Consider the following 56,229-nt stretch of genomic DNA (forward strand, 5'->3'; position numbering starts at 1 on the left):
GCCGGTGCCGAAATCGTCCATCGAGATGCGCACGCCGAGCGCGCGGATCTGATGCAGCATGTCGATGACGGCGCGGTCGTCCTGCAACAGGACGGACTCGGTGATTTCCAATTCGAGCCGCTCGGCCGGCAGATTGACCGCACCGAGCGCCGAGACGATGGTCAGCGGCAGTGACGGATTGCGGAACTGCACCGCCGACAGGTTGACCGCTACGGTGATGTCGTCCGGCCAGGCGGTCGCGTCGCGGCAAGCTTGTTTCAGCACCCACTCGCCGAGCGTGCCGATCAGCCCGATCTCCTCGGCCACGGGAATGAAGACCCCGGGTGAGATCATGCCGCGCTGCGGGTGATTCCAGCGCACCAGCGCCTCGAAGCCGCGCACTTCGCCGCGCGCGACGTCGACGATGGGCTGGTAGTGCACCACGAATTCGCCGCCGGCAACCGCCTTGCGCAGATCGAGCTCCAGCGCATGGCGCTCCTGCATCTTCGCGTCCATCTCGGCCTGGAAAAAGTGGTAGCTGCCGCGGCCTCCGCTCTTGGCGCGGTAGAGCGCCATGTCGGCATTGCGCAGCAGATGGTCCGGCTCGCGGCCGTCGGTCGGCGCGACGGCGATGCCGACGCTGGCGCCGACCACGACCTGGTGGCCGAGCACGTCGAAGGGCTGCGCCATCAGCTCGATGATGCGCGCCGCGAGTTCGGACGCGTCGCTCGGCCGCGCGCCGTGCTGCACGATGGCGAATTCGTCGCCGCCGAGGCGGGCGACCGTGTCGCTGCCGCGCACGGCGGCGAGCAGACGCTGCGTGACCGCGCAAAGGAGCGCGTCGCCGACCGGATGGCCGAGCGTGTCGTTGACTGCCTTGAAGCGATCGAGATCGACGAACAGCACGGCGAGCTTGTCGCCATGGCCGAGCGCCTGCTCCATCTTCTCGCGGAACAGCACGCGGTTCGGCAGGTCGGTCAGCGCGTCGTGGCGCGCCATGTGCATGATCTGCGCCTCGGCCAACCGCCGCTCGGTGACGTCTTCGAAGGTCGCCACCCAGCCGCCGTTGCTGGTCGGGCTGTACACGCTGGCGATGATGCGGCCGTCGCCGAGCTCGTAATAGTGCGTGCCCGACTTCTGGCGGCTGATCATCTCCGCCTGCTCGCTCAGCACCTGCGTCGCGGCGGCGCCGTCATGATTGCCGCGCGCCGCGCTCAGTTCGAGGATCTGGCGGAAATTGACGCCGGGCGCGATCTGGTCGCGCGACAATTCGAAGATCTCGAAGAAACGGCGGTTCACCACCTCGAGCCGGTTCTGCGAATCGAACAGACAGAGACCCTGCGACATGTTGTCGAGCGCCGCGTCGAGACGCAGGTTGCTCTGCCGCAGCGTCGCTTCCTGCCGCTTGGCATGTGTGATGTCGCTGCCCACGACGATGAAGCCGCCGTCGCGAGTCGCGCTGCTGCTGATGCGCAGCCAGCGCCCGTCGGCCAGTTGCCAGTCTGGAGCCGGCGTGTCGCCGCTGCGGCACATCAGCATCCAGTCGGCGAGCATCGGATCGTGCAAGGCCGCCTTGAGCTCGGCGATCGGCGTCCCCGGCTTCAGATGCTCGAGCGCCAGCGACAGGAAGTCGGCGGCGCGTGCATTGGCGAGCGCGATGCGGTCTTCGGCGTCGACGACGACCACGGCCTCTTCCGAGCTTTCCAGCGCGTCGGCGAGCCGCGTCTGCGCCGAACGGCGCAGCGCCACCTCGCGGTCCATCATCTCCTTGATGTTGTCGCGCATCGCACTCATCGACGACAGCAGATCGCCAAGCTCGTCGGGACCGCCGTGCGGAATCACCACGTCGAGCCGGCCCGTCGCGATGCGTTCCGCCACGTGCGAGGCGGCGGCGACCGGACGCACGATGCGGCGGGTCAATTGCCAGGCGACGAGGCCCGACAGCAGAAGCGCCAGAACGGCGCCGCCGATATTGAGCTTGATGTCGCGCTCCACGGTGGCGCGGGCCGACTGGCGATACAGGAAGCCGTCGCCGGCGGTGTAGTTGATCAGCAGGTCGATCTCGTCGTTGACCTTCTTGGCGTAGCTGTCGAGCGTCTCCCAGCTGGCGTCGAGCTTGGTTTCGTCGGTCAGCCGGCGGCTGGTGCGCTGCCAATCCTCGACCGCCCGCTCGACCCGCGCCGCCGCCAGCCGCGCGCGCTGCGACTGCGAGCGTTGAACCGCAACGCCGAGATCTTCCTTCAGTGTCTCCGCGAGCTTGACGATATGCACGTTGAGCTGCGCGCGCATCTGCGGATCGTCCGCGATCCAGCGCCGCGCGAAAGCCGCGCGCATGGCGGCGAAATCGGCCGCCGCCGCGCGCGTGTAATTGATGGACATCAGAGATTCGTCGTAGGTCTTGCGCACCAGGACGCCGGCTTCCCGGATCGAGGTGACGGCGAAGCCGGCGAGCCCGGCGGTGATCAGCGTCATCACCGTGAAGGCGACGAGGATGCGGCCGCGGATAGTGCGCAGCGACGCCGCCGCGCGCGCGATCCTGCGCGGCGCGGGCGAGGTGCTCTTCGCCAGCATTGTTTCGATCGGGCCTGGAATCATCCCGTCCGCCTGCCCTTTTTTCGGCTCTGCAGCCTAAGGCGGGGCGGTTAAGGCAAGTTCAGTTCCAGACGCTATCCGTGCGGCTTCGTTAACGCGGCCTTAACCGCGTAAATCCACGCTGCAAATGAGAGCCCACGCGGCGAAAAGGCGGAAGTCCATGCGCATTGGCAGGCTGACGGACCGGATCAAAGTGGGGTTGAGCCTGGTGCTGATCGCCGGCTCGCTCACGGCGCTCGGCGTCATGGGCACGCTCGCCGCGCCTCAGTACACGGTGTCGCAGAAAGGGCGCGAGTTTCACCCGGGCCAACTGACCATCCACCCCGGCGAGGCCATCCTCATCGTCAATGACGACGGCGACCTGCGTCACCACGCCTATATCGATTCCGACAAGTTCAGCTTCGATTCCGGTGACCAGGAGCCCGGCAGCAAGACTCTGTTGACCATCCCGGTCGCCGGCGACTTCACCGTGCTCTGCGCCATCCATCCGAAGATGAGGCTGGTGGTGCACGTGAAATGACCACGCCGATCTATGTGATCGGCGTGCCGTACAGCACCGTGTGCGAGAGATAGTAGCAGGCCATGAACAGGGCCAGCGCCGCCGCATAGCCGACCGGCAGCAGGTACGGATAGCGGACCAGGTCGCGGCGCCCCCTGTCGTCGCCGATGATGGCGAACAGCACGACCACGATCAGCGTATGGCCGATGAGGTCGACCTTGCCGAAGGTGAAGACCGCGCCGAGAAACATCGGCGTCAGCATGATCGCACCGACGCGGCGGACGAGCGGCGTCCACACCAGCGAGAAGGCCAGCGCGAACTCCACGGCGCCGGCTGCACGCATGTAGAATTCGGAGTCGAAGCCCAGCGTCATGCCCGGGTGCTGGGCCAGCAGCGGATAGGTCCACTCCGGATAGGCCCATTTCTCGATCGACGCCCACATCAAAGTGATGCCGGCGCTCCAGCGCACGATGTCGATTGCCTTCACGCCAAAGAAGTCGCGCTGCAACCCCGCGAGCGCCAAATACACAGCGATGCCGAGAAAGATCGGATAGTCGGCCATGTGGAAGATGCCATACTCCCAGGTGCCGATGGCGTAGATGACGGCGATGCCGAGCGCCGACAGCGGCATTGTCCGGCGCGACAGCATGCCGGCGGCGATGCCGAGTTGCATGGCCCCGATGAGCGGCGAGTTCGTCTTCAGTTCGGGGGTGAGCAGGACGCCGCCGTAAGCCCAGATCGAGATGAAGAAGAAGGCCGTGCCGGCGCGGAACAGGAGTTCGGTCCGGTCACGCAGCGGATCGGTGACCCGGTCCATGGCCCGCTGCAGGGCAGCCCCGATATTGGTGCCCTCAAACAGGCAGCCGGCCAGGAGCGCCAGCAGCGACAGGCCGAACAGATACTCGAAATTCGGGGTCAGAACGTCCTCGAGCCCGCGCGGCTGAGCGTTGATGTTGTAGTTCACGAACCATTTGACATGGGCGCTCGCACTTTCCACGAGCAGCGCGTAGATCGGGAGAGCCAGCGCGGCAGCCATCAGAGGTTGTAATGATTTCAACGACTTACGCATGTACAAAGGCCTCCCCCGGCCCGACACATTCCAACTCGACTTCACGACCCGCTTGCGCTCGCCCCAGCAGCGAACTGAAGTTACTGTCTTTTTACCACAATCCAACGGTGTCCGGATGGGGGGTGGTAAAGTAATTTTTAACGATTGGTTAACTCTCGTCTCCGACGGCGGGCGCGGAGCGGCCGGCTGCAACCTTCCGGTAGGCAGTTCATTCTAAGGATAGGCCGCAACCGGCGCGTTTAATTGCCGGCAGACCCGGAGGCGGGGAATGATCGCAATCGTCAGCCTGATCAGTGTCGTTCTTGGCGGTGTGGCCGCCGTCCAGGCCGAGCGCTACCCGGCCTATGTCCAACTGATCGAAACGGTCGCCGGGGTGCTCCTGATCGGCGGCCTCGGCCTCATCGGCGCGGCTCTGCCGATCGCCGCCTAGGCGCCGGAGCTTCCTTCAAAGATCGATAGTGGCGCTCTGTCAGCGCGGCAGGGCGGTCAGCGCGACCGTCACCGGCGTCCCAGTGAGGGTGTGGAGGAACGCGATCAGATCGGCCTTGTTCTGCGCCGTGAGGCCGAGCGGCCGGACGTCCTCGGCCCGGCTCGGGCGGTCGATGCCGCCGCGATTATAGAGATCGATGACCTTCTCGAGCGTCGCCACCGAACCGTCATGCATGTAGGGCGCGCGGCGGTCGACGTCGCGCAAGGTCGGCGTCTTGAAGGCGTAGCGCAGCGATTCGGAGGTCGGGAAGAGGCGGCCGCGGCCGATGTCCTTGCCGGTGGCGACGCCGACGTCATGAAACGACGAGTCGGTGAACGACCAGCCGGAATGGCAGGCGGAGCAGTGCGCCTTGCCGTTGAACAGGTCGAAGCCGCGCTTGGCCGCAGCGCTGATCGCGGTCTTGTCGCCGTTGATCCAGCGGTCGAACGGCGCTTCGCCGGCCACGATCGATCGCTCGAAGGTCGCGAGCGCCAGCTCGATATTGTGCTTGCTGACGCCGGTATCGCCGAAGGCCGTGTGGAACGCCTTGACGTAGCCGGGAATCGCCGAGAGCCGCGCAATCAGCTCCTTCTCCGGCATGTTCATGATGCCGGGATTGGTGATCGGCCCGAAGGCGACGCTTTCGAGATCGCGGAAGTGGCCGTCCCAGCCGAGCTTCGGCGTCCAGGCGACATTGAGCAAAGTCGGCGTGCGCACCGCCATCGGCTCCATGTTCGCGCCGACGCCGCGCGGCAGGCCGTCCTGCCACGACAGCGCCGGGTTATGGCAACTGGCGCACGCCTGCGTTTTCGTGCCGGACAGCACCGGATCGAAGAACAGCATGCGGCCGAGATGCGCCTTGGCTTCGGAATAGGGATCGCTCGCCGGAAACGGGATCTCGGACGGCCGCCGGTACTCGGCCATTACCTTGGCGCGAGCGGGCGTGGCGCCATCGTCTGACCGCGACACGACCGTGCCGGCGACAAGGACGACCATGCCGGCGGCAAGGCTCGCCAGGCCGGTGATCGTCGTTATCGTACTCGTCCGCATCCACGCCTCGTTAACCATCCGCGCGGCTACGTGCAGAAACCTGCACGGCTTGCGCGTTCGGCCAGACGATAATCGCGGCTGATTAGCGGGTTCTAAATGCCGCGGCGCAAACCGTGCGGCAATCCGGCGCGGGGCGGCTCAGTCCCAGCCGCCGGCGACGCGGCCCACCGGGTTCGCGACACGGCCATCGGCGCGCTTGAGCGCCGAAATGCGCCGCATCTCGTCGTCGCCGAGTTCGAAATCGAACACATTATAATTGTCGGCGATACGCTGTGGATTCGACGAGAACGGGATCGACGCCACGTTCTGCTGCAGCAGCCAGCGCAGTGCGATCTGGGCGACGCTGCGGCCGTGGCGCTGCGCGATCTCGGCCAGCACGGCGTCGCCGAACAGCCGGCCGCGGCCGAGCGGACAGTAGGCCACATAGACGAGGCCGCGCTCGCGCACGGCGGCGAGCAGCTTCGACTGGTCGAGGTACGGGTGGTACTCGGCCTGCAACACCGCCAGCGGCTCGGGGCACAGCGCGATCGCCTGATCGAGCAGCGCGATATTGAAATTGGCGACGCCGATGTGCCGCGCCAGTCCCTCGCGTTTGGCCCTGGCGAGCGCCGGCATCGTCTCGGTGAGCGGGATCTGCGGATTGGGCCAATGGACTAACAGGAGATCGACGTAATCGACGCCCAGTGCGGCGAGGCTCTGATCGACCGAGCGTGCGAAATCGTCCGGCCGCAGGTTCTCGTGCGAGACTTTCGTGGTGAGAAAGATGTCGCCGCGCGGCAGGCCCGACGCGCGCATCGCTTCGCCCACCGCCGGCTCGGTGCCGTATTTGCGCGCGGTGTCGATGTGGCGATAGCCGGCCGCGAGCGCAGCCACCACGGTTTCGGGCGACATGCCGCCGGTCATTGGCGAGGTGCCGAAACCCACGGCCGGAACGGCGGCGCCATGGGCGGAAAAGGCGGGTGCTGCAGGCATGCGCGGCTCCGGGACGACAATGGCCGCGATGCGCGGCCATGTCCGTACGTAACGGAGACCGCCGGGCGAACTCAAGCCCCGTGCGTCAGAGCGCTAGAGCAGGGCGGGCAGCGCGCCGATGATGAGCGCAAAACCGATGACCGTGACAACCAGGATGGCCAGCACGTAAGTCTGACCGACCACCCAGCTCGACAGGATGGCGGGCGACTTGCCGTAGCGCGGGCGCGCTACCACGACCATGCCAATGCCCGCAGCCAGACAGATCAGGCCGTAGACACCTCCCATAACGCCGCCCATTGCCGCCCCCCGCGTTCTCGTGTCCGGCGATGCGTATGCCAAATGGCGCGGCAAATCGGCATAATTTCCGTGTTAATTCTCAACGGCCGGGCGCCGCGGAATTCAGGTCAAGCAGCGCTGCCCTGCGGCTTTGCAAATTTGCCGCTGGTATCCCGCTCCGGTTCGGACATATCTATAGGCGAGCTTGGCCAGCAGGATGGCGCACCGGACGGCAAGCAGCCGGGCGCGACGGGGGGAGACATGCTCGCGCCACTCATCGGCACGATCGGCGCCGCCGCTGCGATCGGCGGCGGGATCGTCGCCAATCAATCGCGATACAACGCAGCCAAGGCCGCGCTCTCTGAATTGATCGGCGGGCTGCTGCTGGTCGGAGGATTGGCCACGCTGGGCGCCGCGCTGAGCTTCGCCAACGGCTGAGCGCCGCCGCCTCAGCGCAGGGCAGAAATCGCGGAATTGTTGACGTGCTCGATTGCCGCCGCGCGCGCCCGCGCGGTGTCGCGGCGCTGGATCGCCTTCATCAAGGCCTCGATCTCCTTGATGCTCTGCGCATGCCGCTCCTTGCGCACCAGCGAGCGCTTGCGCAGGCTCGAGGTGCGCAGCACCAGGCGGTTGATCATGTCGAAGGCGATCTGGTTTTTCGCGCCGGCGCAGATGCGGTCGTAGAAGTCGCGCTTGGCGGCGACGATGTCCGCGAGGACGCCGCCGCGGTAGGCCTTCTTAAGCCTTTCGCTTTCCTCGACGAGCTCTTCGATTTGCGCGTCGCTCGCCTGCTCGATGAACTGCTCCACCGCCAGGGCCTCGAGCACCGAGCGGAGACGGTAGATGTTCTTGGCATCCTCGACCGAGATCGAGCTGACCGACAGGCCGCGGCTCGAATTGTATTCGAGGATGCCTTCGGCCTGCACTTCACGCAGCGCCTCGCGCAGCGAGGTGCGACTGACGCCAAGCTGCTCGCACAGATCCTTTTCGATCAGGCGCTGGCCGGGGACGAGCACGCCGGTCTCGATGGCGCTGCGCAGCGCGGCGATGATCTTGTTGCGCAGCGGCGCCGACGCCTGCTGCACCGGCTGCAGGCGGACGCCGAGAACGGGCGCCACCCGCTCGCTGCGAGCGGGGTCCGCCGCCAAAGCCGAGGCAAGCACCGGCCGGCCGGCCCGACGCTTCACCATCCTGCTCGCCCCGTTGGCCATTGGCTCCCGAAGTCCCCGTCCTAGCCTTTGGTCTTTTCGACCGAGCGCACCGGCGTCTCCGGCTTCAAATTCCCATGCCGCCGGGCATAAGTCGATTCGCCGTTTTTGCGCCAGTCGCCGGCGACCGCGGCGTCGGCGAAGTCCGCCCATTGCTGCGTCCAGTCGCCGAGCTGATAGCCGTGCCACGGCGCCTGCGGCGTGATGCGCGGCAGACCGATCTCTTCCCAGATCGCCTTGGCGCGGCTCATGTACTGCTCCGCCGGCAAAGCCAGCGGCGGCATGTCGTGCTTGAGCGTCGCGTCGATCAAGAGCGTGCCCTCCGTCGGGGCGCGGCCCGATTTCGGTCCGTGGCCGCTCGTGCGGTAGGGCGTGACGTGCAGGTCCTCGAGGAAGTTGGAGCGATAGGCCAGCGACCAGAAGATCGCGTCGGCGTTCTCCGGCTGGATGTCCTCCGACACGGCGATCACCAGCTTGCCGCACTGCGCCTGCAGATTTGCCGCGCCCTGCATGCCGCGCCAGACCTCCGTCCGCGGCGTGCCGCGCGCGAATTGCAGGAAGATCACCTTGCGCAGATTGGTCAGCGGCTCGTGCATGACCACGCGCGTGATGCCGCGGATGCCGAGCGCGTGCTGCAGGTGCTCGAGATACATCGGCTCGTAGGCGACTTTCTTGAGCACCGAGGACTCGCTCGGCGTCACCTGGCTGACGATCGAGATGAAGACCGGCTTGCGCTTGCGCGTGATCGCGGTCACGCGCATCGACATGTTGTAGTCCTCGAGCGCGACGTGACCGTGGCTCTCGCCGAACGGCCCTTCCGGCTCGAGGAGGTCGGTGTCGATCAGGCCCTCGATGACGATCTCCGAATCCGCCGGCACGACGAGATCGACCGTCTTGCAGTGCACGGTGCGGACCGGACGACCCATCAGGCCGCCGGCGACCGCCATCTCGTCGACGTCGATGCCGAGCTTCTGCGGGCCGGTGAACAGCACCGCCGGCGCGCAGCCGATGACGATGGCGCAGGGCATCGGCTGGCCGAGCTTCTTGTATTTCTCCCAGTGCAGATAACCGCCGGCGCCGCTCAGGCGCGAGGCCATGCGCACGCCGAGCCGGTCGTTCGCCTTCAGCGCGGCGCGATAGGTGCCCATGTTCTGGATGTTGTTGTCGGGATCTTTGGTCACGCACAACGTCGCCGTCAGATACGGCGCCGAGTCGAAGCCCGGCGTCGACACCGGCACCGGCAGCGCGGCGAGCCCTTCCTTCTTCAGGTCGTCGCCGGTGATCACGACGTCCTGGCACGGCGCATCGTTGACCGGGATCGGCGGGATCGGCGCCGCCATCGCCTTCACCCAGACGCGGCCAATCTCGGACACCGGCACGCCGAGCCCGGCGGCATAAATCTCGGGCGAGGCGGCCAAGCCGCCGACCAGCACCGGGATGTCGTATTTTTCGCCGTGCGCGCCGACGACGTTGGTGAACAGGAACGCGCGCCGCTCCTCGTCGCGCAATCCGCCCTGGAATTGCCAGCGCGCCAAAGGATGCAGTTCCGAGTCCTTGTCGATCGGCTTGTCGATGCGGGTGACGAGGCCGCGCGCGGTGAGGCGGGCGAGATGTTCCTGCAGATCGGCGGGAGCGTCGGTGGCGGCGGGTGAACTCATGAGAGGTCTCCGGTGTGGCACGCCTGTGCCGTCAGCGTCGCGGCGCATCGGCCGCGACTACTTGTAGGACTGCGCGCTTCCGAGGTGAGTCATGGCGCGGCGCGCCATCACGTGAACGAGGTGGGCGCGATATTCCTTGGTCGCGATCAGATCCTCGAGCAGCGTCGACGGATCGACGGTGAGGCCCTCGAGCGCCTCGGCGCGGAAGTCCTTGGCCAGTGCCTGCTCGAAGTTCGTCGCCCTGAACACGCCCCGCGCCCCGGCGCCGGTGACGGCGACGCGCACGTCCTTGCCCTTGCGCGAGATGAAGACGCCGGCGATGGAATAGCGCGACGCCGGATGACGGAATTTCGCGTAACCCGCGGCATCCGGAATCGGAAACACGATACGGGTGATGATTTCGTCCGGCTCGAGCGCGGTCTCGAACAGACTGACGAAATAGTCGTCGGCAGCAAGCTCGCGCCGGTCGGTGACGATGGTCGCGCCGAGACCCAGCGCCGCGGCCGGATAGTCCGCCGCCGGATCGTTGTTGGCGAGCGAACCGCCGATGGTGCCGCGGTTGCGCACGTGCCGGTCGCCGATCGAGCCGGCAAGTCCCGCCAGCGCGGGGATCTTCGTTTGCACGGCCTCCGACGCCGCGACCTCGGCGTGCAACGTGGTGGCGCCGATGGTGATGGCGTCGGCCGACGCCGCGATGCCGCGCAGGCCGTCGATCCGCGTGAGATCGATGACGACCGGCGGCCGCGCCAGCCCCTGCTTCATGGTCGGCAGCAGCGTGTGGCCGCCCGACAGGAACGACGCCTCGTCGTTCTTTTCGCGCAACGTGCGCGCCTCGGCCAGCGACGTCGGACGCAACAGGCGGAACGGCTGCATGACCATGGTTCAGCCCTCCACCCTGTCGCGCGGGGTCACTTCACCGCGCGCGACGGCGAGGATCGCCTCGACGATGTTGTGGTAGCCGGTGCAACGGCAGAGATTGCCCTCCATCTCCTCGCGCACGATGGCTTCGGTCAGTTCGCCTTTGTAGGTCTCGACCAGGTTGGTGGCCGCCATCACCATTCCAGGCGTGCAGTAACCGCATTGCAGTCCGTGCAGGTCGCGGAAGGCTTGCTGCATCGGACTGAGCAGGCCGTCTTTGGCCAGACCTTCGATGGTCGTCACGTTCGCGCCTTCGGCATGCGCCGCGAGGACAGTGCAGGACTTGACCGACTTGCCATCGAGTTGGACGACGCAGCAGCCGCATTGCGTCGTGTCGCAGCCGATATGCGTGCCGGTGAGCCCGAGATGCTCGCGCAGGAAGAACGCGAGCAGCGTCTCGTCAGGCACGTCCTTAGACACGGGCGCGCCGTTGACCGTCATCGAGACAACCGTCATGCGCGCGCCTCCTTCTGCCTCTGGAGGCCCTGCTGAATGATCGTCCAGACCTTGAGCGAGGTAATCGGCAATTCAAGTTCGAATGGCCGGAACTCTTTGAGGCCATCCTCGACCGCGCTCATGATCACGGCGGGCGCGGGCGTCGTGCCGCCCTCGCCGCCGGCCTTCACGCCGAACGGATTGGTCGGCGACAGCACTTCGACGATCTGCGTCTTGAAGCTCGGCAGGTTGTCGAAGCGTGGCATCCCGTAGTCCATGAGCGAGCCGGAGGTCGGAATGCCCGATCCCGGATCGATATGGCACTCCTCCCACATCGCCTGGCCGACGCCCTGGGCGATGCCGCCATGCGTCTGACCGTGCACAATCAGGGGATTGATGCAGCGGCCGACGTCGTCGACCGTCGCATAGCGCACGATGTCGAGCGCGCCGGTCTCGATGTCGATTTCGATCTCGCAACTGCAGGCGCCGTTCGGAAACACCGGCGTGTGCATCTCGTTGTCGCGCCGCACCTTGAGATCGCCGCGCAGCTCGACGGGAATGTCGGGACCGTTCGACCGCCCGGCAAGGTCGAACCAGCTCAGCGAGACGTTGCGGTCGGCAAGGCGGAAAATGCCGTCCTCGAAATTCACGTCCTCGACGGGCACGCCGAAGATATGCGCGGCGAGCTTTTCGCCCTTGCTGATGAGGTCGCCGCTGGCTAGCGCAATCACCGTGCTGGCGTGGCGCATCGAGCGGCCGGAATGCGTGCCGCCGCCGGCGGACACGATGTCGGTGTCGCCGAGGGTCACGTTGACGCTCTCGAACGGCAGGCCAAGCAGGTCCGCGGTCACCTGGGCAAAGCTCGTCTCGTGCCCCTGCCCCGCCGGCTGCGTGCCGATCACGAGCTCGACGCTCTTGGCATGAATGATCAGGTCGGCGCGCTCCTTGGGCGATCCGATCGAGGACTCGACGTAGTTCGCGAATCCCACGCCCAGGATCTTGCCGCGGCTGCGCGCCTCCTTGCGCCGCTCCTCGACGCCGGCCCAGTCCGCCAGCGCGAGAAGGCGATCCATGTTCGCTTCGTACTCGCCGCTGTCGTAGGTCATGCCAGTCGCGTTGGGGTACGGCATCTGCGCCGGCGTCACGAGATTGCGCCGACGCAAGTCGAGCCGGTCGAAGCCCAATTCGCGCGCCGCCTTGTCGATCAGGCGCTCGATGGCGAAGGTCACTTCGGGGCGTCCCGAGCTGCGATAGGCCTGCGTCGGCATCGTATTGGTGTAGACCGCCTGCGCATGCAGCGTGGCGTACGGTATGTTGTACGAGCCGGTGATGAGACCCGACCCCTTGCTCAGCGGTGACAGCGACACGCAGCGCGAGCCGACATTGCTCAGGTTCGCCGTCTTGACGGCGAGAAACTTGCCGTCCTTGTCGAGGGCGAGGGAGATGTCGACGAACAGATCGCGGCCCTGATAGTCGGTCAGGAAGGACTCGGATCGTTCGGCGCGGAATTTCACCGGCTTGCCGAGCTTCTTCGAGGCGTAGCAGACGAGCGGGAACTCGACGAAGGTTCGGTTGCGCGTGCCGAAGTTGCCGCCGATGTCGAGGGCGATGATGCGCACGGTCTCCGGCTCGACATCGAGCACCCCGGCGATCTCGTGTTTCTGCCTCACAGCGCCGCCCGAGCCGGCATACAGCGTGTAGCGACCGTCGGCGGGGTCGTAGAACCCCAGCGACGCGCGCGGCTCCAGCGGCACGCCGGTGACGCGGCCGATATGCGTCTGCAGCGACACGACGTGCGCGGCGCGCGCGAAAGCCTTCTCGGTATTCTCCGCATCGCCGAATTTGGCGTCGACGAGCACGTTGTCCTGCATTTCGTCGTAAAGCTTCGGCGCGTCGGCACTGAGCGATTCGCGCGAATCCGCCACCGACGGCAGCGGCTCGTAGTCGACCTCCACTGCTTCCGCCGCCGCATAAGCCTGCGCCCGCGTTTCGGCCACGACCATGGCGACGGCCTCGCCGACATGCCGCGCCTTGTCGGGCGGCAGCACGTCATGCGCCCCGATGAAGACCGGCGTGCCGCCACGCCCGGTCAGCTTCACGTCGTACTTCGTCGACGGAACCGGGCTGTGCGGAATGGGCTTCAGCCCGTCGGCGATGCAATCGGCACCGGTGTAGACTGCGAGCACGCCGGGCATCGCCAGCGCCGCGGTCTTGTCGATGCCGTTGATCCTGGCGTGCGGATGCGGCGAGCGCACCATCGCCGCCCACACCTGCCCCGGCAGGTTGAAGTCGTCGGTGAAGTGGCCCTTGCCGGTCAGAAGACGCAGGTCCTCCTTGCGGCGCAACGGCTTGCCGACGGCTTTGAAGGCCCGCTCGTTCAGCATCGCGATTTCTCCCGGCCCATGGTTTGTATTATTGTCATACAAACTCGTTCCCGGCAAGCGCCGCCTCCGGTCAGGAGGCGGTCGCCGCCTTGTAGAACGCCAGATCGAGATACTTGTCGATGTCGCTGAGCTGCTTGCCGCCGCCGTAGCGCGAGCGCAGGTCGAGCACGGTCTTCATGCCGTCGCGCAGGATCTCCGCGCGCGGCGTCAGGCCGGAGCGCGGCGACAGCAGGCTCGTCATCACGGCGTCGACCACGCCGGGCTTGATCTCCGGCATCTTCGCCTGCAGCAGCGCCGCGGCCGCCGCGCGGTTCTCCGGCGCGAGCGTCCAGTCGAGGCCCTTGAGATAGCCGCGGATAAAGGCGGTCACGGCGCCGGCGTTCTTGCTGGCCCAGCTCTCGCGCGCGGCGACGATGCCGCCTTGATAGGCCGGGAAGGTCTGCGTGCTGGTGCGCAGCACGCGGAAGCCGGCGGCAGTGGCGATGCTGGTGAACGGCTCGATGGTCATCGTGGCGACATGCTGGCCGCTCTTGACCGACGCCCAGCGCTCCGGCGTGGCGCCGACGGCGACGCGCTCGTAGTCCTTGATCGACAACCCGAGTTCCTCGAGCATCGCATAGAGCACGAAGGCGAAGCCGGTGCCGACCGCGTCGAGCGCCAAGGTCTTGCCGCGCAGGTCGCCCGCGGTCTTGATCTGCGGCGCGACGATGGCGCTGAGCTCGACCTGGGTCGCGCCCATGATCACGCGGAAGTCCGGCACGCTGTCGAATTTCACCGCGCCCATGCCCTCGCGATAGGCCACGATGTTGTCGAAGGCGGTGAAGGCGATGTCGAACTCGCCGGCGTGCAAGCGCTCGATCTGCGACACCGAGCTCGGCGTCGTCGACAGCACGACGTTGAGCCCCTGCGCGGAGAAATGGCCATGCTCCAGCGCGGCAAAGACCGGCAGGTTCGGCGCGCCGGGAAAGGCAATGACCTTGATCTCCTGAGTGCTCATCGATCGATCCTTACTGGCGTGAGAAAATCCGCGGCGGCGTGGCGTTACCGCCCGAATACCCGATGGGCGCGAGCGGCCCGGGTAGACGGCGGCGGGTTTGTATGACAATCATACATGCAAGGAAAGGGCTCTCCCGCGCACGCGGGTTCGCTGCCCGACAGAGCCGGCGAACCATGCCCGGCCCCAGGAGGAACACCGCAATACGGCGCACACGCGCCGCGACCCCCCATCCGATAAGCTGTCCGGATTTCCAACGATCCGTTCGTCGCGGAGATTGACAATGCCTCTCTTGAAACATCTGGCGCTCGCCGCCACAGCCGCCCTGCTTCTCGCCCCGATGCAGAGCTGGGCGCAAAGCAACTACCCCACCCGCCCGGTGCACCTCGTCGTCGGCTTCGCCGCCGGCTCTAGCGGCGACGTCGCCGCCCGTATCGTCGGGCAGAAGCTCGCCCAGATCCTCGGCCAGAATGTCATCGTCGAGAACCGGCCGGGCGCCAGCGGCGTCGTCGCCGCCGAGAACGTCGCGCGCGCCGAGAAGGATGGGTACACGCTGCTGCTCGCGACCATCGCCAACACCATCAACACCACGATGCTGCCGGGCAAGGGGCCGAATTTCGAGACGGCCTTCGCACCGATCACTTTGATCGGCTCGCTGCCGGAAGTGCTGGTGGTGAAAAAGGATCTGCCGGTCAGCGACGTCAAAGGGCTGATCGCGCTGGGCAAGTCGCGCAAGGAGCCGCTGCTGTACGGCGCTTCCGGCGTCGGCAGCGGCCCGCGCATGGCGAGCGAGCTGTTCGCGCAAATGGCCGGCATCGACATGACGCCGGTGCTCTATCCCGGCAGCGGCCAGACGGTGACCGATCTCATGGCCGGGCGCATCGACGTCGAGTTCGCGCCCGCCTCGAGCGTGCTCGGCATCATCAAGCAGGGAAGCGTCAAGGCGCTCGCCACGACCGGCACCAAGCGCGCCAGCGTGCTGCCGGACCTGCCGACGGTCGCCGAATCCGGCCTGCCGGGCTACGACACCAGCCTCTGGTTCGGCATCCTGGCGCCGGTCGGGACGCCGAAGCCGCTCCTCGATAAGCTGTCGGCCTCGATCAACCAGACGCTCAAGGATCCGGCGGTGCTCAAGGAACTGCACAACGAAGGTCTCGACGCCGCCGGCGGCACTCCGGAAGAGTTTGCCAGCTATATCAAGAGCGAAACGGCGCGCTGGGCGAAGGTCATTCACGGCATGAAACAGATCAAGCCGAAGTGAGGACGTGCATGCCGGTCAGGTCGGTACCCTGCCAGGACGCCGACATGGCCGGCATGCTGCAATCTCGTTTGATGATGACGCCAAGACTCCGATAGCTTTCCGCACATAGAACGCGAAGACGGGACGGCGCACCGCCGAAAACCGTCTGCAACAGAGGGAGACGCTGATGCCCGACAAATCACCACGTCTGGCGGTGAGCCGACGCAAGTTTCTCGGTACCGTCGCAGTCGCTGGCGCCGCATCGGCGGTAGGCGACCTCGACAACAAGGCGCTCGCGGCAGCACCGGCAAAAGCCGAACCGGTCAAGCCGTCCGCGCTGCCGCCGTCGGCGAAAGTAGCGGCGGCCGAGACGAGCGCGCCCGACGCACAGGCGCCAGTGATGGGGACGCCGAATTCGGATTTCATGGTCGACGTCATCAAGACGCTCGACATCGACTACGTCGCAGCCAATCCGGCCAACAGCTTTCGTGGGCTGCACGAGTCGCTGCTGACCCATGGCGGCAACAAGAAGCCGGAATTCCTCACCTGTATGCACGAGGAATCCTCGGTGGCCATGGCGCACGGCTACTTCAAGGTCGCCGGCAAGCCGATGCTGGTGCTCTGCCACGGCACTGTCGGCCTGCAGCATGCCTCGATGGCGGTCTACAACGCCTGGTGCGATCAGGTCCCGATCGTCATCATCGGCGGCAACGATCTCGATGCCAGCAAGCGCCCGCCGTTCGTGCCGACCTATCACTCGGCGCAAGACATCGGCGCGCTGCTGCGTGACTTCGTCAAGTGGGACGACATGCCGGTATCCGCGCAGCACTTCGCGGAATCTTTCGTGCGCGCCTACAAGCTGTCGATGACGCCGCCCTACGAACCGGTGCTGCTCTCGCTCGACTCCGACCTGCAGGAAGAGCCGATCGAGAACCGCGACAAGCTGACGATCCCGCGCTACGTGCCGACCTCGCCGCCGCAAGGCGACAGCAACGCCGTGCGTGAAGCAGCCAGGCTGCTCGTCCAGGCCGAGAATCCGGTCATCGTGGCCGACAGGCTGGCGCGCACGCCGGCGGGCATGGGCCTGCTCGTCGAGCTCGCCGAGCTGTTGAACGCGCCGGTGGTCGATCGGCGCAGCCGCCTGAACATGCCGACCACGCATTACCTGCACCAGACCGGCCGCGGCAAGGTGCTCGTCCACAATGCCGACGTCATCCTCGGGCTGGAGCTGTCCGATTTCTACGGGACGGTGAACACCTACATCGATAACGGCGAGAACACCCGCCACCCGAAGACGAAGCCGGGCGTGAAGCTGATCAGCATCAGTTCGCGCGATTACTACCTGAAATCCAACTACCAGGACTTCCAGCGCTTCCAGCCGGTCGACGTCTCGATCGCCGGCGACGCGGAAGCCACCATGCCGGCGCTGATCGAGGCGGTGAAGAAGGCATTGCCCGCTGATCGCAAGGCGGCGCTGGAGAAACGCGGCGAGGCCATGCGTAAGGCGTGGTCCGCAACGCGGGCCCGCACGCTGCAGGCCGCCACCTACGCCTGGGACGCGAGCCCGGTGAGCACCGCGCGATTGGCGTCGGAGGTCTGGGCGCAGATCAAGGACGAGGACTGGTCGCTGGTCAGCTCGGACCGCATGATCAGCAGCTGGGCGAGCCGCCTCTGGCCGATGGAGAAACACTACCAGTTCATCGGCGGCCCCGGCGGCTTCGGCATCGGCTACGGCTCGCCGGCCGCAGTCGGCGCGGCGCTCGCCAACCGGCCGCACGGACGCTTCTCGGTCAACATCCAGACCGACGGCGACATGATGTACGCGCCGGGCGTGCTGTGGACGGCCGCGCATCACCGCATCCCGCTGCTGAACGTGATGCACAACAATCACGGCTATCATCAGGAGGTGATGCACGTTCAGCGCATGGCCGACCGCCGCAACCGTCCGCTGCCCGACGGACCGATCGGCACACAGATCAACGGACCGAACATCGACTACGCCAAGCTCGCGCAATCGATGGGTTGGTGGGCGAGCGGACCGATTACGGATCCGAAAGACCTCGCGCCGACGCTCAAGCGCGCGGTCGAGGTGGTGAAGGCCGGCGAACCGGCTCTGGTCGACGTTTACACGCAACCGCGCTGAGGGGCTGGCACCATGCAAAGCATCAAACTCGCAAGCGTCCTTGCCGCCGCCGCTCTCGTGGCCGCGCTGACGTCCACAACTGCCAGCGCCGCCTCCGCCGAACACGGCAAGGCGGTGTTCATTCAGAAAGGCTGCTGGCAGTGCCACGGCACGCAGGGCCAGGGCGCGGTGACGGGCCCAAGGCTTGCGCCCGATCCCATTCCGCTCGAGGCGATCGCCAATTTCATCCGCAACAGCACGGGGCCGATGCCGCCCTACCGCAAGGCGATCCTCTCCGACGCCGACCTCGCGGACATCTATGCCTATCTGCAGTCGGTTCCGAAGCCGCCGGCCGTGAAAGACGTGCCGCTGCTCAATCAGTGGGCCAGCCAGCCGAAGTGATCGACGGGTGAGCGCGGCCGCGCTCACCGCATCGGTAACCGCGGATCGTCGCCGACAGCGACGGTCCGCTTTCTTTTTTCGAAGGCTTCCCTGTCCTAGTGCCGGACGAATTGCGCCGAATTGCGGAAAGCGAGGACGAGGTCGAGCAATTGCTGGTGCGGGTCCTTCGCCTCGGCCGGAGCGGCGAGCGGCTCCATCCCTGCTCCCGCCAGCAGCGCGTGCGCGCTCTGCAACGTCGCGCGATGATCGCAGTCGATGAAGAACGAATGGCGCGCCAGCTGTAATAACAAGCGGGACAGCAGGTCGCGGTCCGGCCGCACGATCGTGTTTCCGACAAGCTCGTCGAGCCGGAACGAGGTCACGAAGGGAAACAGCGAGCCGAGGCGCAGCCGGCCGTCGATCGCGGCGCCGCGCAGCGCCAGATCGATGGGCAACGCGGCCCCCTGCGACAGGCTGCGCGACAGAACATCCACCACTTTCGCAATCGACCGGCGGTTGACGACGAAGGACATCGTGCTGGCGAAGTAATCGACGAATGCCGGCTGCACGCGGACGATCCCACCGCCCGCATCGCGCGCGATGCAGCGATCGTACAGCGCCTTGGTCCGGGCGAAGTCGCGGCTCGACGGCTGCACGACGGTGTCGGTGAAGACGACGTCGAAGTGCTCCAGCGCGCCGGAGCCGATCAGCGCGCCGATGGCCGGCACGGTGAATCGCGAGAGCACGACATCGTCCTCGACGATGTGCAAATGGCAATCGCTGTCGAGCTTCTTCTGCAGCAGAAACAGATGCGAGAGAAAGCAGCCGACCTCGCCGCGGCGCAGGCGCTCGCTCGGCAGGTTGAAGGTGGCGCCGTCCACGGCGGCGACGCGCTGATAGGGCTGCGCCGGCGCGTGGCGGGCGATCTCGCCTTCGACCCGCGCCCGCCGGTCCGTGCTGCGATCGAGATTGACGTAGAAGCCGGCATAGCGCGGCGGCGTCTCGTGGTGATCCGCGAGCGCCGGCAAGGCCACGCCGCGACGGTTCACCGCCTGCAGCGCAAGCCCGCGATTGAAGCGGGCTTCGTAATGATCGGCGCGGAGCGCAAGCGCTTGGTCATAGCCGGCGATCGCCTCCTCGAGGCGATCCAGTTCGCAGAGCGCGTCGGCCCGCTTGACCAACGCCTCGACGAAATCCGGCCGGCCCGCCAGCACGCGATCGTAGCCCTGCACAGCCTCGTCGAAACGGCCGAGATCGTCGAGGCAGATCGCCCGCAGATACAGCGCCTCGATCAAATCGGCGCGCAGCGCGAGGATACGCTCGTAGTCCGCCAGCGCGGTCTGCGGCCCTTTCAGCTCATGCAGCGCGATGGCGCGATGGAGCAAGGCCTCGAGAAAATCAGGCCGCAGCGTCAGCGCGCGGTCGAAACAGGCCAGAGCTTCGTGACGATTGCCGGCATCGACGAGCCTGCGGCCTTCGCCGAACCAGGCGTCGGCGGTCTGGGCGTGCCGTGGAAGTGCGGGAGTTACAGGGCTCTCCGCTGCCTCGTGCGCCGCAAGGGTAATGTTCGCCATCGCGCAGGAACCGAGGCCAGCCGGACCGGAACTCAGCCCCGTTCTAGGTCCGCCATGGTTAGCGAACGATTAACGGGCGATCCGGCGGTCGCGGGCTCGCATCTGCAGCCTGGGGCCGCGACCGGGCATGTCGACCCCGTAAACACGAAGCATTGGCGCCCGCCGGCCCGAAGCGAATGCCGAACGCCACGATGGCCGCCGCGGCGCCCCGACAGCGAAGCATGCGCAGGCATCGGCAGCGACTTGACAACCGTCACATCTCGGCGCGCGAATTGATAAAACGCAAGTCGAAAATCACAAATTCCCCGCGACGTCGTTGATTTTACGGAAGCCGTTGATCCAGATCAGCGAGCAAGCGTCAATTTGTAATTATCGATATAGGACCAGCCAGCCTCCCCGATCCCGCACTGGTGGGGAACTCCCAAGGGTTGACGCCCTCTGCGGATCGCTTTTCCGCTCGTGGAGGCAATACAGTGAGGTTCGTCATGAAAAAGATCGCACTTTCAGCCGCCGTTCTCGCCCTGCTCTCCATGCCCGCCTTCGCGCAGGTCACCGGCCCGAGCAACGCGCCGGCGCAACGCGACTCCGGCACGGCCGCGACCTCGGGAAGTGGCGTGCAGGTTTCTCCGCCCGCGTCGAAGACCCCCGGCTTCACCAAGGGCAACGACGTGTACGACTGCACCGGCAAATACCTAGGCACCGATCCGGATCCGCAAATCCGGCTGCAGTTGTATCGCGAGGGCGACAAGAGCTGCCAGGGTAACTGACATCCGTCGCGTGACTATGTCGAGAGGCCGCCGGTTTGGCGGCCTCTTTCGCTGCAGTTCCACGCTATTGTTCCCATCGACGATCTTTGGCTTGCAGCGCAACAAAACGACGCGCCATGCGTTTTCATCGGAAGCGGCGGCCACAGACCATGGCAGCAACGTTTCTGCGCCCAAGGAACAACGAGAAGAACGCACTGGTCTCGACTGCCCTTGTCAAGCTGACATGGATTTCGGCGAATGGCGGCATCCGCTGCCAAGCCGACGTCTGTCAGTTCAAAGAAGGAGACGGCTATGTTGAAAACACTCATGATCGGTGCGGCACTTGCCGCGATGATCGGCGCGCCGGCGATGGCGCAGTCGTATGACCCGTCCGTCGGCAGCGGCAACATCGTTCGCGGCCACGGCCATATGTATAGCCGCTCGACAGTGCCGAGCGACAGCTATGGCAGCGACCGCTATGGCTATGACACCTCCGAGGGCGGCTACGGCGGCGCTTACGCGTTCGCGCCCGCGCACGATTACGACGCCTACGGGCATCATCGCGCCTATCGCCAGGACCAAGACTAACGAGCTTGCGTAATGACGAAAGCCCCGGCCAAGCGGCCGGGGCTTTTGTTTTGCGCGCGCGGGAGCACGCCGGGCGGTATCGCGATCTGCGGCCTGATCGCATCGCCGAGGGGCCTGCCAGGCGGATCGGCCCTGCGCCCCCGCGTATTCCCAAAAGCTCCGCAGTCCTCTAAACCGCCGCGAGAACCGACACCAATCGCAGGGGAGCAGGGACGTGGCATCGACGCATGCGGAGATCAAGGAACGGATGGTTTGGGCGGGGAAGGTCCTCGTCGGGGAAGGACAGGACGATTTCACCCGCGGGCACATCTCCTGCCGGCTGCCGGACGATCCCTCGCTCTTCTTCATGAAGCCGCACAGCATCGGCCTCGACGAGATCACGGTCGACAACATCCTCACCATCGACCTCGACGGCAAGGTCGTCGCCGGCACCGCCCGGCGCCACAGCGAAGTCTATATCCATTCCGAGATCTTCAAGGTGCGGCCCGACGTGAATTGCGTCCTGCACACGCATCCGCCGTACAGCATCGCCCTGTCCGCCTGCAACCGCCCCCTTCTGGCCTATAGCCAGCCCGGCGCGCTGTTCCATAAATCGGTCGGCCTTTACGAGGACACGATCAACCTCATCCGCAGCGAGGCGATGGGCGCGGGCGTCGCGCGCGCGCTCGGGCCGCATCGCGCCGTGCTGCTGAAGAACCACGGCGCCGTCACGGTCGGCAGCACCATCGGCGAGACGGTGGTCGGCATGATCATGCTGGAGAATGCCGCGCAGATTCAGATGATCGCGGAAGCCGCCGGCGAGACGCGGCCGCTATTCCCGGACGCCGACATCCAGAAGCTCCAGCACGACATCAGCCGGGTCGACCAGTTCGACATCAACTTCGACTATCTGGTGCGCCGCGCCCGCCGCAAGTGGGCGTGATCGTATCTCCGCTGCGCGGCCGCATGGCCGCGCGGTGGGGCTGCTCGGGTTGCGAGGGTACCGTGGTCTGGCCGTTGAACTGGCGCGCCGGAAGGGATTCGAACCCCTGACCCCCAGATTCGAAGTCTGGTGCTCTATCCAGCTGAGCTACCGGCGCCGCGCTAGGGTCAACGCACCCTAGCGCAGGCGGCGCAAGCCGGGGAACGGCTTTTTCCAGAACAATTTCCGAGTCATGCACGTGGCAATGGCAGCGGCGGTATGGACCTTGAACAGTCCCTCGCCGTTGTCCACTATCCGCGGGGGCAGAGTCCAGACGGTGACCGGGTAATCGCGAGCGGTGCGGCGCGCGTCCAGCGCCGATGGAGCAGCGTGTTTGGCCGTGCGACTGAACGCTTCATCGAACCGTCACGGGCGCAGCCCGCCGCGCTTATCCGCCATTGGCGCGGTTGCGGCTGATCGCAGGCAGACGTCGTGGCCCAACGCATGACGCACACGGATGGCGGCGAGCACCTGCCGGTCAGCGGGCCCCGCAATCTCGCGCTCGGCATCGAGCGCATCGGCCTCCTGCCGATCCGCTTTCCGCTCATCGCCGCGCTGGTCTTCCTCGTCCTGCTCGGCGCCGGCGCAGTCGGCTTCGAGCGGCTGAAGGTCGACGACTCGCTCAGCCAGCTGTTCCGCTCCGACACGCCCGAATACAAGACCTACCAGGAGGTCACGCACCGCTTCCCGGCGAGCGAATACGACGTGCTGGTCGTCATCGAGGGCGACAAGCTGATGGCGCGCTCGTCGCTCGAGAAGCTGCGCGACATGGCGATCGACCTGCAGCTCATCGACGGCACGCGCGGGCTGATCTCATTGTTCTCCGCGCGCGAGCCACCGCCGCCGGGCGGCGGGGTGCCGCCGCCTCTGTTCCCGCAGACGCTGCCGACCGGCGCCGACTACGATGCGCTGGTCCACCGCGTGCTCACCAATGAGATCATCCGCGGCAAGCTGGTCTCCGACGACGGCAAGCTGGCGCTGTTCGTGCTCGCGCTCGATCCGGGGGCGGTCGACAACGGCAAGCTCGCCAAGATCGTCGGCGACGTGCGTTCGACGGTGCACGACGACCTCGCCGGCGCCGGGTTGAAGAGCGATTTGTCCGGCGTGCCGGTGATGCAGCTCGAGATCCGCAACGCCATCGAGCGCGACCGGCTGATCTACAATTCGCTCGGCTTCATCGCCGGCTGCCTGATTGCGGTGATGTTCTTCCGCCGCATCTCCTTCATGATCATCGCCGCCGGCCCGCCGCTCGCGGCCATCCTGCTGGCGCTCGGCACGCTCGGCTGGCTCGATTTTCGGCTCAACATGTTTTTGAACGTGATGACGCCGCTGATCATGGTCATCAGCTTCTCCGACTCGATGCAGCTGACGTTCGCGGCGCGCGACCGGTTGATCGCCGGCGACAGCAAGGTGGCGGCGTTCCGCAACGCGCTCTACATCGTCGGCCCCGCCTGCGTGCTCACGCACGCCACCGCCGGCGTATCATTCATCGCGCTGATGTTCTCGCAATCCGACTTGATCCGCGCCTTCGGCGAGGCCGGCCTCGTCGCCGTCGCGGTGGCGATGGTGGCGGTGCTGATGCTGGTGCCGCTGCTCGGCATGCTGCTGATACGCAACGAGACGCGCTTCGCCGAGGAGACGCGCGGCGCCGACACCGGGCTCGATTTCCTGCGCCGCTTCTGCTCGTGGATCGCGACGCAGATGGTGACGCGGCCGGGGCTCTATTCGCTGATCTCGGTCGTCGTGGTCGGCGCCCTCTGCGTCGTCTATCTGCAGCTCCAGCCGCGCTACCGGCTTGCCGACCAGTTGCCCGACCGCGAGCAGGCGGTGCAGGCGGCGCACCGGCTCGATGCCAAGCTGACCGGCGCCAACCCGGTCGACGTCCTGATCCGGATCCCGAAAGGCAAGTCGCTTTACGACCCGGAGACGCTGAACGTCATCGCCGACGTGCATGCGATGGTCGAGAAGCAGGCCGGCGTCGGCAACGTCTGGTCGCTGCAGACCTTGCGCAACTGGCTCGCCGAGAAGCTGCATGTCAGCGACGTCGCGACGCTGAAGAGCTACGTCGACATCCTGCCGAAATACCTGACGCGGCGCTTCATCTCGGCCGACGAGGACGCAGTCATCGTCAACGGCCGCGTGCCCGACATCGACGCCAGCCAGCTGCTGCCGGTCATTCGCGCGCTCGACCGCCAGCTCAACCGCGTGCGCGTGCAATATCCCGGCTACACGATCGCCGTCACCGGCCTCTCGGCCATCGCCGCGCGCAACTCGGCGATCATGATCGACCGCTTGAGCCGCGGCCTCACCATCGAGATCGCCTTCGTCGCCGCCTTCATCGGCATCGCCTTCCGCTCGCCGATCGTGATGCTGGTGAGCATTCTGCCCGGCATCTTCCCGATCGTCGCCGCCGGCGCGCTGCTGCTCGCGCTCGGCATGGGGCTGCAGTTCGCCAGCGTCATCGCGCTCACGGTGTCGTTCGGCCTCGGCCTCTCCGCCACCATCCACTTCCTCAACCGCCTGCAGATCGAGGACACGGTCGAGGACGATCCCGGCGTCGGCGTCGAACGCGCCACCGTGCTGGTCGGGCCGCCGCTGATCCTGACCTCGGCGGTGCTTGCCTGCGGCCTGGCGATGACGGTGTTCTCCAGCCTACCGTCGCTGCGGCTGTTCGGCTGGCTGTCGGCGTTCGCGATGATCGCGGCGCTGGTCGCCGACCTGTTCATCCTGCGGCCGGTGGCGATGTCGCTGAGCAAGCTCATGCGTCGCGCCGGCGGCCGGCACCTGTCCGGACCGCGCCGCAAGCGGGTGACGAAGGGCTAGTTGCGCGCCAGTGAGATGGTCGCGCCGCGGATGCTCGAGTCCGGCGTCTCGGACTTGATCGACACCGACTGGCGCTTGCCGTGCGTGACGAGCCCGAACACCGCGGTGAAGGCCGGGCTCTTGGCGAGCACCTTGATGTTCGATCCTTCCGCCGTGCCGTTCAGGCTGCCCGACACGTTGAGCGTCGCCTCGCTCCAGCTGCCGCTCACCTTGCCACCCGCCTCCCTCACCTTGCCGAGGAGGTCGATACGGTAGCTGTCGCTGGCGCAGCGGATGCTGAGCTCGAGATTGGCGCCGCCCAGCACGTCGTAGGCGGCACGGCAGTGCAGCGTCTCTTTCGATTTGTTGGAGAATTCGATGGTGCCGTTGCCGCGCCACTGGCCTTCCAGCCGCGTGAAGGCGTCGCCGGCGAAAGCGCTCGCCGAGCCGCCGATGATCACGCAAAGCACGGCCGCGAAGATTGTCCGATGCATCGGTTTGCCCCCGTCCGCGTCGACGCCGGAAGTGGCGCAGCCAGTCGCCGGCCCGAATTCCCCCGGAATCACGCCCGAGAGCCCAGTATCGCCCATGATGTTCCATTTGGAAACGCCGCCCGCGACGGGCGAGCCGAGGGCATAGACAGCGCGCCGTTCAGCCCCGCCGGCGCAGGATCATCGGCATGCCGCCGTCCGGGCGCAGGGTCATCTTCTGGATGGGGCGCACCGTGTGGCCGGGCGCCAGCGCCCAGTCGAAGCTGCGCGCCAGCGAGGCCAACGTGACGCAGGCTTCCTGCAAAGCGAAGGCCGAGCCGATGCAGACGCGCGGGCCCGCCCCGAACGGCAGATAGGCGAAGCGGTCGATGCTCTCGCGCGCGCCGGGCAGGAAGCGGCTCGGATCGAAGCGGTTCGGACGAGACCACAACGTGCGATGCCGGTGCAGCACGTAAGGCGCGACCACGACCATCGTGCCGCGGCGGACCGCGTGACCGCCGAGGTCGTCCTCGGCGCGCGCGACGCGGCTGATGGCGCTGATCGGCGGATAGAGGCGGTTCGACTCGTCGATGACGGCGCGCGTTTCGACCAGACGGTCGGCGAGTGTGGTGATGTCGTCCTTGTCGAGCTCGCGCTCGGCCTCCGTGCGCAGGCGCGCGCGCCATTCCGGCGACTGCGACAAGAGATAGAGCGACCAGGTCAGGCAGTTCGCGGTGGTCTCGTGGCCGGCGGCGATGAAGGTAAGCACGTTGGCGCGCACCTCTGGCTCGCTCAGTCTGGCGCCGGTTTGCGGATCGGTGGCGTTCAGGAGCAGCGTCAGCAGATCCTGCGGCACGCGCTCGGGCTCTTCGGCGAGCCGGCGGCGGCGCGTCGCGATCAGCGTGTCGATGGTCTTCTCGAAGAAGCGCAAGGTCGACCACACGGTGAGCCGGCGCGGACGCGGGATCGCCGCCGGCAGGCCGAGGATGTCGAACGGGTCGATGCGGCTCGCCACCTCGAAATAGCGCTGCATCGCCAGACGGACGTCCTCGCGGTCGGCACCGATGCCGTCGGAGAAGATCGTGCGCTCGAGCACGTCGAGCGTCAGCCGCGTCACCTCGGCGCCCATATCGACGACGTCACCCTCACGCCGGGTCAGGCGCGCGATGAGCGCATCGGCCGATGCCGTGACGGCGCCGGTGAAGCTCATGACGCTGCGGCGGGAGAACAATGGCGCCAGCGCCCGGCGCTGCACGCGCCATTGATGGCCCTCGGCGCTGAGCAGCCCATCGGCGAGACCGGCCGAGAGGATGCGCCGCTGCATCCAGTCCTTTTCGTAATTGCGCGGGTTATCGAGCAGCACGCGGCGGATCGCGGCCGGCTCGCTCACCACCACCGCCCGGCCGAACGGCAGGCCGCCGGGGACGACCGGCTCTTCGAAGTGCTTCCGCGTCCAGGCTTCCAGCGGGTTGGTGGCCAGGACCTTTAGGAGCGACAGAACGCCAAGCGGTTGCGCACGTGGGATCGGCGCAGGCGGCCTCGGCAGGGTCACTGTCTGCAGCATGCGGCGAACTCGCGGTAGAACGACATGACAAACGACAAGAGCCTCATAAACGGCAGAGTTCCATCGCGGTTCCATTGTCCGCAAGTGTTTTTATCCCTCCCCGCGCCCGGCCGATTGAACCATTCGGCTCGTTCGACATTTGGTTCAGTGCAATCTTCTCGTGGCCGATCAGGGGTTTGCCCAATGTCTATGCGATTCCGAACGACCGCCGGCCTGGCCGTGGCCGCGTTTTTGCTGGTCGGCGGCGCTGCCATAGCCGCGCCCGGACAGGCCGGTCCTGCCGGCACCTGGCGCACGGAAAAGGGCGACGCGCTGATCCGCATCGTCGACTGCGGCGGCCAGTACTGGGGCGTCGTCGCATGGGAGAAGACGCCGGGCACCGACCGCAAGAATCCGAACCCGGCTCTGAAGTCGCGGCCGACGCTCGGCATGCCGGTGCTGCTCAGCATGCGGCAGGACCAAAGCGATCGCTGGAGCGGGCACATCTACAATGCCGAGGACGGGCAGACCTACGACAGTCACATCAAGCTGAAAGGCGCAGACACGCTGCGCGTTGAAGGCTGCGTACTCGGCATCATGTGCGGCGGCGAGACCTGGACCCGCGCCGGAGCCGCAACGCCGGTCGCCGATAGCCATCACCCGTCGCGGCCCTACACCAACGGCGCCGGCCGTGCCCGCGCATCAATCGCGGAAGAGCCGCCGGCGCGCGTCTGCTCAGGGATCGGCCGGCGCTGAGGCCGCGGGGTCGATCTCGCGCGGCTTGCCCATCAGCGCCGGCTGGAACAGCACGGCGGCGCAGAGCGTGCAGCCGAGCGACAGCGCCAGCAGCTTGCCCATGCTCGCCGTGCCTGGATGGCTCGACAGGCAGAGGCTGCCGAAGGCGGTCGCCGTCGTCAGCGCGCTCCAGATCACCGCGCGCGTCAGGCTCGACTGCAGCAGATTGGTCTGCCCCGAGCGCCACGCCAGGATGTAATAGATCTTGAACGCCACGCCGACGCCGAGCAGCAGCGGCAGCGCGATGATGTTGGCGAAGTTCAGCGGCATGCCGACGATGACGCAGACCTCCAATGTCACCACGCCGGCAAGCAGCAGCGGCACCAGCGTCAACAGCACGTCGCCGATACGGCGCAGCACGATCAGCAGGATGATGGCGATCGACAGCAGCGCGTAGATGCCGGCGTGCACGAAGGCCGAGACGATCGTCTTGCTCGATTCGAGAATCGAGATCGGCCCGCCGGTCGCCATCGGATAGGCGGCACTCACCGCCTGTGCGAAGTTGCGCAGCACTTCGGTCTTGTCCGGATCGCCTTTCGGGAAGGCCTGCACCCGCGCCTTGCCGTCGGCCGCGAGCCACTGGCTTTTCAGCGGCGCGGGTATGCCGGCCGCGCTCACCGGCGCCGCCTGCAACTGGTTCGACAGCATCGCGAGATCGACCTTGAGTGGCACAAGGAACACGGCGGCCGCCTTGTCGCGCAAGGCTTGGGCGCCCTGCGCGAGCTTTGTCATATCGTCGGCGAGGCGACGCGCGGCGACGGCGCCCGGCCCCTGCGCCGCACCGGCCATCTGCTTGAGCCGCGCCGCAGTCTTGGTCAGCGCCTCGACATTGTCGGCGTCGGTCGCGCGATCCTCATCCGCCGGCGGCTTCAGCGCCGAACCGACTTTCTGCGCGAGATCGTGGATCATTGCTAGCTTTTGCGGCTGGTCGTCGGGGATGAAGCTCTGCAGCGTCATCACCCGCTCGACCTCCGGCAGCGCGCGCAGACGCGCGGCGACGGTCTGCGCTTCGGCGAGCGAGCCCGCCGCCACATCCACCGCGTTGACGCCGACGCCGGGATCGCGCTGCACGTCGAGCAATGTCGAGATCGACTCCGCCTGGATGCTGCGCAGGTGGATCGGATTGAAGTCGAACGAGAGATAATAAAGAAGCGGCAGCCCGGCGAGCGCCACCGCGACGGTGCCCGCCACCACGCCGACGCGATGCCGCTGCAGGAAGTCATCGACGGGCGCCAGCGCCTTGTAGCCGATCGGCTCGGGCTCGCCCTGCGGATTCATCACCGTGATCAGCGCCGGCAGCAAGGTGATGCTGGTGGCATAGGCGATCAGCATGCCGGCGCCGGCGATCTGGCCGAGCTCGGAGAGGCCGCGATAGTCGGTCGGCAGGAAGGAGAGGAAGCCGGCGGCCACCGCGGCGGCGGCGAGCGTCAGCGGCACGCCGATGTCGGCGGCGGTACGCTCGAGCGATTCCTTCAGGTCGGGGCAGACATGGCGCTCGGCGCGATAGCGCACCGAGAACTGGATGGCGAAGTCGACGCCGAGGCCGACAAACAGCACGGCGAAGGCCACCGAAATCATGTTGAGCGCGCCGACCATCAGCAGGCCGAGCGCCGCGGTCATGGCGAGACCGGCGAACAGATTGATGAAGACCGCGCCGATGATGCGCTTCGATTTCAGCGCCAGCCACAGGATCACCAACACGATGACCACGGTGCCGATGATGTTGGTCCAGGCGCCCTGCTGCACCGTGGAGAATTCCTCGTCGCCCATCGGCACCGTGCCGGTCAGGCGCACGCGCGCACCGAACCGTTCCGCCAGGTGCAGGTCGGCTGCCGCCTTGCGGATGGCGGTGTCGGCTTTCAGGCCGGGCTCGAGCGCCGAGTAGTCGAGCACCGGCTCGACTTCGACAAAGCGCCGCAGCTGCGTCGTCGGCGCCTTGGCGCCGCTCATCAGTTCCTGCCAGGAAAACACGGCCGGCTGACCGGCGATCACATTGTCGAGCGCGCCCGCCGCCATCGTCATCGGCCGCGCCATCTGGTCGAGCGTGAGCTTGTTCTGCACCACGCCGGCAAGACCGAGATTGAGCGCGGCGGTCAGCCCGCGCAGGCTCTGATCGTTGTTGAGCGCATCGATGAGCGGCTCTGCCGCGCCGAGCCCGCGTGTGAACTGCGCCACCTCGCCGGTCGGTTGAAACAGCAGCCCGTTGCGCGCGAAGAACGGACTACCGCTGGTGTCCTCGACCGCGCGGAAAAGCTCCGGATGCCCCTGCAACTGCTGCACCAGCGCCTCGGTCGCCGCCGAGACCAGTTCGGGCGTCGGTGCGTCGATGACGACGAGCGTCGACGCGAAGTGGCCGGGAAACTCCTTCTCGAATGCCGCCTCGCGGTGGCGCCACGGCAGATCTGACGAAATTAGCTTGTTGATGTCGGTGTTTATGGCGAAATGCGTGGCGGTATAGGCCGCCGAGCCCGCGGTCACGGCGAGCGCCACGACGATCACGAGCCAGGGAAACCGCGTGCAAATGCGGACGATGCGGGAAACGACGGCGGCCAGCATGAGGCGATAAACCTATTTCCTCGCCCCATTTCCGGTTCCGGGGCGCGGTATTCACCGCCGGGGTCCGGGGAACCATTCAGAGCGACCTCTATTATCCCCCATCGAGCGCCTTTTCGAGGCGTTTAGATGACCTGATCGCTGGGGGGCGTTCGAAGGTGCGCCGCACCGGGACACCCCTACGGCGCTTCCTTGCACAGTAAAGGGTGATACCGGATGTCAGCACCCAGTCCGTTCTCCGACCATACGCGCCCGCTGTCCCGCCTCGAGCGGCTGCGGACACCGGCAGATCTGCGCCAACTCGACGCCGGCGATCTGCAAGAGATTGCTGACGAACTCCGCAGCGAAACCATCAACGCCGTGGCCGTGACCGGCGGTCATCTCGGCGCCAGCCTCGGCGTGATCGAGCTGACGGTGGCTCTGCATTACGTCTTCGACACCCCGCACGACAAGCTCATTTGGGACGTCGGGCATCAGGCCTATCCGCACAAGATTTTGACCGGGCGCCGTGACCGCATCCGCACCTTGCGTCAGAGCGGCGGCCTGTCCGGCTTCACCAAGCGCGCCGAGAGCGAGTACGACCCGTTCGGCGCGGCGCATTCCTCGACCTCGATCTCGGCCGGGCTCGGCATGGCCACCGCGCGCGATCTCGCCGGCGACGACTTCAACGTCATCGCCGTCATCGGCGATGGCGCCATCTCCGCCGGCATGGCCTATGAGGCCATGAACAATGCCGGCGCGCACGGCCGCCGCCTCATCGTCATCCTCAACGACAACGAGATGTCGATCGCGCCGCCGGTCGGCGCCATGTCCAATTATCTGGCGCGGCTGATGTCGAGCCCGACCTTCATGTCGCTGCGCGACATCGGCAAGCAGGTAGCCGAGCATCTGCCGGACTTTATCAAGGAGCGTGCGGCCAAGGCGGAAGAACTGGCGCGCGGCTTCGTCACCGGCGGGACTCTGTTCGAGGAGCTCGGCTTCTATTATGTCGGCATCGTCGACGGCCACGATCTCGATCAGCTCGTGCCGGTGCTGGAGAACGTGCGCGACGCCGATGCAGGTCCGATCCTCGTGCATATCCGCACCCAGAAGGGCAAAGGCTACGGGCCGGCGGAAAGCTCCGCCGACAAGTATCACGGCGTCGTCAAATTCGACGTCGCAACCGGCAAGCAGACGAAGGCGGCGCCCGGTGCGCCGTCCTACACCAAGGTGTTCGGCGAATATCTGGTCAAGGAAGCGCAGCACGACGAGCGCATCGTCGCCGTCACCGCCGCGATGCCGTCCGGCACCGGCGTCGACATCTTCGAGAAGCATTTCCCGCACCGCACCTTCGACGTCGGCATCGCCGAGCAGCACGGGGTGACCTTCGCAGCGGGACTTGCGACGCAGGGGTTCAAGCCGTTCTGCGCCATCTATTCGACCTTCCTGCAGCGCGCCTACGACCAGGTGGTGCACGACGTCGCCATCCAGCGGCTGCCCGTGCGCTTCGCCCTCGACCGCGCCGGCCTCGTCGGCGCGGACGGGCCGACCCATGCCGGCTCCTTCGACCTCGCTTATCTCGGCTGCCTGCCCGGCTTCGTCATCATGGCGGCGGCGGACGAGGTCGAACTCGCCAACATGGTGGCGACGGCGGCGGCGATCGACGATCGCCCCTCCGCCTTCCGCTATCCGCGCGGCGAAGGCATCGGACTGCCGCTCCCGGACCGCGGCACCCCGTTCGAGATCGGCCGCGGCCGCATCGTTCGCGAGGGCAGCACGGTCGCCCTGCTCTCCCTCGGCGGCCGTCTGCAGGAGTGCCTGCGGGCAGCGGATATGCTCGCCGCGCAGGGCATTTCCACAACCGTCGCCGATGCCCGTTTCGCCAAACCGCTTGATTCCGCGCTGATTTCCAGCCTCACGCGCAATCATGAGCTGCTGATAACCATCGAGGAGGGGGCTATCGGCGGCTTCGGTTCCCATGTGCTACAGTTCCTCGCCGGAACCGGAGCGCTGGAACAGCGAGGATTCAAGGTCCGTTCGATGATTTTGCCCGACGTGTTCATTGACCAGGATAGTCCCGCCGCCATGTACGCCAAGGCGGGGCTCGATGCCGACGGCATCGTCGCCAAGGTGTTCGAGGTGTTCAGCACCCGGGCTCCGTCGTTGCAGCCGGCGCTGGCGGCCCACATCGTGGGCGTCAACGGAGGCGCGCGATGAAGGTTATTCTGGCGCAGCCGCGCGGCTTTTGTGCCGGCGTGGTGCGCGCCATCGAGATCGTCGAGCGTGCGCTCGAGAAATACGGCCCGCCCGTCTATGTGCGGCACGAGATCGTGCACAACAAATGGGTCGTGGACGCGCTGAAGGCCCGCGGCGCCAAGTTCGTCGAGGACCTCTCGGAGGTGCCGCCGGACGGCATCACCGTGTTCAGCGCCCATGGCGTCGCCAAGAAGGTCGAGCTGGACGCGCAGGAGCGCGGCCTGCACGTGCTCAACGCCACCTGCCCGCTGGTCTCGAAGGTGCACACCCAGGGGCGGCATTACCTGCGTAAGGGCCGCACGGTCGTCCTCATCGGCCATGCCGGCCATCCGGAGGTCGAGGGCACCCTCGGGCAGATCCCGGGCGAGGTGCTGCTGGTCCAGTCCGAGAAGGACGTCGACCAACTCACATTGGCGCCGGAGACGCCGATCGCCTATGTGACTCAGACGACCCTGTCGGTCGACGACACCAAGGGCATCATCGCCGCACTGTACCGCAAGTTTTCCGACGTGGTGGGCCCCGGAACCGAGGACATCTGCTACGCGACACAAAATCGCCAAATGGCGCTGCGTGAACTCAGCAAGGCGGTGGACGTTATCTTCGTGGTCGGTGCCGCCAACAGCTCGAATTCGAACCGTTTGCGCGAAATCGGGCTGGAAGCCGGCATTCCCACCCACCTGATCGCCAACGGCAGTGAAATCAAGCCGGAATGGGTCGACGGGGTCGAGGTGGTGGGCATTACGGCGGGCGCCTCGGCGCCCGAAGTCATGGTGATGGATGCGATCGAGGCCCTGCGAAAGTTCGGTCCGGTCGAAGTCTCCTTGCTCCCTGGGCGCGAGGAGAATATGGAGTTCCGCGTTCCTGTCGAATTGCTTCAGGTCAAGAACGCCAGCAAAATAGGTAAGGACGGAAGTCTTGGGCATTCCTCTCTTGCAAAAGTTGATTGTGGGTAGCTACGTCGTCCGGCAGCGCATTGCCGGGCGAGAACGCTATCCCCTTGTGTTGATGCTGGAACCGCTGTTCCGGTGCAACCTCGCATGCGCCGGGTGCGGCAAGATCGATTACCCGGACGAGATCCTCAACCAGCGTATTTCAGTCGCCGACGCCCTCGAGGCCGTCGACGAATGCGGCGCGCCGGTCGTGTCGATCGCCGGCGGCGAGCCGCTCCTGCACAAGGAGCTGCCGCAGATCGTCAAGGGCATCATCGCCCGCAAGAAATTCGTCTACCTGTGCACGAACGCGCTTCTCATGGAGAAGCGCATGAAGGACTACGAACCGTCGCCCTACTTCGTCTGGTCGGTGCATCTCGACGGCGACAAGGGCGATCACGACAAGTCGGTGTGCCAGGAAGGCACCTACGACCGCGCCGTGGCCGCGATCAAGGCGGCCAAAGCCAGAGGCTTCCGCTGCAACATCAACTGCACGCTGTTCAACAACGCCGATCCGGAGCGCATGGCGAACTTCTTCGACAGCGTCATGGCGATGGGTGTCGACGGCATCACGGTGTCGCCCGGCTACGCCTACGAGCGCGCGCCGGACCAGCAGCACTTCCTCAACCGCACGACGACCAAGCAGCTCTTCCGCGACATCTTCAAGCGCGGCAACGGCGGCAAGAACTGGTCGTTCAGCCAGTCCGGCCTGTTCCTCGACTTCCTCGCCGGCAACCAGACCTACAAGTGCACGCCGTGGGGCAACCCGACGCGCACCGTGTTCGGCTGGCAGCGGCCCTGCTACCTGCTCGGCGAAGGCTACGCCAAGACCTTCAAGGAGCTGATGGAAGATACCAATTGGGACAGCTACGGCGTCGGCAATTACGAGAAGTGCGCGGACTGCATGGTGCACTCCGGCTTCGAGGCGACCGCCGTCAACGACTCGATCGCACACCCGCTGAAGCTCTTGAAGCTGTCGCGCAAGGGCGTGAACACCGACGGGCCGATGGCGCCGGAGATCGATCTCTCGAAACAGCGGCCGCCGGAGTTCGTGTTCTCCCGCCACGTGCAGCAGAAGCTGACCGAGATCCGCGAGGAGAAGGGCCGCGCCAAGGAAGCGCCAGCCCCGATGGAAGCGGCGGAGTAAGTCCGCCCCCGCATCATCGTCCGCGAAAGCGAACGATCCAGATCTTCAAATGCCCGGCCTCGCGCCGGGCATTTTGTTTTGAGGCCCCGTGACTGTCATGGCCGGGCTTGTCCCGGCCATCTCGATCAGGCGGGCACCGTGCCTCACTAAGCGCGGCCACCGGGACAAGCCCGGTGGCGACAGCTCTTCTCACATCCCGAACGCGAAGCGCTCGTTGCTCGACCGCAGGCGGCGGTAGCGCGCCAGCGCCCACAGCGGGAAGTATTTCCGGTAGCCGTGGTAGCGCAGGTAGAACACGCGCGGGAAGCCGGTGCCGGTGAAGCGCTCTTCTTCCCAGAAGCCGTCGCCGCCTTGCGTCTGCATCAGGTAGGCGACGCCGCGCGCCACCGCCGGATGCGACACTTCGCCGGCCGCCATCAATCCCATCAGCGCCCACGCCGTCTGCGAGGCCGTGCTCGGCGCCTTCTCGTGACCCGTGTAGGCGAGTTTGTAGCTGTCGCCGTCCTCGCCCCAGCCGCCGTCCTCGTTCTGGATCGATACCAGCCAGGCCGCCGCCTTGGCGACCGCCGGATGATCGTGCGGCAGGCCTGCGGCGTTGAGCGCGCACAAGACCGACCAGGTGCCGTAGATGTAATTGAGGCCCCAGCGGCCGTACCAGCTGCCCTCGTCCAGTTGCTCGGCGAGCAAGTAGTCGATGCCGCGCTTCAGCACCGGATCGTCGGGCCTGGCGCCGAGCTGCGCCAGCGCCGAAACGCAGCGCGCGCCGACGTCCTCGGTCGGCGGATCGACCAGCGCGCCGTGATCGGCGAACGGGATGTTGTTGAGATACTCGTAGGTGTTGTCGATGTCGAAGGCCGCCCAGCCGCCGTTCTTGCTCTGCATGCCGCGCACCCATTCCTCGGCGCGCGCGATCTCCGCCTCGTAGTGTTTGTCGCCGCCGATCTTCTGGGCGCGGTCCATGGCCATGATGACGACCGCGGTGTCGTCGAGGTCGGGATAATGCGGATTGGCGTATTGGAAGGCCCAGCCGCCGGGACGCAGGCCCGGCGCGCGCACGATCCAGTCGCCCTCGACGTCGAGCACCTGAAGCGGTTTGAGCCAGTCGAGCGCCTTGCGCGCAGACGCGACGGCATCGGGCGAGCCGACGTCGAGCAGCGCCTGCGCGGCGAGCACCGAGTCCCACACCGGCGAGGCGCAAGGCTGGCAATAGGCTTCGTCGTACTTGATCACCAGCAGCCGCTCGACCGAGTCGCGGGCGATCGCCGCCTTCTCCTTGTCGCCGAGCACGTCGAACATCATGCAGGCGTTGGCCATCGCCGGGAAGATCGCGCCCAAGCCGTCCTTGCCGTTCAGCCGCTCGCTGACAAAGTCGACGACCTTGGCGATGGCGCGCGCACGCAATTTCGCCGGCGGATCGGTGAAGGTCTTGCGCAGCAGGATGTCGACGCCGCGGAAGAAGGCGAAGATCGCCGCGTTCTGGTGCGGCGCCTTCGCGGCCGGACCGATGGTCAGCGGCGGCTGCAGAAACAACTCGTCGAGCTTGATGCCGCGCGCATTGACCGCCCGCGGCTTGAGCGCGAACAGCACCAGCAGCGGCGCCAGCACCGTGCGGCCCCAATACGAGATCTTGGTCAGGTGGAAGGGAAACCACTGCGGCAGGAGCGCGATCTCGACCGGCATCATCGGCACGGCCTTCCAGTCCATGATGCCGAACAGTGCGAGCAGGATGCGGGTAAACACGTTGACGTGCACGGCGCCGCCGCGCTTGAGGATCGCCTCGCGCGCACGTTTCATGTGCGGCGCCTCGATGTCGTCGCCGATGGTCTTGAGCGCGAAATAGGCCTTCACCGTCGCGCTCATGTCGAACGCGCCGTCCTGAAACAGCGGCCAGCCGTCGTGCACAGGGTTTTGGATGCGGCGCAGATAAACGCCGATCTTGCGCTCCAGCTCGGCGTTAACCGGCTCGCCGCGATAGTGGCGCAGCAGGACGTATTCGGCCGGAATCGTTGCGTCGGCCTCCAGCTCGTAGACCCAGTGGCCGTCGGCCTGCTGCGTGCGGTAGAGCGCGTCGCAGGCGCCGTCGATGGCGCGGTCGAGCGCCTGCGGGTCGGGGCTGGTGCGGGTCAGATCGAGCATCATGCGGCCTGTTTAGAACGTCCTTCGCCGGCAATGAGTTCGGCGGCGCGATGACCGGAACGCACGGCGCCTTCGATGGTTGCGGGCAGGCCCGTGTCGGTCCAGTCGCCGGCGAGCACCAGATTGCGCCATTGCGTGACGGCGCCGGGCCGCTTGGCATTCTCTTCCGGCGTGGCGGCGAAGGTGGCGCGGCGCTCGCGCACGATCTGCCACGGCGGCAGCGTGTCGGAGAGACCGAGCACCTTGGCCACCTCGTTCCAGATCGTCTGCGCCACCTCGGCGCGCGGCGCGTCGACAAGCTCGCCGGCATCGCTGACGGTCACGGCGACGCGGCCGGGCAGCGCGAAAATCCACTCGGTGGTGCCGTTGACGACGCCGATCATGCGCGGCGATCCGGCCGGCGGATCGACGCGGAAATGCGCGTTGACGATGCTGCGGAACGCGGTCGGCGCCGACAGGCCGGGGACCATCGCCGTGGCGATGAAGGCCGGCACGGCGAGGATGACGCTGTCGCCGTCACCGAGCGCGATCGTCTCCTCGCCGAAATCGAGCGCGCGCACGCGGCCGTTTTCCAATTCGAGCGCGTGCAACGGATGCTGCAACGTCACTTCGACTCCCTGCTCGCGCAAGGTGCGCAGCGCCGGCGCGATGAAGGCGTCGCCGATGCCGCCCGGCGCGATCAGCGGCCGGCAGGCCTGGCCGCCGAGCGCAAGCGTCTCGCGGATGATCTGGCCGGCGAGCTTGCCGGAGCCGTGCAGCGGCTCGATGTTGAGCGCGGCGAGGAACAGGGGCTCGAGCAGGCGGTCGTAGAGCGGCCCCTCGCAGCGCATCAGCTCGCTCAGCGGCCGGTCGCCGGAGGTAAACATCAGCCGCATCAGGCCGAGATAATCGCGCACTTTGGTGTCGGGCACGCGGCGGCTCTTGTCGAAGATCCACCACGGGATCTGGCCGTCGTTGAAGCGCACGGTCCAGCGCTTGGTCGTGGCGAGATCGATGAACTCGAACTCGGCCGAGGGCGGGCCTTCGAGCAAATGCTCGGCGCCGATGGCCTTGAGATAGGCCCGCGCAGCGTGATTGCCGGACAGGAGCAGATGCGAGCCGTTGTCGATCACCATGCCGGTGACGTGGTCGTAATAGGAGCGGCAGCGGCCGCCCGGCTGGCCGGTCGCCTCGTGCACCACGACGCGGCGTCCCTGCGCCGTCAGGCGCACGGCAGCCGCGAGGCCCGCAAGCCCCGCGCCGATGATGTGGACTGTGCCGCTGTCAGATGAAGGCATAGCGTAGTGCGATTCCGATGAGATGCGATTTGGAAATGCGGACGCGCTGGCGCGGCGGCGCAAAGCCGTGCGCGTCCATGGTATCGAGGATTTTCCGGTAGGCCTTGCCCATGATGCGCGGCGCTTTGACGGCGCGGCGCGGCGAGCGCGCCATGATCTTGTCCGCCTCGATGAAGTGGTTGCGCGCACGGGCGGCGACCATGCGACAGGCCGGGTCGATGTCGCGATGCGCGGCGACCGTCGCGGGGTCGTTCGAGGCGATGCCGGCGGCATCGAGCGCCTCGCGCGGCAGATAGAGGCGGCCGAGGCCGGCGTCTTCGTCGATGTCGCGCAGGATGTTGGTCAGTTGCAGCGCGCGGCCGAGATGATGCGCCAGTGCGATGCCGTCTTCCTCGCCCATGCCGAACACACGCACCGACAGCCGTCCCACGGCCGAAGCGACACGGTCGCAGTAGAGATCGAGTTTGTCGAAGCTCGGCGCGCGGATTTCCTCGACCGCGTCCATCTCCATGCCGTCGATGACGGCGAGGAAGTCGTCCTTGCGCATGCCGAACGCTTTCACCGCGCGGGCGAGCGAAGCGAGCGGCGGCGGCGGCGCGCCGGCATAGAGCGCGTCGATGTCGCGCCGCCACTGCGCCAGCGCCGCCGAGCGTTCGGCGCGCGGCGCATCGCCGTCGGCGATGTCGTCGACCGCGCGGCAGAAGGAATAGATCTCGAACATCGCCTCGCGCTGCGCCGCCGGCAGGATGCGCATGGCGAAATAGAACGACGAACCGCTGGCGCGCGTCGCGGCCGTGCTCTCAACCGGTGCGGCGGTCATGGCGCTCATCGGGCGAAGGCCGAAGAAGGGGCGCGCGAGAACAGGCGCCGCGACATCGCGCCGAGCGCACCGGACAGTCCGGTGAGCAGCATCTGCGGCTTCGACAGGTGCACGCGCTCGCTCAGCGGATCGTGCGTTTGCAGCACGCCGACCAGCCGCTCGGCGAGGCTCTGGATGGCGGCGACTTCCATTGCCAGCCGCCGGTCTCTGATCTGCAGCGCAAACGGCCGGCTTTGCTCGAGCAGCGTGCCGGTGCGCGTTGCGAGATCGCGGATGCAGCGCATCAGCGCCAGCGTCGCGCGCGGCGCGGCGAGCGCCTCGACCGTCAGGGCGTTGGCGGCGAGCGCATCGAGCGGCACGTAGACGCGGTCGAGATCGCGGAAATCCTTGGCGCAGTCCTGCAGGTGATTGATGATTTGCAGCGCCGCGCACAAAGCGTCGTTGGCGACCCATGTCGACTGCGACTCGCCGTGCACGTCGAGCACGTAGCGGCCGACCGGCATCGCCGAATAGCGGCAGTACTCGATGAGGTCGTCCCAGTTATCGTAGCGCAGCTTGGTGACGTCCTGGCGGAAGGCGCGCAGGAGATGCTGCGCATGGATCGGCGACAGGCTGCGCGCGCGCAGCACGTCGCGCAGGCGCACGCCTTCGGGCTCCGCGTCCGACGTGCCGAGCAGGCTCGCTTCCATGCGGTCAAGGCGCGCGAGCTTCTCCGCCGGCGGAAGCTGCGCGTGATCGGCGATGTCGTCGGCGACACGCACGAACTCGTAGAAGGCGAGCACCGCCGCCCGGTGCTTCGGCGCGACCAGCACCGAGGCGACGGGGAAATTCTCGTCGCCCGAGCCCTTGCCGGAACGGAGTTCGGCGCTCGTCGTCATTGCAGGCTCGGCGCGTTGACGTGCACGCGTCCCTTCCACTGGCCGCCGCGGCGGCGCCAGTGCTTGAAGGCGGAATCGAAAGTGTAGAGCGCGTACAACATGGCGATACCGGGCAGAGCGATACCCCATAACGGCGACAGGCGATAGAAGCGCAGCGTCGGCACGAAGGACAGCGCCATGGCCGCCCACACCGCGATGCCGAGCCATTGTGGCCAGCCGTGGCCGAACAGCGCCAGCAGCGGCGCGGCCAGATAAGTGACGAACATGCCGAACAGCGTACCGAGCAGCAGCAGCGGCGAGTAATTGAGTTGCGCATAGGCCGAGCGCGAGATCATCTGCCGCACGTCTGCGAAGCTCTCGTAGGGGCGGATGCTGTGCACGCGCTCGGTCAACCCGAGCCAGATCGGCCCCACTGCCTTGAGCCGCCGCGCCAGCGAGCAGTCGTCGATCAGCGCGTTGCGGATCGACTCGATGCCGCCGGCGACACGCAGCGCCTCGGTCTTCAGCAGCACGCAACCGCCGGCCGCCGCCGCGGTCCGCGCCTTTGGCTGCCGCACCCAGGCGAAGGGATAGAGCATCTCGAAGAAATAGATGAAGGCCGGCACGTGGCTGCGCTCGGCGAGACTCTTGCAGCGCAACTTGGCCATGAACGAGGTGAGCACGGTGCCGTCGCGCGCCGCCTTGGCCACCAGCCAGGACAGTGAATCCGGCCGGTGCGCGATGTCGGCGTCAGTGAGCAGCAGGAAGTCGGGCGCGCCCTGCTCGGCAGCAGCGATGCCCTGCTTCAGCGCCCACAATTTGCCGGTCCAGCCCGGCGGCAGCACGGCGCCCGTAAGCACCGTCACGCCGTGCGGCGCGCCCTGCCCGGCCGCCGCGGCGACCGCGCCGGTGCCGTCATCGGAATCGTCGTCGACCACGATGACCGCCAGCGCCCCCGGATAGTCCTGCTGCAGCAGCGAACCGACGGCCTCGCCGATCACCGCCGCCTCGTTGCGCGCCGGGATGACGGCCACCACCGAAGGCCAGCGCTCGGGAGCCGGGACGCGCTCATCGTCGCGCACCCTGCCCAGCCAATAAAAGCCGCGCCCGAACAGCAGGGCGAGCCAGATGAGGGCCGTCAGGGCGGCGAGCGCGGCAGCAAACATAAAGGGATGGGGTCCGATCAGGTCGCGGGTTCCTTACCCTAAGAATGTCCGGCGGGCGAATTGGTTCGAGGCCGCCGGAACCGGGGTCAGGGCCGGATTCAGAAGCAATTTCCGCGACATAATCAAGGCAAAAGGCTTTGCCGCAAGGCCGGTTTGCGCGCCCGGCCTATTCGATTGCAGCCCTGCCGGATTGGCGCAATATGGCCGCCAGATCCCTGAGGAGACCGGGAATGCCGGATGTCGACGGCCTCTGGGCCGATTTCGCCCGCCCGATTGCGACCGCCGAGGACTACATCGCCTCGCTGCGCGGCCGACGGATGAACGTGTTCTTCATGGGCGAGCGGGTGCCCGAGCCGGTCGACCACCCGGTCATCTTCCCCTCGATCAACGCCATGGCCGAGACCTATCGGCTGGCGTCCGAGCGGCCGACGCTCGGCGGCGTCCACACGCCGATCGCCGGCCTGCAGACCAACCGCTTCCTGCACGTGCCGACGGAGCCTGCGGACCTCGTCGCCAAGCACGAGATGCAGCGCGAGCTCGGCCGCCGCACCGGCACCTGCTTCCAGCGCTGCGTCGGGCTCGACGCCATCGGCGCCTGTCATTCCGTGACCTTCGACATCGATGCCGCCAACGGCACCGACTACCACAAGCGCTTCCTCGCCTTCCTCAAGCGCGCGCAAACCGCCAACATCGTCATCGGCGGCGCCATGACCGACCCCAAGGGCGACCGCTCGAAAGCGCCGCACCAGCAGACCGATCCCGATCTCTTCCTGCGCATCGTCAAGCGCGACGCGAACGGAATTACTATTTCCGGCGCCAAGATGCATCAGACCGGCGCGGTCAATTCGCACTGGCTGATCGTGATGCCGACCATGCGCATGACCGAGGCCGACAAGGACTGGTCCTTCGTCGGCGCGCTGCGCGTCGATGCGCCGGGGCTGACTTACGTCGTCGGCCGGCAGACCAACGACACGCGCGCGGTCGACGGCGGCCCGCTCGACGCCGGCAACGCGCAGTTCGCCGGCCAGGAAGCCATGATCGTGTTCGACAACGTGTTCATCCCGCACGAGCACGTTTTCATGGACGGCGAGTGGCAATACGCGGCGACCCTGGTCGAGCGCTTCACCACCTATCACCGCTCCTCCTACGTCTGCAAAACCGGCCTCGGTGACGTGCTCATCGGCGCCGCCGCGGAAGCCGCCTCGCATAACGGCGTCGAGAGCGTGTCGCACATCAAGGACAAGCTCGTCGAGATGACGCACTTGAACGAGACCATCTATTCGAGCTGCATGGCGGCCGCTTACCGGTCGAAACCGCTAGCATCGGGCGCGTACCTCAACGACGAAATGCTGTCGAATGTCGCCAAGCACAACGTCACACGCTTTCCCTTCGAGATCGCGCGGCTGGCGCAGGACATCGCCGGCGGCCTCGTCGTCACCATGCCGTCGGAGAAGGACCTGCAGAACAACGAGATCGGTCCCCTGATCCGCAAGTTCCTGCAGGGCAGACAAGGCGTCGACACCGTCGACCGCATGCGCGTGCTGCGGCTGATCGAGAACATGACCATCGGCCGCAACGCCGTCGGCTATCTCACCGAGAGCCTGCACGGCGCCGGCTCGCCGCAGGCGCAGCGCATCCAGATCGCGCGCGGCATGGCCATCGACGACAAGAAGGCGCGCGCGCGCAAGCTCGCCGGCGTCGAGGAGCGGCGGCGATAGGGCGGCTGCCGCCCCGCCGGATGGCGTATTGACCGCGGGTTGCCGCCCCCTATTCTTCAGAAAAACAGGATCGCTCAGGGAGGAGCCGCATGCCCGGGACCGGCGCCGCGCCATTCATCGAGGCGCGCGACTTTCTGCTGCGGCACCGCGAAGACTACGACACCGCCTGTCGCGACTTCCGCTGGCCCGCGCTCGACCGCTTTAACTGGGCGCTCGATTATTTCGACGTCATGGCGCGCGGCAACGACCGGCCGGCGCTGTGGATTGCCAATGACGGCGGCCAGGAAACGAAGCTCAGCTTCGCCGCCATGTCCGAACGCTCCAATCGCGTGGCGAACCACCTGCGCACGCTCGGCATCAAGCGCGGCGACCGCATCCTGTTGATGCTCGGCAATGTCGTGCCGCTGTGGGAGTGCATGCTGGCGGCGATGAAGCTCGGCGCCGTCGTCATCCCCGCGACCACGCTTCTCACGCGCGACGACCTCGCCGACCGCTTCGCCCGCGGCCGCGTGCGCCACGTCATCGCCGGCGCCGACGCGGCGGCGAAATTCGCCGACCTACCCGGTGACTACACCCGCATCGCCGTCGCCGGCGATGCCGCAGGCTGGCGGCGCTACGAAGACGCCTACGACGCCGCTGCGGACTTCACGCCGGACGGCGAGACCCGCGCGACCGATCCGCTGCTGCTCTATTTCACCTCGGGCACCACGGCGAAGCCGAAGCTCGTGCTGCACAGTCACCAGAGCTATCCGGTCGGCCATCTCTCGACCATGTACTGGATCGGGCTCAAACCCGGCGACGTGCATCTCAACATCTCCTCGCCCGGCTGGGCGAAGCACGCCTGGAGCTGCTTCTTCGCGCCGTGGAACGCCGGCGCCTGCGTGTTCATGCTGAACCAACCGCGCTTCAATGCGCAGGGCCTGCTCGACGCCATCGTGCGCGCCGGCGTCACCACCTTCTGCGCGCCGCCGACCGTCTGGCGCATGCTGGTGCAGCAGGACCTCGCCACGTGGAAGACGAAGATCCGCGAGCTGGTCGGCGCCGGCGAGCCGCTCAATCCGGAGATCATCGCGCGGGTGAAGACCGCCTGGGGGCTGACCATCCGCGACGGCTACGGGCAGACGGAGACGTCGGCGCAGGTCGGCAACTCGCCCGGCCAGCCGCTGAAGCCCGGCGCCATGGGGCGGCCGCTGCCGGGCTATCGCGTGGCGCTGCTCGACAGCGCCGGCGCCGAACAGACGGAAGCCGAGATCTGTCTGCGGCTGCATCCGGCCCCGGTCGGGCTGATGCAGGGCTATCAGGGCGACGACGGCGCGCTGTTGCCGCTCGCCGGCGACGTCTACCGCACCGGCGACGTCGCACTGCGCGACGACGACGGCTACCTGACCTATGTCGGTCGCGCCGACGACGTCTTCAAAGCGTCCGACTATCGCATCAGCCCGTTCGAGCTCGAGAGCGCGCTGATCGAATGTGCCCTGGTCGCCGAGGCGGCCGTGGTCCCCTCTCCCGATCCGATCCGCGCCGCCGTGCCGAAGGCGTTCATCGCGCTGACGCCCGGCAACGTGCCCGGGCGCGACATGGCGCTCGCCATCTTCCGCCATGTGCGCGGCACGCTGTCGCCGTTCAAGCGCGTGCGCCGCATCGAATTCGCCGAATTGCCGAAGACGATCTCCGGCAAGATCCGGCGCTCCGAGCTGCGCCGCATGGAGGCCGCCGCGCGCGACGGCAGCGGCCGCGGCCGCGGCGACGGCGAATTCTGGGAAGAGGATTTCCCCGAGCTCGGCGGGAGCTAAGGGCGCCTCACGTCGTCCCGCGCGCGTGCAGGCCGATGCCGATCAGCGAGGCGCCGCCGAAGATCATGTTGATGCCGACGAGGGTGCCGAGCGCCCACAGCGCCGTGCCCGGGAAGCCGGCGATGATGATCGCGGCGAGCACGAGGTCGACGATGCCGCTGAACAGCATCCAGCCCCAGCGTCCGGACAGCTGCCGACGGTGATCGAGCGCGTACATGATCGAGGCGACGCCTTCGACGATGAAGAAGGCGGTCAGCACCAAAGTCAGCGACAGCGCGCCGCTCACCGGCCATGCCAGCAGCACCAGGCCGGCGGCGACGCCGAGCAGGCCGGAGACGAGCGACCACCAGAAACCGGGCGCATGGCGCGCGGCGAAGGTCATGACCAGGCCGACGACGCCGCTGATGAGCAGCAGCCAACCGATGAAGATGGTGATGCCGAGCGTGGCGATCGGCGGCACGACGATCGCCAGCGCTCCGAGGACGAGCAGGACGAGACCCTCGATGACGAACAGGAGCCAGTAGCTGCGCATCGGCCGGACCGGCTGGCCGCCGAACGCGCTGGTCGGAATGCTCATGGTGCACCTCGCTTGGGTTGCCGTCGCGGACCGCTTACCCTGGCGGAGTGTAGCGCATCCTGATGACAAAAGATGCCGGTGCGAAACATTCATTGTAAGACAACCACTTAAGAGCAAGACAAGGGCGCGCAATGAGCGCGACATCCCGTCAGTGCCGAGCTTGGCGCGAGTCGGATTGGCCTTCGAAGAATATGAAGTCTGCGACTCGGAACTGGCCGCATCTACACATGCTGGTCACCGCGAGCCGCGGATGATCCGTGGCCGACATTCCAATGCCATGCCTTGTTCACAAGCACCTTACGCATCATCTCAAGCTTCTGGTCACGGCCCCCGCCGGATTCCAACACCTTGATCCCGGCGAATCCGGATAGCACCTACGTCAGCATACCTGCGCTCTTGATTGATAATCAAATTCACGCACAATGTGACCTAGAAATAATAATTTTATTGAGGGAGAGACACCGTGACTACTGCATCGCTGAACGCCGGGAACGGAATCCGGGTGGGTCATGTCCTGAGCCGGGCGAAGGAGCTTTTCGGTGCCAATCCCGGTTTCTTCTTCACCATAACCTTGATCGCAGCGCTACCGGGGCTCCTGTTTCACCGCGCCTATGCGGAGGCTCCCCATCAAATTGGATGGCGCCTCGGGATCGCGTTCATCCTTGTGACCATCCTGAATACGATCGCGCAGGCCATGATCCTGTTCACCGCGCTCGAGCATTTGCGCGGACTGCCGGTCCAGCCGGGCGAAGCCGTCCGCAAATCGCTCCAAAGGCTTTTCCCGCTGCTTGTGCTTGGAATCGTCGCCTCTGCCGCGATCGGGGTCGGGCTGATCGTTCTGATTGTGCCCGGGCTGGTTCTGCTGGTGGTTTGGGCGGTGGTCGTTCCTGCTTGCGTTGCCGAGAACCTCGGCCCGATCGCCAGCATGTCGCGCAGCGCGAGCCTGACGAAAGGGCATCGCTGGTCCGTCTTCTGGATCATCCTTCCGGTCGTCGTCAGCAGCTTTGTCGTAAGCTGGCTGCTCGATCTCGTTCTGAGCCCGCTGGGTTCGCTCGTCGCCGGTATCGCGGCTCTGGTATGGACGGCCGCTTGGTTCGCCTATTGGAACTGCGTTCTCGTGGTCATTTATCATGATCTGCGTGTGACGAAGGAGGCGACCGATATTCACCAGATCGCCGCGCAAGCCGGCAACTGAGCACCGTCCACCGGGCGCGCCTTCGGGCCGCTCCTCGGCTTCGTTTCGATTTACGCCTCAAACCACTTCGGAGGAAATACGCATGCGAAAGCTTCTATTGTCGATTCTGTTGGCGTTCGGAGTTGGCCTCGCCGGAATAGGTAGCGCATCTGCCATGATGGGTCCCGGCATCATCAACAAAGCTGCGTCCGACTTTTCACCGCGCGTGCGGCAAGTCACACATCAGTGCAGGGCAAAGACGGTTTGCGACAATAATGGCAAAAACTGCCATACAGTGGACGTCTGTCGCTGATCGATCGACCCGCGAAGCATTTAAAAGATGTGACGCAAATTGTTACATCACTCCTTGCCAGCGCAAACGACCCCAATGTGGTGGTGCCGTTAGTCCCTGGAGAAATGCGGCGCCGCCTCGGATTTCGAGCCGCGATGGGCGGTGACGGGCCGGCGCCTCATCGTCCGCGAGCCGCTCAGAGGCCCTTCAGCAGCCGCTCGATGTAGTCGAGCTCGAGCTGCGGCCGGTTGCTCTCGCCGTAGCGCTTGCGCAGCTCCTCGAGGATGCGGCGCGCCCGCTGCGCGTCGATCTCGCCCGGCACCTTGACGCTCGGGTCATTGTCGTAGCCGTGCCCGCGCAGCGGCCGGCCGAGCGGATCGGTGTCGGAATTGGCGCGCTGGCGGCCGTTCGGCCCGGGCTGGCCGCGGCCCTGCCCCATGCCCATGCCCTGCTGCTGCATCTGCTGCGCCAGCCCCTGCGCACCCTTGCGCATCGCCTCCAGCGCGCGGCCCTGGCTGTCGACGGCATTATCGGCATCGCCATCGCCGAGCTCGCCTTCCGCCTGGCCCATCTCCTTGCCGGCATCGCCGAGCTGGCCCATCGGGTTGCCCTGCTGGCCCTTTTGTCCCGGCTGCCCCTGTTGTCCTTGCTGACCCTGCCCCTGTTGCTGCTCACCGAGGCCGCGCTTGCGCAACTGCTCGAGCAGCTTGTTCATGCGGTCCTTGAGCGCCTGCTGGTCCTGCTTTAGGTCGCCCATCTGCGGCTTGCCGCTTTTGCCGAACTGCTGCTGGCCGCGCCGATCCTGGCCCTGCTTGAAGGTGCGGTCGCGCAGCTGCTGCTGCTTGCGGATCATGTCGCCCAGTTCGTCCATCGCCTGGTTCATGTCGTCGTCGCCCTGGTTGGGCGAGGCGCCGGGGCGCGCCATCTGCAGGTTCTCGAGCATCGACTGCAATTGATCGAGCAACTGCTGCGCTGCGTCGCGGTTGCCGGAGCGCGCGAGGTTCTCCAGCCGGTCGAGCATGCTGTTGAGGTCGCGCTGCGTCAGCGTGCGCGTGTTGCGGTCGAGCGGACGCGCCAGCTGCTGCGGATTGCGGCGCATCTCCTCGGCGAGCGACTGCATGAACTTGTCCAGCGCCGCACGCAGGTCCTGCATCAGCTTCTGGATTTCCGCGTCGGAGGCGCCGCGCTCGAGCGCCTGCCGCAGGTTCTCCTGCGCCTGCCGCAGCGCCTGCTCGGCCTGGCTGACATTGCCGTTCTCGATCTGCAGCGCCATGTCCCAGAGCCGCGCGACCACCTCGCGCAACTGGTCGTCGCTCTTGGCGTGCTCGAGGTCGAAGTAGATCGAGCGCAGGCCGAGATAGACGCCGGCCTCGGGCGTGAATTTGTCGGGCGCTAATGTGAGCGCGTCGAGCGCGGTGAGCACGATCGGCTTGGCGCCGGCGTCGAGCGCCAGGTTGCGCCGCTGCTCGATCAGCGCGCGCGCCAGCGGCTTGACGAAGATGCGCTCCGGCAGCGTCACCTCGCGCGGCTGGCTCTTGCCGACATTGCCGGCCTCGTCCTTCGCCGTCAGCGTGACGATGACCTCGGCGCCGGCCCAGGGATTATCGGTGAGGTCGCGCGTCGTCTGCGCGGCGCCGGAACGCGTGCGCAACTGCGGCAACGTCAGTGCGAATTCCGGCGGCCCGAACAGCGGATGCTTGCTGGCGGCTTCCGGATCCTTCAATTCGATGTCGGCCTTGGCGGAGACGACGCCGTAGTCGTCCGCCATCTTGTAGTCCATGCGCAGCGCGCCGCGCGCCTGCCGCTCCGGCTCGCGCGTGAATTCGATGGTCGGCGGCGTGTCGGGAATGGCCGTGAACGCCCAGACGCGGTCGCTGCCGAGCACGCCATGGATCGAGGCGCTGCCGTCGCCCTTGATGGTCAGGCGATGCTCTTCCGTGCCGGCGGGCAGCGGCGTCTTGTCGGCATCCTTGACGTCTTCCAGCCCGCCTTTGCGCGCGACCTCGAGATGCACGTTGCCGGTGGAGCGGATGACGAGTTGGCTGCCGGCCGGCACCGCCACGGGCGCGGTCGACGGCGCGGCGGTCTCGCCCGAGCGAATGCCGGTGAGCATGACCGGCGGCCGGCCGGTATAGCCCGGCGGCGTCACCCAGGCATCGACGCGGAAATTCGCCGGCGCGACGACGCCATGCCAGTCGAACGCGGCGGCGACACGCTTCCAGCGCTCGCCGCCGGCGGAGATGAACGTCGTGACGACCAGGAGCAGCACCAGCGCGCGCAACGCGACCGGGTCGCGCAGCGACAGACGCGGCGACGGCCAGCCGGCCCTGAGTTTCCGTGCCGACAGAAGCGCGCGCTCGACATGCGCCTGCCACAGCGCCTGCGCCACCGGGTCTTCGCGGTTGGCGGCGATTGCATCGGTGACGGCGGTGGCGGGGCGATGCTTCTCGCCGCTGACGCGATCGAGGCGGCGCAAGGCGTCGCGGTCGCCAGGCACGCGCACGCGCACGAGCGGCCAGGCGGCGGCGGCCATCAACAGCAGGAAGAAGATGAATCCGGCGGCGCGCGCCACCGGCGGCAGCACCAGCCAGAACCCGGCCCAGGAGAAGGCGAGGAATAATCCGAGCGCCGTCGCCAGCGCGGCCAGAGCCGGCCACAGGCGCTCCCACAGCAGGCTGCCGCGCGCCCGCCGCATGGCGCGCGCTAGCAGGAGCCGGGTCGGCGATTCCCGTCCGCGAGGCTCGTCGTCCATGGTATTCAAGAAGGCGCTCCGTCGCCCGGCCTGCCGGAATCCGTCAACACGCTAACACGCCGGTATTTCCCGGACCACGCGCCTGTTCCGCGGATCCGCCGGTCCGGCATGCGTCAGGTGGGCAACGCTTTGGGTCGGATTGATGGCGGAACGATGCGCCGCCGGCCCTACAGCCAGTCCGGCATTCGGTCGAGCGCGATCAGCGCGTCGACCTCGACGCGCGGGCGGACCAGCGCCCATTCGGCGCCGTTGACCAGCACTTCCGGCACCAGAGGCCGCGTGTTGTAGGTGCCAGCTTGCACGGCGCCATAGGCGCCCGCCGACATCACCGCCAGAAGGGCGCCGGGCGCAGGCTCCGGCAGGTCACGATCCAGTGCGAGGAAATCGCCGCTCTCGCACACCGGCCCGACCACGTCGGCGCGGATGCGCATGCCGTCGGCCGATTCCTGTACCGGCAGGATCGCGTGATAGGCCTCGTACAAGGTCGGCCGGATCAGGTCGTTCATGCCGGCGTCGACGATCACGAAATTCTTCGCCTCGCCGTGCTTCACGAACAGCACGCGCGTGACAAGGATGCCGGCATTGCCCACGATCAGCCGCCCCGGTTCGAAGATCAGCCGGCAGCCAAGATCGCGCGTCGCCTTCTTGACGACCTCGGCATATTGCTCGGGACGCGGCGGCGGCTCATTGTCGTCGCGATAGGGAATGCCCAAGCCGCCGCCGAGATCGACATGTGAGATGCTGTGGCCGTCGGCGCGCAGTTCGCGCACGAAGTCGGCGAGCAGCGCGAAGGCACTGCCGAACGGATCGAGATCGGTGATCTGGCTGCCGATATGCATGTCGACACCGGCGACATGGATGCCGGGGAGCCTGGCCGCCTGCGCGTAGACCTCGCGCGCGCGGCTGATCGGGATGCCGAACTTGTTCTCGGCCTTGCCGGTAGCGATCTTGTGATGCGTCTTGGCGTCGACGTCGGGATTGACGCGCACCGAGACGTGCGCGGACCTGCCCTTCGCCGCGGCGATCTGCGACAGCAGCGCCAGCTCCGGCTCCGACTCGACATTGATGCAGAGGATGCCTTCGTCGATCGCGAGCGCGAGCTCGGCCGCCGTCTTGCCGACGCCGGAGAACATGATCTTCTCCGCCGGGATGCCGGCGGCGCGGGCGCGCTTCAATTCGCCGCCGGAGACGACATCGGCGCCGGCTCCTAACTTCGCCAATGTGCGCAGCACCGCCTGGTTGGAGTTCGCCTTCATGGCGTAGCAGACGAGCGCGTCGACATCGGCGAAGGCGCCGGCGAACACCTTGTAGTGCCGCGTCAGCGTCGCCGTCGAATAGCAATAGAACGGCGTACCCACCGCCGCCGCGAGCGTGTCGAGATTGACCGCCTCGGCGTGCAGGACGCCGTCGCGATAGTCGAAATGATGCATCGCGATTTAGTCTAGTTGAGCATCGGGTCGAGAATGAAGGGCCGGTTCTGCCCTTTCGACGCGATGGGTTTGCCGCTCGAATCGACGCCCGGGTTGTCCGGCGTGCTGCGGCTGCCGATCGGCGCGGCGATCGGCGCGATCAGCCCGCCGTTTGCCTGCGGCTCGACCGCGTTCGACGCGCCCGGCGGCGGATCGAGCGGCCCCTTGCGGCCACAGCCCCCGAGCACGAGCAAAGCGGCCATCGCGGCGACGACAGCTAAACCCCTGAGCGGACGGCAAGATTCGGTCACGTCGGTCTCCTTGAACCGGCTGCACAATAGCAGATTCCGCACAGTTTACAGCCCCTCGCCGGCGTCCGGGCCGGTGCCGGGATGCGGTGCGCGCGGCGCTTTGCTACGGATGCCCTGCATGCAGCCTTTCCGCACCCGGCTCGCCCTCATCCTTCTGCTCGCCGTCGCACCGGCCACCTCGGCGCAGACCCGGTGGGCGACCTATGCCAATGCACGCTTCGGCACCACGGCCGACTACCCCGCCGACCTGTTCAGCCGCCGCGATCCGGAGCCGGAGAACGGCGACGGCGTGCGCCTGCACACCGCCGATGGGCGCTCGACGGTCGACTGCTTCGATCTGACCTATCCGGCGCGCGAGAAGACGACCGAGGACGCCATCGCCGCGCGCATCAGCAAGTCGCTGCGCGCGGGCAAAGGCATCGACGATTGAGATCATCCGGCTGCGCTGAGGACGCGGCGCAAATCGATGCGAGCGCCGTATGTGCGCTTACTTCGCCAGCCGCTTGAGCCACCGGTTCGCCTGCACGCGCACGTTCCTCGGCGCGGTGCCGCCGTAGCTGACGCGGCTCTTCACCGAATTGGTCACCGACAGCACGTTGAACACGTCGTCGGTGATCTTCGGCTCGATGCCTTGCATGTCGGCGAGCGACAGCCGGTGCAGCGGCACGCCCTTCTCCTCGGCCAGCGCGACGACGCGGCCGGTGACGTGATGCGCGTCGCGGAACGGCATCTTGAGCGTGCGCACCAGCCAGTCGGCGAGATCGGTGGCGGTGGCGTAGCCCTCGCCCGCCGCCTTCTTCATCTTCGCCTCGTCCGGCTGAAGATCGGCCACCATTCCGGCAATCGCCGTTATGGACAAAGAGAGCGCGGACAGCGCATCCATCGCGCCTTCCTTGTCCTCCTGCATGTCCTTGGCGTAGGCGAGCGGCAGGCCCTTCATCACGATCAGGATGGCGGTGAGCGCGCCGATGATCCGCCCGGTCTTGGCGCGCACGAGCTCGGCCGCGTCCGGATTGCGCTTCTGCGGCATGATCGAGGAGCCGGTCGTGAATTTGTCCGACAGCTTGACCAGGCCGACGAGTGGCGAGGTCCAGATCACGATCTCCTCGGCGAGCCGCGACAGATGCACGGACGCGATCGCCGCCGCGGCGAGCGTCTCCATGACGAAGTCGCGGTCGGACACGGCGTCGAGCGAGTTCGCCGTCGGCCGGTCGAAGCCGAGCGCCTTTGCCGTCATGTCGCGGTCGAGCGGAAACGACGTGCCGGCGAGCGCGGCGGAGCCGAGCGGCGATTCATTGAGCCTTTTGCGCGCGTCGGCAAAGCGGCCGCGATCGCGCGCCGCCATCTCGACGTAAGCGAGCAGGTGATGGCCGAAGGTGACCGGCTGCGCCGTCTGCAGATGCGTGAAGCCCGGCATCACCGTCGCCGCATGCGCCAGCGCCTTCTCGGCTAGCGTCTTCTGCAGAGCGGCGAACGCGGCGTCGATGGCGTCGATGGTGTCGCGCACCCACAGCCGGAAATCGGTCGCCACCTGGTCGTTGCGCGAGCGCGCGGTGTGCAGCCGGCCGGCCGAGACGCCGATCAGGTCCTTCAGCCGGCTCTCGACGTTCATGTGAATGTCTTCCAGCGCGCGCTGGAACGAGAACTTGCCCGCCTCGATCTCTGACAGGATCGTGTCTAGACCGTGAGCGATCGATTTCGCATCGTCGGCCGCAATGATGCCTTGCTTGGCCAGCATCTCGGCATGGGCCTTGGACGCCATGATGTCCTGGCGGTAGAGATGCCGGTCGAAATCGATGGAGGCGTTGATCTCCTCCATGATGGCATCCGGGCCCGAGGCGAAGCGCCCGCCCCACATCTTGTTGCTCATGACGAAATTCCCGAGGTTCTCCCGATCATGACCGAGCCGAGCCGTCCGAAATCAACGTTTGCCGTCAAACGGTTGGCCCTGGTCCTGGCCGGCGTCCTCGCCGGAATCGTGGTCGGGCTGGCCGGGGTATACGGGATTACGACCCTTTCGCGCAACGATCGGGGCGACAAGGCCTGCCGGCCGGCGGTGGCCCTGGCGCAGAAGATCGCCCCGCTCGCCCGCGGTGAGGTCGCGGCGGTGAACGTCGCCCAGAGCCCGCTGAAGGTGCCGGACCTCACCTTCGAGGACGCCAGCGGCAAGAAACTCGCGCTGGCCGACTTCAAGGGCAAGACGGTGCTCCTCAATCTCTGGGCCACCTGGTGCGTGCCCTGCCGCACGGAGATGCCGACGCTCGATGCGCTCGAAAAGAAGCTCGGCAGCCCGGACTTCCAGGTCGTCGCCGTCAACATCGACACCCGCGACCCCGACAAGCCGAAGCAGTTTCTCAAGCAGATCGGCGTGCACAATCTGACCTACTATACGGACTCGAGCGCCAAGAGCTTCCAGGACCTCAAGGCCGTCGGCAAAGCCTTCGGCATGCCGACGACGATGCTGATCGATCCGCACGGCTGCGAGATCGGCACCATCGCGGGCCCTGCCGAATGGGCGAGCGACGACGCGCTCAAGCTGATCAGGGCCGCGCTCGGCCAGGGCTGATCGCGAACTAATTTGGAGCCGACAATGGCGACGACACTGAAGGACATGATGGCGGCGGCGAACGCGGCGGTGCCGAAGGTCACCCCCGAGGAGGCGCGCGCGCTGATGGCGCAGGGCGCGCTGGTCGTCGACGTGCGCGACGCACCAGAAGTCGAGAAGACCGGCAAGGTCGCCGGCGCGCTGCACGTGTCGCGCGGGATGCTCGAATTCCGCGCCGATCCAGGCTCGCCCTATCACGACAAGACCTTCAGCAAGGACAAGACGATCATCGTCTATTGCGCTTCCGGCGGCCGCTCGGCGTTGTCCGGCAAGACGCTGAAGGATCTCGGCTACGGCGACGTGCGCAATCTCGGCGCGTTCAAGGACTGGGCCGAAAGCGGCGGCGCCGTCGATCACCCGATCGAACCGGGGATGTGACCCGAACGATCCCGTCACCCTGAGCAGCGCGCCTCGGGACGACCGACGAGGCCAGCGGCGCCCGACGCTAAGCGGAAATATCCACATTCCGGCCGACGCCGGCGGTGGTATCGGCGAGCCGCTGTGCATTCTGCGCAGCGGCGTCGATCACCTGCGCGATTGCGCCCTGCGCATCGGCATTCATGCGCACCATCTTCGCGGCGAGCACCATCTGCGCGCCGGCGCTCTGTGCGCCGCTCATCGCCGCGGCGATCGAAGTCGGATTCATGCTTTCTTCTTGCCGTGCAATTCTCAACAAAATGGAAATATCGGCGCCCGGCTTGACACGCGCCCCCGCCGCGATACACTTAACCACATGGTTTACTATTCACCGGCCGTGCTCGACCGCACCTTTGCCGCCCTCGCCGACCCGACGCGGCGCGCGCTGCTGGCACAATTGAGCGAGCGCGACAGCATCTCGGTCAGCGAACTGGCCAAGCCCTTCGCCATGTCGCTGCCGGCGGTGATGAAGCATCTCGACGTGCTCTCCGACGCCGGCCTCGTCACGCGCGAGAAGACGGGCCGCACCGTCGCCTGCCGTCTCGAGGCGGAGCCGATGCGCGCCGCCACCGACTGGCTCAACCATTATCAGCGCTTCTGGAGCGAACAGCTCGACAGTCTCGCCGCATATCTGGAGGAAGACGCATGTCCACCGCAGCAGCCGTCAAGCCGAGCCTCACCATCCGCCGCCGCTTCAAGGCCCCGCCGGCGCGCGTCTTCGCGGCCTGGACGGAGCCGGCGCAAATAGCACGCTGGTTCGGCCCCGGCGGCGTCAAGGTTCTCGAAGCCGTGTTCGAATTGCGCGTCGGCGGCCGCTTCATGGTGCACGGCACCTCGCCGTCCGGGGAGGATCATCGCGTCTCCGGCACCGTGCAGGAGATCGTGCCCGGCCGGAAGGTCTCCTACACGTGGGCGTGGCAATCCACGCCGGAGCGGCAATCGCTCGTCACCGTGGAGTTCAAGCCGGACGGCGACGGCACCGTGCTGACGCTGACGCACGAACAGTTCTTCGATGAAGGCGCGCGCGACCGCCACAACATGGGCTGGACCGCGGCGCTCGAGAAACTCGAAGCCTATCTCGCGTGAAGACCACGAGAACACTACAGGGAGAGGAATTGATGATGAAGCTCTACGGATTTCCACCCTCGCCGCGCACCTGGCAGGTACGCGCCGTCGCCGCGCATCTCGGCATCCCGCTCGACTTCGAGTTCGTCGACCTGACCAAGGGCGCGCAACACGCGCCGGAGTACCGCGCGCTCAATCCGAGCGGCCGCGCGCCGACCCTAGTCGACGGCGACTTCAAGCTGTGGGAGACGGCGGCGATCGCGCAGTACCTCGCCAGCAAGACGCCGAACACGCTGTGGCCGGACGACGTACGCACGCGCGCCGACATCATGCGCTGGCAGAGCTGGCAGATTGCGCACTGGAGCGGCAATGCCTGCGAGCCGCTGCTGGTCGAGCGCATCGTCAAGCAGATCCTCAACGCCGGCCCGCCGGACGCTGGCGTCGTGACGCGCGCGCTCGACGCCTTCCATCGCGAGGCGAAAATGCTCGAGGCGCATCTCGCCAAGCAGCGTTACATCGTCGGCGATGCCATCACCCTCGCCGACTTCGCGGTAGCGCCGACCCTGTTCTACGCCGAGCGCGCCGCCCTGCCGCTCGCCGATTATCCGAATATCCGCGAATGGTTCGGCCGCGTCGCCGCGCTGCCGTGCTGGGCGCAAACCGCGCCGCAGATGGCGGCGGCAGCCTGACACGCACGCTCATTCACAATGTGATCACCGGATCGGGCAGTGCGCCCCTGAACGGGATGGCCGGGACAAGCCCGGCCATGACAGTTGAAAAATGTAAGGAGCTAGAGAGGCCGATCAGCGCGTCGGCACCGGCTTTTCGCCGCGATAGTCGTAGAAGCCGCGCTGCGTCTTTCGGCCGAGCCAGCCGGCCTCGACGTATTTCACCAGCAGCGGGCACGGCCGGTACTTCGAGTCGGCCAGGCCCTCGTGCAGCACCTGCATCACCGAGAGGCAGGTATCGAGGCCGATGAAGTCGGCCAGTTCGAGCGGGCCCATCGGATGGTGCGCGCCGAGCCGCATCGCGGTATCGATCCCCTCGACGTTGCCGACGCCTTCATACAGCGTGTAGATCGCCTCGTTGATCATCGGCAGCAGGATGCGGTTGACGATGAAAGCCGGGAAGTCCTCCGACACGGCGATCGTCTTGCCGAGCTTCGATACGAAAGCCTTCGACGATTCGAAGGTCGGATCGTCGGTGGCGATGCCGCGGATCACCTCGACGAGCTCCATCAGCGGCACCGGATTCATGAAGTGAATGCCGAT

The 56,229-nt window shown here is 66.7% G+C and carries 50 protein-coding genes and 1 tRNA gene (2 of these 51 cut by a window edge); 23 read left to right on the plus strand and 28 right to left on the minus strand.

Features of this window, described 5'->3' with window-relative positions; translation table 11 throughout:
- A protein-coding gene (locus VGV41_RS06030; protein ID WP_326862827.1) for an EAL domain-containing protein crosses the window boundary here: on the minus strand, positions 1–2,550 show its 5' portion. 297 nt of this gene lie to the left of the window's left edge; the window shows 2,550 of its 2,847 coding nt (coding positions 1–2,550); the start codon lies at positions 2,548–2,550; its stop codon lies off the left edge, out of view.
- 181 nt (positions 2,551–2,731) lie between these two features.
- Here VGV41_RS06030 and VGV41_RS06035 point away from each other — a divergent pair, with 181 nt between their 5' ends.
- Complete coding sequence (locus VGV41_RS06035) at positions 2,732–3,091, plus strand: hypothetical protein (RefSeq protein WP_326862829.1); 360 nt, start codon at positions 2,732–2,734, stop codon at positions 3,089–3,091.
- A gap of 10 nt (positions 3,092–3,101) precedes the next feature.
- Here the strand turns inward: VGV41_RS06035 and VGV41_RS06040 are convergent, their stop codons facing one another.
- Positions 3,102–4,139, minus strand: coding sequence for a hypothetical protein (locus VGV41_RS06040; protein ID WP_326862830.1), 1,038 nt, complete (start codon positions 4,137–4,139; stop codon positions 3,102–3,104).
- Between the two features lie 268 nt (positions 4,140–4,407).
- Here VGV41_RS06040 and VGV41_RS06045 point away from each other — a divergent pair, with 268 nt between their 5' ends.
- Complete coding sequence (locus tag VGV41_RS06045; RefSeq protein WP_326862831.1) at positions 4,408–4,569, plus strand: hypothetical protein; 162 nt, start codon at positions 4,408–4,410, stop codon at positions 4,567–4,569.
- A 39-nt stretch (positions 4,570–4,608) separates the two neighbouring features.
- Here VGV41_RS06045 and VGV41_RS06050 read toward each other — a convergent pair whose 3' ends face one another.
- The 3 genes from VGV41_RS06050 to VGV41_RS06060 form a co-directional block, all read right to left on the minus strand.
- Positions 4,609–5,658 (minus strand): cytochrome-c peroxidase, encoded by a 1,050-nt coding sequence (locus VGV41_RS06050; RefSeq protein ID WP_414705065.1) that lies wholly within the window; start codon positions 5,656–5,658, stop codon positions 4,609–4,611.
- Between the two features lie 138 nt (positions 5,659–5,796).
- Positions 5,797–6,630: an aldo/keto reductase gene (locus VGV41_RS06055; protein ID WP_326862832.1), complete on the minus strand. Its 834-nt coding sequence runs from the start codon at positions 6,628–6,630 to the stop codon at positions 5,797–5,799.
- 93 nt (positions 6,631–6,723) lie between these two features.
- Positions 6,724–6,915, minus strand: coding sequence for a hypothetical protein (locus tag VGV41_RS06060; protein WP_326862833.1), 192 nt, complete (start codon positions 6,913–6,915; stop codon positions 6,724–6,726).
- Positions 6,916–6,969: 54 nt separating this feature from the next.
- On the opposite strand from VGV41_RS06060, the gene VGV41_RS06065 reads away from it, so the two are divergent.
- Positions 6,970–7,344: a hypothetical protein gene (locus VGV41_RS06065; RefSeq protein WP_326862835.1), complete on the plus strand. Its 375-nt coding sequence runs from the start codon at positions 6,970–6,972 to the stop codon at positions 7,342–7,344.
- An 11-nt stretch (positions 7,345–7,355) separates the two neighbouring features.
- On the opposite strand, the gene VGV41_RS06070 is transcribed toward VGV41_RS06065, so the two are convergent.
- The 6 genes from VGV41_RS06070 to VGV41_RS06095 all read right to left on the minus strand — a co-directional run bounded on the left by VGV41_RS06070 (position 7,356) and on the right by VGV41_RS06095 (position 14,506).
- Positions 7,356–8,096, minus strand: a complete 741-nt coding sequence (locus VGV41_RS06070) for a GntR family transcriptional regulator (RefSeq protein ID WP_326862836.1) — start codon at positions 8,094–8,096, stop codon at positions 7,356–7,358.
- Positions 8,097–8,137: 41 nt separating this feature from the next.
- Positions 8,138–9,772 carry a UbiD family decarboxylase gene (locus VGV41_RS06075; protein WP_326862838.1) on the minus strand — a complete coding sequence of 545 codons (1,635 nt, stop codon included), beginning with the start codon at positions 9,770–9,772 and terminating at the stop codon, positions 8,138–8,140.
- Positions 9,773–9,829: 57 nt separating this feature from the next.
- Positions 9,830–10,645, minus strand: coding sequence for an FAD binding domain-containing protein (locus tag VGV41_RS06080; RefSeq protein WP_326862902.1), 816 nt, complete (start codon positions 10,643–10,645; stop codon positions 9,830–9,832).
- 9 nt (positions 10,646–10,654) lie between these two features.
- Positions 10,655–11,146 (minus strand): (2Fe-2S)-binding protein, encoded by a 492-nt coding sequence (locus VGV41_RS06085; RefSeq protein WP_326862839.1) that lies wholly within the window; start codon positions 11,144–11,146, stop codon positions 10,655–10,657.
- A complete protein-coding gene (locus VGV41_RS06090) occupies positions 11,143–13,509 on the minus strand; it encodes a xanthine dehydrogenase family protein molybdopterin-binding subunit (protein WP_326862841.1) in 2,367 nt (788 codons plus the stop codon). Before VGV41_RS06090 ends, VGV41_RS06085 begins: the two co-directional genes overlap by 4 nt.
- 70 nt (positions 13,510–13,579) lie before the next feature.
- Positions 13,580–14,506 (minus strand): ABC transporter substrate-binding protein, encoded by a 927-nt coding sequence (locus VGV41_RS06095; RefSeq protein WP_326862843.1) that lies wholly within the window; start codon positions 14,504–14,506, stop codon positions 13,580–13,582.
- Positions 14,507–14,786: 280 nt separating this feature from the next.
- Between VGV41_RS06095 and VGV41_RS06100 the strand changes: the two genes are divergently transcribed.
- The 3 genes from VGV41_RS06100 to VGV41_RS06110 all read left to right on the plus strand — a co-directional run bounded on the left by VGV41_RS06100 (position 14,787) and on the right by VGV41_RS06110 (position 18,267).
- Complete coding sequence (locus tag VGV41_RS06100; RefSeq protein WP_326862844.1) at positions 14,787–15,764, plus strand: tripartite tricarboxylate transporter substrate binding protein; 978 nt, start codon at positions 14,787–14,789, stop codon at positions 15,762–15,764.
- A gap of 166 nt (positions 15,765–15,930) precedes the next feature.
- Positions 15,931–17,886, plus strand: coding sequence for a thiamine pyrophosphate-binding protein (locus VGV41_RS06105; protein ID WP_326862845.1), 1,956 nt, complete (start codon positions 15,931–15,933; stop codon positions 17,884–17,886).
- 12 nt (positions 17,887–17,898) lie between these two features.
- Positions 17,899–18,267, plus strand: a complete 369-nt coding sequence (locus tag VGV41_RS06110) for a cytochrome c (protein WP_326862846.1) — start codon at positions 17,899–17,901, stop codon at positions 18,265–18,267.
- A 95-nt stretch (positions 18,268–18,362) separates the two neighbouring features.
- Here VGV41_RS06110 and VGV41_RS06115 read toward each other — a convergent pair whose 3' ends face one another.
- A complete protein-coding gene (locus VGV41_RS06115; protein ID WP_326862847.1) occupies positions 18,363–19,820 on the minus strand; it encodes a tetratricopeptide repeat protein in 1,458 nt (485 codons plus the stop codon).
- A 485-nt stretch (positions 19,821–20,305) separates the two neighbouring features.
- Between VGV41_RS06115 and VGV41_RS06120 the strand changes: the two genes are divergently transcribed.
- The 3 genes from VGV41_RS06120 to VGV41_RS06130 all read left to right on the plus strand — a co-directional run bounded on the left by VGV41_RS06120 (position 20,306) and on the right by VGV41_RS06130 (position 22,076).
- Positions 20,306–20,587: a hypothetical protein gene (locus tag VGV41_RS06120; protein ID WP_326862848.1), complete on the plus strand. Its 282-nt coding sequence runs from the start codon at positions 20,306–20,308 to the stop codon at positions 20,585–20,587.
- Positions 20,588–20,878: 291 nt separating this feature from the next.
- The gene (locus VGV41_RS06125; RefSeq protein WP_326862850.1) at positions 20,879–21,154 is read left to right on the plus strand and encodes a hypothetical protein; all 276 of its coding nucleotides are present in this window, start codon (positions 20,879–20,881) and stop codon (positions 21,152–21,154) included.
- A gap of 214 nt (positions 21,155–21,368) precedes the next feature.
- A complete protein-coding gene (locus VGV41_RS06130; RefSeq protein WP_326862851.1) occupies positions 21,369–22,076 on the plus strand; it encodes a class II aldolase/adducin family protein in 708 nt (235 codons plus the stop codon).
- Positions 22,077–22,156: 80 nt separating this feature from the next.
- Here the strand turns inward: VGV41_RS06130 and VGV41_RS06135 are convergent.
- A tRNA-Arg gene (locus tag VGV41_RS06135) sits at positions 22,157–22,233 on the minus strand.
- A 326-nt stretch (positions 22,234–22,559) separates the two neighbouring features.
- On the opposite strand from VGV41_RS06135, the gene VGV41_RS06140 reads away from it, so the two are divergent.
- Entirely contained in the window at positions 22,560–24,938 is a 2,379-nt protein-coding gene (locus tag VGV41_RS06140; protein ID WP_326862852.1) for an efflux RND transporter permease subunit, read from the plus strand.
- Here VGV41_RS06140 and VGV41_RS06145 read toward each other — a convergent pair.
- Complete coding sequence (locus VGV41_RS06145) at positions 24,935–25,411, minus strand: hypothetical protein (RefSeq protein WP_326862853.1); 477 nt, start codon at positions 25,409–25,411, stop codon at positions 24,935–24,937. The genes VGV41_RS06140 and VGV41_RS06145 overlap by 4 nt on opposite strands.
- A 157-nt stretch (positions 25,412–25,568) precedes the next feature.
- Positions 25,569–26,951 (minus strand): cytochrome P450, encoded by a 1,383-nt coding sequence (locus VGV41_RS06150; RefSeq protein ID WP_326862854.1) that lies wholly within the window; start codon positions 26,949–26,951, stop codon positions 25,569–25,571.
- Between the two features lie 183 nt (positions 26,952–27,134).
- Between VGV41_RS06150 and VGV41_RS06155 the strand changes: the two genes are divergently transcribed.
- On the plus strand, positions 27,135–27,686 hold the full coding sequence (locus VGV41_RS06155) for a DUF2147 domain-containing protein (protein ID WP_326862855.1): 552 nt from the start codon (positions 27,135–27,137) through the stop codon (positions 27,684–27,686).
- Here the strand turns inward: VGV41_RS06155 and VGV41_RS06160 are convergent.
- The gene (locus tag VGV41_RS06160) at positions 27,666–30,281 is read right to left on the minus strand and encodes an MMPL family transporter (protein ID WP_326862856.1); all 2,616 of its coding nucleotides are present in this window, start codon (positions 30,279–30,281) and stop codon (positions 27,666–27,668) included. The genes VGV41_RS06155 and VGV41_RS06160 overlap by 21 nt on opposite strands.
- 213 nt (positions 30,282–30,494) lie before the next feature.
- Here VGV41_RS06160 and dxs point away from each other — a divergent pair, with 213 nt between their 5' ends.
- Genes dxs through hpnH form a run of 3 tightly spaced genes read left to right on the plus strand, consistent with a single transcriptional unit; the run spans position 30,495 to position 34,589 of the window.
- Positions 30,495–32,474: a 1-deoxy-D-xylulose-5-phosphate synthase gene (dxs, locus tag VGV41_RS06165; protein WP_326862857.1), complete on the plus strand. Its 1,980-nt coding sequence runs from the start codon at positions 30,495–30,497 to the stop codon at positions 32,472–32,474.
- Positions 32,471–33,466, plus strand: coding sequence for a 4-hydroxy-3-methylbut-2-enyl diphosphate reductase (gene ispH / locus VGV41_RS06170; protein WP_326862858.1), 996 nt, complete (start codon positions 32,471–32,473; stop codon positions 33,464–33,466). The genes dxs and ispH overlap by 4 nt, the downstream gene beginning before the upstream one ends.
- Positions 33,429–34,589, plus strand: a complete 1,161-nt coding sequence (hpnH, locus tag VGV41_RS06175) for an adenosyl-hopene transferase HpnH (protein WP_326862860.1) — start codon at positions 33,429–33,431, stop codon at positions 34,587–34,589. Before ispH ends, hpnH begins: the two co-directional genes overlap by 38 nt.
- Positions 34,590–34,778: 189 nt before the next feature.
- Here hpnH and shc read toward each other — a convergent pair whose 3' ends face one another.
- Genes shc through VGV41_RS06200 form a run of 5 tightly spaced genes read right to left on the minus strand, consistent with a single transcriptional unit; the run spans position 34,779 to position 40,845 of the window.
- Complete coding sequence (gene shc, locus VGV41_RS06180) at positions 34,779–36,728, minus strand: squalene--hopene cyclase (RefSeq protein WP_326862861.1); 1,950 nt, start codon at positions 36,726–36,728, stop codon at positions 34,779–34,781.
- The gene (hpnE, locus tag VGV41_RS06185; protein WP_326862862.1) at positions 36,725–38,002 is read right to left on the minus strand and encodes a hydroxysqualene dehydroxylase HpnE; all 1,278 of its coding nucleotides are present in this window, start codon (positions 38,000–38,002) and stop codon (positions 36,725–36,727) included. The genes shc and hpnE overlap by 4 nt, the downstream gene beginning before the upstream one ends.
- Positions 37,989–38,822, minus strand: a complete 834-nt coding sequence (hpnD, locus tag VGV41_RS06190; protein WP_326862863.1) for a presqualene diphosphate synthase HpnD — start codon at positions 38,820–38,822, stop codon at positions 37,989–37,991. Before hpnD ends, hpnE begins: the two co-directional genes overlap by 14 nt.
- A gap of 5 nt (positions 38,823–38,827) precedes the next feature.
- On the minus strand, positions 38,828–39,700 hold the full coding sequence (gene hpnC, locus VGV41_RS06195; RefSeq protein ID WP_326862865.1) for a squalene synthase HpnC: 873 nt from the start codon (positions 39,698–39,700) through the stop codon (positions 38,828–38,830).
- Complete coding sequence (locus VGV41_RS06200) at positions 39,697–40,845, minus strand: glycosyltransferase (RefSeq protein ID WP_326862866.1); 1,149 nt, start codon at positions 40,843–40,845, stop codon at positions 39,697–39,699. The genes hpnC and VGV41_RS06200 overlap by 4 nt, the downstream gene beginning before the upstream one ends.
- Positions 40,846–41,075: 230 nt before the next feature.
- Between VGV41_RS06200 and VGV41_RS06205 the strand changes: the two genes are divergently transcribed.
- Positions 41,076–42,563 carry a 4-hydroxyphenylacetate 3-hydroxylase family protein gene (locus tag VGV41_RS06205; RefSeq protein WP_326862867.1) on the plus strand — a complete coding sequence of 496 codons (1,488 nt, stop codon included), beginning with the start codon at positions 41,076–41,078 and terminating at the stop codon, positions 42,561–42,563.
- A gap of 89 nt (positions 42,564–42,652) precedes the next feature.
- Positions 42,653–44,356 carry an AMP-binding protein gene (locus VGV41_RS06210; protein ID WP_326862868.1) on the plus strand — a complete coding sequence of 568 codons (1,704 nt, stop codon included), beginning with the start codon at positions 42,653–42,655 and terminating at the stop codon, positions 44,354–44,356.
- Positions 44,357–44,363: 7 nt separating this feature from the next.
- Here the strand turns inward: VGV41_RS06210 and VGV41_RS06215 are convergent, their stop codons facing one another.
- Positions 44,364–44,933: an HdeD family acid-resistance protein gene (locus VGV41_RS06215; RefSeq protein WP_326862869.1), complete on the minus strand. Its 570-nt coding sequence runs from the start codon at positions 44,931–44,933 to the stop codon at positions 44,364–44,366.
- 463 nt (positions 44,934–45,396) lie between these two features.
- Between VGV41_RS06215 and VGV41_RS06220 the strand changes: the two genes are divergently transcribed.
- On the plus strand, positions 45,397–46,128 hold the full coding sequence (locus VGV41_RS06220; RefSeq protein ID WP_326862870.1) for a hypothetical protein: 732 nt from the start codon (positions 45,397–45,399) through the stop codon (positions 46,126–46,128).
- Positions 46,129–46,595: 467 nt separating this feature from the next.
- On the opposite strand, the gene VGV41_RS06225 is transcribed toward VGV41_RS06220, so the two are convergent.
- From VGV41_RS06225 to lptM, 3 genes are all read right to left on the minus strand, one after another.
- Complete coding sequence (locus VGV41_RS06225; RefSeq protein ID WP_326862871.1) at positions 46,596–49,094, minus strand: TIGR02302 family protein; 2,499 nt, start codon at positions 49,092–49,094, stop codon at positions 46,596–46,598.
- 224 nt (positions 49,095–49,318) lie between these two features.
- The gene (gene lysA, locus VGV41_RS06230; RefSeq protein ID WP_326862872.1) at positions 49,319–50,581 is read right to left on the minus strand and encodes a diaminopimelate decarboxylase; all 1,263 of its coding nucleotides are present in this window, start codon (positions 50,579–50,581) and stop codon (positions 49,319–49,321) included.
- Between the two features lie 11 nt (positions 50,582–50,592).
- A complete protein-coding gene (gene lptM, locus VGV41_RS06235; protein WP_326862873.1) occupies positions 50,593–50,871 on the minus strand; it encodes an LPS translocon maturation chaperone LptM in 279 nt (92 codons plus the stop codon).
- 118 nt (positions 50,872–50,989) lie between these two features.
- Here lptM and VGV41_RS06240 point away from each other — a divergent pair, with 118 nt between their 5' ends.
- Complete coding sequence (locus tag VGV41_RS06240) at positions 50,990–51,301, plus strand: hypothetical protein (RefSeq protein ID WP_326862874.1); 312 nt, start codon at positions 50,990–50,992, stop codon at positions 51,299–51,301.
- Positions 51,302–51,358: 57 nt separating this feature from the next.
- Here the strand turns inward: VGV41_RS06240 and argH are convergent, their stop codons facing one another.
- Positions 51,359–52,741, minus strand: a complete 1,383-nt coding sequence (gene argH, locus VGV41_RS06245; RefSeq protein ID WP_326862875.1) for an argininosuccinate lyase — start codon at positions 52,739–52,741, stop codon at positions 51,359–51,361.
- Between the two features lie 27 nt (positions 52,742–52,768).
- Between argH and tlpA the strand changes: the two genes are divergently transcribed.
- A complete protein-coding gene (gene tlpA / locus VGV41_RS06250) occupies positions 52,769–53,437 on the plus strand; it encodes a thiol:disulfide interchange protein TlpA (protein WP_326862876.1) in 669 nt (222 codons plus the stop codon).
- Positions 53,438–53,461: 24 nt separating this feature from the next.
- The gene (locus VGV41_RS06255) at positions 53,462–53,854 is read left to right on the plus strand and encodes a rhodanese-like domain-containing protein (RefSeq protein ID WP_326862877.1); all 393 of its coding nucleotides are present in this window, start codon (positions 53,462–53,464) and stop codon (positions 53,852–53,854) included.
- Between the two features lie 67 nt (positions 53,855–53,921).
- Here VGV41_RS06255 and VGV41_RS06260 read toward each other — a convergent pair whose 3' ends face one another.
- On the minus strand, positions 53,922–54,122 hold the full coding sequence (locus tag VGV41_RS06260) for a hypothetical protein (RefSeq protein WP_326862878.1): 201 nt from the start codon (positions 54,120–54,122) through the stop codon (positions 53,922–53,924).
- An 87-nt stretch (positions 54,123–54,209) separates the two neighbouring features.
- Here VGV41_RS06260 and VGV41_RS06265 point away from each other — a divergent pair, with 87 nt between their 5' ends.
- The 3 genes from VGV41_RS06265 to VGV41_RS06275 are packed head-to-tail and all read left to right on the plus strand — an operon-like array spanning position 54,210 to position 55,647.
- Positions 54,210–54,641 carry a metalloregulator ArsR/SmtB family transcription factor gene (locus tag VGV41_RS06265; protein ID WP_326862880.1) on the plus strand — a complete coding sequence of 144 codons (432 nt, stop codon included), beginning with the start codon at positions 54,210–54,212 and terminating at the stop codon, positions 54,639–54,641.
- Positions 54,539–54,979, plus strand: a complete 441-nt coding sequence (locus tag VGV41_RS06270; RefSeq protein ID WP_326862881.1) for an SRPBCC domain-containing protein — start codon at positions 54,539–54,541, stop codon at positions 54,977–54,979. The genes VGV41_RS06265 and VGV41_RS06270 overlap by 103 nt, the downstream gene beginning before the upstream one ends.
- A gap of 32 nt (positions 54,980–55,011) precedes the next feature.
- Positions 55,012–55,647 (plus strand): glutathione S-transferase family protein, encoded by a 636-nt coding sequence (locus tag VGV41_RS06275; protein ID WP_326862882.1) that lies wholly within the window; start codon positions 55,012–55,014, stop codon positions 55,645–55,647.
- A 114-nt stretch (positions 55,648–55,761) separates the two neighbouring features.
- Here the strand turns inward: VGV41_RS06275 and VGV41_RS06280 are convergent, their stop codons facing one another.
- Positions 55,762–56,229: the 3' portion of a 3-hydroxybutyryl-CoA dehydrogenase gene (locus tag VGV41_RS06280; RefSeq protein WP_326862883.1), read on the minus strand. It continues 414 nt past the right edge of the window; only the last 468 of its 882 coding nucleotides appear in the window; the start codon falls outside the window, past its right edge — the gene reads right to left on this strand; the stop codon is at positions 55,762–55,764.

Source organism: Pseudolabrys sp., from assembly GCF_035943735.1.
GTDB lineage: Bacteria > Pseudomonadota > Alphaproteobacteria > Rhizobiales > Xanthobacteraceae > Pseudolabrys.

Excerpts from the sequence above, each read along its gene's own strand:
- VGV41_RS06035 (WP_326862829.1), top strand. The coding sequence starts at position 2,732 with ATGCGCATTGGCAGGCTGACGGACCGGATCAAAGTGGGGTTGAGCCTG.
- VGV41_RS06040 (WP_326862830.1), bottom strand. The coding sequence starts at position 4,139 with ATGCGTAAGTCGTTGAAATCATTACAACCTCTGATGGCTGCCGCGCTG.
- VGV41_RS06045 (WP_326862831.1), top strand. The coding sequence starts at position 4,408 with ATGATCGCAATCGTCAGCCTGATCAGTGTCGTTCTTGGCGGTGTGGCC.
- VGV41_RS06050 (WP_414705065.1), bottom strand. The coding sequence starts at position 5,658 with ATGCGGACGAGTACGATAACGACGATCACCGGCCTGGCGAGCCTTGCC.
- VGV41_RS06055 (WP_326862832.1), bottom strand. The coding sequence starts at position 6,630 with ATGCCTGCAGCACCCGCCTTTTCCGCCCATGGCGCCGCCGTTCCGGCC.
- VGV41_RS06060 (WP_326862833.1), bottom strand. The coding sequence starts at position 6,915 with ATGGGAGGTGTCTACGGCCTGATCTGTCTGGCTGCGGGCATTGGCATG.
- VGV41_RS06065 (WP_326862835.1), top strand. The coding sequence starts at position 6,970 with ATGGCGCGGCAAATCGGCATAATTTCCGTGTTAATTCTCAACGGCCGG.
- VGV41_RS06070 (WP_326862836.1), bottom strand. The coding sequence starts at position 8,096 with ATGGTGAAGCGTCGGGCCGGCCGGCCGGTGCTTGCCTCGGCTTTGGCG.
- VGV41_RS06075 (WP_326862838.1), bottom strand. The coding sequence starts at position 9,772 with ATGAGTTCACCCGCCGCCACCGACGCTCCCGCCGATCTGCAGGAACAT.
- VGV41_RS06080 (WP_326862902.1), bottom strand. The coding sequence starts at position 10,645 with ATGCAGCCGTTCCGCCTGTTGCGTCCGACGTCGCTGGCCGAGGCGCGC.
- VGV41_RS06085 (WP_326862839.1), bottom strand. The coding sequence starts at position 11,146 with ATGACGGTTGTCTCGATGACGGTCAACGGCGCGCCCGTGTCTAAGGAC.
- VGV41_RS06090 (WP_326862841.1), bottom strand. The coding sequence starts at position 13,509 with ATGCTGAACGAGCGGGCCTTCAAAGCCGTCGGCAAGCCGTTGCGCCGC.
- VGV41_RS06095 (WP_326862843.1), bottom strand. The coding sequence starts at position 14,506 with ATGAGCACTCAGGAGATCAAGGTCATTGCCTTTCCCGGCGCGCCGAAC.
- VGV41_RS06100 (WP_326862844.1), top strand. The coding sequence starts at position 14,787 with ATGCCTCTCTTGAAACATCTGGCGCTCGCCGCCACAGCCGCCCTGCTT.
- VGV41_RS06105 (WP_326862845.1), top strand. The coding sequence starts at position 15,931 with ATGCCCGACAAATCACCACGTCTGGCGGTGAGCCGACGCAAGTTTCTC.
- VGV41_RS06110 (WP_326862846.1), top strand. The coding sequence starts at position 17,899 with ATGCAAAGCATCAAACTCGCAAGCGTCCTTGCCGCCGCCGCTCTCGTG.
- VGV41_RS06115 (WP_326862847.1), bottom strand. The coding sequence starts at position 19,820 with ATGGCGAACATTACCCTTGCGGCGCACGAGGCAGCGGAGAGCCCTGTA.
- VGV41_RS06120 (WP_326862848.1), top strand. The coding sequence starts at position 20,306 with ATGAAAAAGATCGCACTTTCAGCCGCCGTTCTCGCCCTGCTCTCCATG.
- VGV41_RS06125 (WP_326862850.1), top strand. The coding sequence starts at position 20,879 with ATGTTGAAAACACTCATGATCGGTGCGGCACTTGCCGCGATGATCGGC.
- VGV41_RS06140 (WP_326862852.1), top strand. The coding sequence starts at position 22,560 with ATGACGCACACGGATGGCGGCGAGCACCTGCCGGTCAGCGGGCCCCGC.
- VGV41_RS06145 (WP_326862853.1), bottom strand. The coding sequence starts at position 25,411 with ATGCATCGGACAATCTTCGCGGCCGTGCTTTGCGTGATCATCGGCGGC.
- VGV41_RS06150 (WP_326862854.1), bottom strand. The coding sequence starts at position 26,951 with ATGCTGCAGACAGTGACCCTGCCGAGGCCGCCTGCGCCGATCCCACGT.
- VGV41_RS06155 (WP_326862855.1), top strand. The coding sequence starts at position 27,135 with ATGTCTATGCGATTCCGAACGACCGCCGGCCTGGCCGTGGCCGCGTTT.
- VGV41_RS06160 (WP_326862856.1), bottom strand. The coding sequence starts at position 30,281 with ATGCTGGCCGCCGTCGTTTCCCGCATCGTCCGCATTTGCACGCGGTTT.
- dxs (WP_326862857.1), top strand. The coding sequence starts at position 30,495 with ATGTCAGCACCCAGTCCGTTCTCCGACCATACGCGCCCGCTGTCCCGC.
- ispH (WP_326862858.1), top strand. The coding sequence starts at position 32,471 with ATGAAGGTTATTCTGGCGCAGCCGCGCGGCTTTTGTGCCGGCGTGGTG.
- shc (WP_326862861.1), bottom strand. The coding sequence starts at position 36,728 with ATGATGCTCGATCTGACCCGCACCAGCCCCGACCCGCAGGCGCTCGAC.
- hpnE (WP_326862862.1), bottom strand. The coding sequence starts at position 38,002 with ATGCCTTCATCTGACAGCGGCACAGTCCACATCATCGGCGCGGGGCTT.
- hpnD (WP_326862863.1), bottom strand. The coding sequence starts at position 38,822 with ATGACCGCCGCACCGGTTGAGAGCACGGCCGCGACGCGCGCCAGCGGT.
- hpnC (WP_326862865.1), bottom strand. The coding sequence starts at position 39,700 with ATGACGACGAGCGCCGAACTCCGTTCCGGCAAGGGCTCGGGCGACGAG.
- VGV41_RS06200 (WP_326862866.1), bottom strand. The coding sequence starts at position 40,845 with ATGTTTGCTGCCGCGCTCGCCGCCCTGACGGCCCTCATCTGGCTCGCC.
- VGV41_RS06205 (WP_326862867.1), top strand. The coding sequence starts at position 41,076 with ATGCCGGATGTCGACGGCCTCTGGGCCGATTTCGCCCGCCCGATTGCG.
- VGV41_RS06210 (WP_326862868.1), top strand. The coding sequence starts at position 42,653 with ATGCCCGGGACCGGCGCCGCGCCATTCATCGAGGCGCGCGACTTTCTG.
- VGV41_RS06215 (WP_326862869.1), bottom strand. The coding sequence starts at position 44,933 with ATGAGCATTCCGACCAGCGCGTTCGGCGGCCAGCCGGTCCGGCCGATG.
- VGV41_RS06225 (WP_326862871.1), bottom strand. The coding sequence starts at position 49,094 with ATGCGGCGGGCGCGCGGCAGCCTGCTGTGGGAGCGCCTGTGGCCGGCT.
- lysA (WP_326862872.1), bottom strand. The coding sequence starts at position 50,581 with ATGCATCATTTCGACTATCGCGACGGCGTCCTGCACGCCGAGGCGGTC.
- VGV41_RS06240 (WP_326862874.1), top strand. The coding sequence starts at position 50,990 with ATGCAGCCTTTCCGCACCCGGCTCGCCCTCATCCTTCTGCTCGCCGTC.
- argH (WP_326862875.1), bottom strand. The coding sequence starts at position 52,741 with ATGAGCAACAAGATGTGGGGCGGGCGCTTCGCCTCGGGCCCGGATGCC.
- tlpA (WP_326862876.1), top strand. The coding sequence starts at position 52,769 with ATGACCGAGCCGAGCCGTCCGAAATCAACGTTTGCCGTCAAACGGTTG.
- VGV41_RS06255 (WP_326862877.1), top strand. The coding sequence starts at position 53,462 with ATGGCGACGACACTGAAGGACATGATGGCGGCGGCGAACGCGGCGGTG.
- VGV41_RS06260 (WP_326862878.1), bottom strand. The coding sequence starts at position 54,122 with ATGAATCCGACTTCGATCGCCGCGGCGATGAGCGGCGCACAGAGCGCC.
- VGV41_RS06265 (WP_326862880.1), top strand. The coding sequence starts at position 54,210 with ATGGTTTACTATTCACCGGCCGTGCTCGACCGCACCTTTGCCGCCCTC.
- VGV41_RS06270 (WP_326862881.1), top strand. The coding sequence starts at position 54,539 with ATGTCCACCGCAGCAGCCGTCAAGCCGAGCCTCACCATCCGCCGCCGC.
- VGV41_RS06275 (WP_326862882.1), top strand. The coding sequence starts at position 55,012 with ATGATGAAGCTCTACGGATTTCCACCCTCGCCGCGCACCTGGCAGGTA.